Here is a 57,017-nt window from a genome sequence, read left to right as displayed (position 1 = left end):
CCGAGGATCGCGGTCCGGCCCTTCCCGTCGTAGTTGGCGCCGCAGTCGACGGGGTCGACGTCCGGTTCGGCGTACTCGACGCGGTCGCACATCACGTCGACGTACGCGCCGAGTTCTTCGGGCGTGTTCCGCTTCCAGCGGTTGGAGAGCCAGAACGCCCCGAGCGTCGTCGGGTCCGGCTCGCCCGCGAGGATCCGCTCGAACGCCTCGGTCGCCTGCGCGCGCGTGAGATCGTCGGCCGACTTGTGGCCGGAGCCGCAGACCTCGGTCATCAGCCGCTTGAGGGGCCAGTCGCCGAACTCCTGGGTCGCCTGAGCCATACGCGCCGTTCGGGTTCTCCGACGAAAAGTCCCCCGTTCGACTCCCGGGCGCCGGGAACGCATCGGGCCGGGGCCGGTCGCCCTACGCGCGACCGAGGCGACGCGCGCGAGCGGCGAGCGGGGTGACAGCGCCGATCTCGCCGGGTCCGTGGTACTCGTTCGCAAACAATAACTCCACGGCCGTTCGTTTATCCGTCATAGAATAACAGATTCAGGCCTTTCTTCTCTCTATTGATTCTGTATAAAGGGCCAAACAGCGTTAGAGTTATATGTATGTCCAGCTATCAGTTGGATGTACCCGATGACGTCCAAATCCGTCGCCACCGCGCTCACGCTGTACCGTTCCCGCACGCTGACGCTCGAACAGGCCGCGACCGTCGGCGGCTGCTCGACGGCGCAGTTGGAAGAGAGCGCCCGGGCGTTCGCGCCGACGCCGGGCGAGGCCGCCGACGACTGACCCGCGCTCGTCACCGGCCGACACGCGTCCCGCTGACGCTCGACGCCCTCCGAAACCCGTACGTACGCCCGTCTCCTAATCCGCGTAATGAGTTTGGACGCCGACTGGCGGGCCGACCTCGACGCGGTCGACGCGGCCCTCATCGACGAGTACCAGAGCGGCTTCCCCGTCGAACCCCGGCCGTTCGAGCGGGTCGCCCGCGAGATCAGCGCCGAGACGGGAACCGACGTCGACGCCGAAACGGTCCTCGACCGCGTTCGGGACCTGCGCGAGCGCGGCGTCTTCCGGCGGTTCGGTGCGGTGCTCAACCCGCCGGTCATCGGCTCGTCGACGCTCGCGGCGGTGCGCGCCCCCGAGGACCGGTTCGACGCGGTCGCCGAGGTCATCAACGGCTACCGGCAGGTGAACCACAACTACCGCCGCGACCACGAGTGGAACCAGTGGTTCGTCGTCACCGCGGGCTCCCGCGAGAGGCGCGACGAGATCCTCGCGGAGATCGAGGCGCGCACCGGCTGTGAGGTGCTCGCCCTCCCGATGCTCACGGACTACTACATCGACCTGGAGTTCCCGGTGGTCAACGCCGACCGATTCGCCCGAGAGTCGCTCGACGAGACCGCGGTCTCCGCCACCCGCATCTCCGAGAACGCTCGCGGCGATCTGAGCCCCCTCGAAGCAGACCTCCTCTTGGCGATCCAAGACGGCTTCCCGCTCTCTTCGACCCCCTACGCCGACGTGGCGGCCGAGATCGGCGCGAGCGGCTCGGGCGTCGACCCGACCGTCGACGACGTCCTCGAAGCGGTCGAGCGCCTGCTCGCGGACGGCTGTATCAAGCGGATCGGCTGTATCGTCAACCACGTCGTCACCGGGTTCACGAACAACTGTATGGTGGTCTGGGACGTGCCCGACGACGAGCTCGACGCGCGCGGCGAGGCGGTCGGGAGCCTCCCGTACGTCACCCTCTGTTACCACCGGCCGCGCCGACCCGACTTAGACTGGGAGTACAACCTGTTCACGATGATCCACGGCCGCGAGGCGGAGGCCGTCGACGCGAAGATCGACGAGCTGGCGGCCGACCACCTCCCGTTCGCCCACGAGCGGCTCTACTCGACGGAGACGCTGAAACAGACCGGCGCGCGCTACGAGGACCTCGTCGCGGACGGGCAGTAGAAGGAAACAGCGGACGGAAAAGGGGAGAGGGAGACGGCCCGCGGCTCAGTCGTCGCCGAGGACGGTCGGCTGCTCCTCGTCGCTCGAGTCGAGCGCATCGGCGGCGACGAACTCGCCGTCGCCGCCGAGCCCGCTGCCGGCGCCGAGGCGGTCGAGCGCGTCGGCGCCCGCGACCGCGACGACGACGAAGCCGACCTTCGAGACGACGTCGAGGTAGACGAACACGAGCATCTCCGTGGCGGGCGTCAGCAGGCCGAAGCCGGTCGGCGCGAGCAGCCACACGACCGGGTACAGCGTCCACAGCACCACGGTGATGTTCCGGAGCGTGCCGAAGACCGCGCGGACCCGGTCGCCCTCCGCCGAGGCCGACCGCGGGAGCGAGACGAGAAGCCCGTAGACGAGCGCGACGTACGCGGCCCCGGCGACGCCGAAGGCGACCCACGAGACCGTCCCGGTCGTCGCGGCGGCCGCGATACCGCCGGCGATGATCACCACGTCGACCCCGATCAGCCCGGCGAGCACGCGCCGCGACGGCCGCGCGAGCAGGCCGAGGTAGAGCAGCAGCAGCGGCGTCGTCAGGAGCCAGTCGACGTACCGGGCGACGTCGAGATCCCCGGCTGACAGCGAGACGCTTCCGAACCCGAGCGCCATCAGGAGGTACGCGATCGCCGCGATACCGGTGACCCCGGCGAGGGTGCCGTAGTAGACCGCGTGCGACTCGTCGGCCTCCGAAGACCGGGAGAACCACGCCCACAGGGGCGGAATCGTCCCGGCGCCCATCGCGAGGGCGCCGATCCACGCCCAGACGGCGGTGTCGACGAGCATCTCAGTTCACCCCCTCCCCGGCGGGCGCGTCGTCGCCCCCGCCGCCGTCGCGCGAGAAGTCGAACTCGGTCCCCCCGCCGTCGGTTCCCCCGTCGGAGACCGCGGTAGCGGCGTTGTTGCCGCCGCCCGCGGCGTCCCGGTCGGTTCCGCCGCTCGCGGCGCCGAGGTCGTCCTCGGCCGCGAACTCGAAGTCGTCGACCGCGTCGCGCAGCGCGAGCGCACGGTCGGAGAGCGACCCGGCCGCGGTCTCGACCGCCCCGAGGGTCTGCTCCTGTTCGTCGACCGCCCCGGTGACGTCGCCGGCCGCGCTGGCCGTCTGCGCGCTGATCGCGGAGACGTCCTCGACGTGGCCGACGACCGCGTCGACGGAGTCCGCCTGCGTCTCGGTCGCTCTGGTGATCTCGGTCATGCTCGTGTCGGTCCGCTCGGAGGCCTCCGCGAGGCGTTCGAGGGCGTCGATCGACGTCTCGACCGTGTCGACGCCGGCGGAGATCCGCTGTTCGGTGCGCGCCATCGCGTCGGCGCCCGTCTCCGCGCGCTCCTGGACGGAGTGGATCCGGGCTTCGATCTCGCCCGCCGATTCCTGGGTCTCCTCGGCCAGCGCCTTCACCTCCTCGGCGACGACCGCGAAGCCGGCGCCCTCGGCGCCGGAGCGGGCCGCCTCGATGGAGGCGTTCAGCGCGAGCAGGTTCGTCTGCTCGGCGATCTCCGAGATGGTGTCGACGACCTCGCCGATCTCCTCGACCTCCTCGGCGAGCGCCTCGACCTCCGCGGTCGTCTCCGCCGTCGTCTCCTCGACCGCGTCCATCTCGGCGAGCGCCTCCTCGGCGGCCTCGCGGCCCTCCTCGCCGACCTCGGCGGCGTGTTCCGCGGTCTCCGCCACGTCGGTGACCGTGGAGGCGACCTCCTCGGCCGACGACGCGAGGTTCTCGGCCTCGTCGGTCGCCGCCTGGAGGTCGTCGCGCTGGGTGCGCGCGCCCTCGGCGATCTCCGAGACCGCCTCGCTCACGGTCCCGGTCGTCGCCCGCAGGTCCTCCGTGCGGTCGTCGACGGTCCCCGCCACGTCGGCGGTGTCCTCGGCGACGGTCGCGACGGACGCGACCGTCTCCTCCAGCTCGTCGGCCATCTCGTTGAACGCGACGCCGACGCGCGCCATCGCCTCGTTGTCGGCGTCGGAGTCGACCCGCTGGGTCAGGTCGCCGTCTGCGAGCGCCCGCATCGCCGACTCGTACTCGGTCGCCTTCCGCTCGACCGTCTCGGCGCGCGCGTCGGCCTCCCGCCGCGCCTGCTCCGCCTCCTCGCGAGCCGCTTTCGCGTCGGAGATCTCCGAGCGCAGCGAGCCGCGCATCTCGTCGAACGCCCGGAACAGCCGCCCGATCTCGTCGGTTCGGCCCGTGTCCAGTCGCACGTCGAGGTCCCCCTCGGCCATCCGCTCGGCCTTGGCCGTGAGCTGTCGCAGGGAGATGACCGTGTTCGATCCGATGGTGACGCCGATGAGCGCGAGCCCGATCACCGTCAACAGCGTCATCCCGACGAGCCCGGAGCGTACCGCCGCGCCTGCGGCCCCGGCCTCCTCCGCGCGGAGGTAGACGATGACACCGTATGAAACTGAAACCCCCATGACCCCGATCAGAGACAGCGCGAGCTTCGCGCCGTAACTCGACCGGACGCCGGAGGACGATCCCGCTTGCATGTGTACTGGATCGCACGGATCGTATCGGGATAATAACTGCTCCCCGAATATTACCAGTGATAACTGCGTTCGGCGCTGCGTCCGTTTAGCCCGCGGTTGGCGACCGAATCGGTCCGGGGGGCCGACCTCGCCTCACCCGAGGAGGTACCGCGTCCACGGGTACCGCTCCACGAGGGGCCGGCCGCCGACCTCGTACTCCTCGACGACCGAGTCGAGCCCGAGGATCCGCCCGGCGCCGAAGGCGGCGACCGAGAGGAACACGAGCATGTACGCGAAGTCGCCGTTGATGTAGCCGTGCGAGATGTCCCAGTTGCCGAGATAGAAGAGGAGCATCATGAACGCGCCCCAGAACGCGGCGAGCCGCGTGAGGAGTCCGACGATCACGCCGAGCCCGATGAGGAGCTCGCCCCACGGCACCGCGACGTTCACGAAGTCGACGAACAGCGCGTTCTCGCCCATCGCGGCGAACAGGCCGGCGGCCGGGCTGCCGTTCGCGGCGGGCGCGTTCTGGAGGTACCCGACGGCGCTGAAATCGCCGCCGAGGACCTTACTGAGGCCGCTCTGGAAGAACGCGAGACCGATCATCAGCCGCAACGCGAGGATGAACCAGACGCTGAGCGTGTGGAGCTTTCCCTCGACCGAAACGCTGCCGATCGTGCTTCGGAGCGCGACTTCTTTCGTTGACATACGTCACCCGACTCTCGGAGGTGTCTCAAGTAGAACGGCGGATTCTCGGGCGGCGTGACCCGTTCGAGGTCGCTCCCGCGATCTGTTCGAGGCCTGTCTCGCGGTTCGGGGACCGGTACGTTGAGGGCGTCGCCGTCCGCACGCGACCACATGGCGAGCACCTTCGACCGACTCGGGTACGGGACGTACAAGCTGGCGGACGGCGAGGAGTGCGCGGCCGGCGTCGCGCACGCGATCGAGACCGGCTACCGCCACGTCGACACCGCGCAGGGGTACGACAACGAGGCCTCGGTCGGCGACGGGATCGACCGCAGCGACGTCGACCGCGAGGACCTGTTCGTCGCGACGAAGCTCTCGACGGACAACCTCTCGTACGACGACGCCGTCGAGACCGCGCGCGCCAGCCGCGACCGGCTCGGCGTCGACTCGATCGACCTGCTGTACGTCCACTGGCCGATCAACAGCTACGACCCCGAAGAGACGCTGCCCGCGCTCGACGACCTCGTCGACGACGGCGTGATCGACCGGATCGGGCTCTCGAACTTCCGGCCAGACCAGCTCGACGAGGCGATCGCTCGACTCGACCACGACGTGTTCGCCCACCAGGTGGAGTGTCACCCCCTGCTTCAACAGGAGCGGCTCCGCGAGTACGCCGTCGAGGACGGCCACTGGCTCGTCGCCTACTCGCCGATCGCGCGCAACCGCGTCGCCGACGTCGACGTGCTTCAAGAGATCGCGGCGAGCCGCGACGCGACCCCCGCGCAGGTGAGCCTCGCGTGGCTGCTCTCCAAGGAGCGCGTCGCGCCGATCCCGAAGGCGGCCGACTTCGGGCACGTCGAGGAGAACTGGGCCGCCCGCGAGCTCGACCTGACGGACGACCAGATCGCCCGGATCGACGCCTTGGACCGCGACGAGCGGATCGTCGACTTCGAGGAGGCGTCGTGGAACCGAGGCTGATCTCCGGAGCGCTCAATACCCGTACTGTGGCCTCATAGTCGGTTTAACGGGCCTCCCGATCGAACGGTCGACCGTGTCGGACCCGAACCCCCAGACGGACGTGCGTCCCGACCCCGAGAGCGAGTCAGGCCCCCGCGACCGCCCGGCCCTCCTCGCCGCCACGCCCGACGTCGAGGCCCTGTCCGACTGGCTCCGGACGCTCGCCGCCCTCGCGGGCCTCCTCGGTCTCCTCCTGACGCTGATCGCGGTGGAACTGCTGGTCCGGATCTGAGCCCGTCCGCCGCCGAACCGAAACTGAACGCGAAATCCGCCCGATCCGGCGACGGACTCGTCCTCACCGGCGGTTTCACTTCCGCTTTCGGGCGCGTTTTTAAAAGGTGCGGGCACGACGTGTCCGGTATGGGCCAGTCCACGTTCGACGACGACGACCTGTTCGGCGAGGCGGCCGAGGAGACCCGCGCGGAGGTCGAAGAGCACCTCGCGGCGGCGCGCGACCAGCTCCCCGACCCCGACGCGGTGTGGGAGACGGACGCGGACAACGTCCTCGGCGCGCTCAACGGGCTGAAGTCCGCCCTCGACGCCGGCGACGCGGTCGACAGCGTCCGCTCGGCGAAGAAGGCGTACGTCCTCGGCGAGCGCGCCGACGCCTTCGAGGACGCCGACGATTTAAAAGCGGAGATCGAGGAGCTGGAGTCGCTCGTCGGCGACATCGAGGACGCCGCCGAGGAGGTGGCATCCCTCACCGGCACCGTCCCCGCGATCCGCGGGGCCCTTCAGGACGCGGCGGACGACGACGAAGCGGAGGAAGACGAGGAGTAGCTCCCGCGCCGTGCTTTTTTAAGCCGCGTCGCGGTCGACGACGGCCGCCGACAGCTCCGCGAGCGCCGCGCTCGCGCGGTCGAGCAGCTCCGCGCCGCGCTCGGCGTCGCCCGCACGCGGGTCGCCGACGACGCCGTTGTCGGTGAACTCGTCCGAATCGTGCGCGAGGTTCACTCCGGACACCCACTCCCCCCACCGGTCGGCGGCGCCCGCGCTCGCCGCCTCGACGCGTTCCTCGCGGACGAGGTCGGGGTTCGTCGCGCGCAGCAGCGCGGTCTCCAGCGGGCCGGCGTGGCCCATGTCGCTCGCGTGGTCGCCGACCGCCTCGAACCAGGTGAACGCGACACCGTACCCCGCGTGGGCGTCGTCCCGCGAGAACCGCCGGGCGACCTCCGCGAGCGCTTCGACGTTCCCGCCGTGGCCGTTGACGAACACGACGCGGTCGACCCCGTGAGAGACCAGCGACTCGGCGGCCTCGCGGACGTAGGCGCGGAACGTCTCCGGCGACACCCACATCGTCCCGTCGAACGCGCGGTGTTCCTCGGCGACGCCGACGGGGACCGGCGGCGCGACCGCGACTTCCCCGCGGTCCGCTCCCGGCCCGCCACTCGACTCCTCGTAGGCGTCGGCGGCCGCCTCCGCGACCGCGACGGCGTTCAGCGCGTCGGTGCCGAGCGGGGCGTGCGGCCCGTGCTGTTCCGTGCTCCCGACCGGGAGAAACGCGACGTCGACCTCGGCGTCGCGCACGTCGGTCCACGTGACCTCGCTGAGGCGCATACCGGGTCCTCGACGCGCGGCGTCGTATAGGCGGCGGTCACCGGCGACGCCGTGGCCGTTCGGCGCTCGCGTCGGTCACCGTCGAGCGAACGCTCCCGGGGTATTATGCCCCTCCCCGTGGATCGCGACCGCATGAGCGGTGACAACGCGGATCACGACCCGGAGGCGCACGGTTCGGCTCCCGCCGTGACGTTCGGCCCGCTGAAGCGGGCGCTCCGCGAACACCGCTACCCGGTCACGGCGGCGGAGCTGATAGAACAGTACGGCGCGGCGACACTGGAGACTCCGACGGGGACGGCGCGGCTCGACGGCCTGCTCGAAGGGAGCGAAGAGGCGCAGTACCGGAATCCGTCTGAGGTCCGCGAGGCGGTCCTCGACGCGCTCGGCCACGCCGACGCGTCTCCGGAGGCGCCCGCGGACGAGTGGACCGAACTCCCGCGGTGACGCCCGGGCGCTCCTGAATCGTCCCGCCCGGTCGACCGCGGTCGCGGTCAGTCGTCGTCGCTCTCGGCGTCCTCGACAATCCGGGCGGTGCGCTCCTGCGCGCGGTCGATGAACTCCTGTGGCAGCTCGTCGATCTCGCCGGCCTGAACGCCCCAGAGGTGCGCGTACAGCCCGTCGTTGTCGAGCAGCTCGTCGTGGGTGCCGCGCTCGGCGATCTTCCCGCCCTCCAGCACGAGGATCGTGTCCGCGTCCTTGATCGTCGAGAGCCGGTGGGCGATCGCGAACGTCGTCCGTTCCTCCGTGAGCCGGTCGAGCGAGCGCTGGATCAGCATCTCCGTCTCCGTGTCGACGTCGGAGGTCGCCTCGTCGAGGATGAGGATGTCCGGGTCGGTCAGCACGGCGCGCGCGATGGTGATCCGCTGGCGCTGACCGCCGGAGAGCTTCACGCCGCGCTCGCCGACCATCGTGTCGTAGCCGTCGGGGAGGTTCTGGATGAAGTCGTGGGCCTCGGCGGCCTCGGCTGCCTCGCGGACCTCCTCGTCGGTCGCGTCGAAGGTGCCGTAGGTGATGTTCTCGCGGACGGTGCCGTAGAACAGGTACGACGACTGCCCGACGTAGCCGATCGAGCGGCGCAGCGACCGCAGCGTCACGTCGCCGACGTTCTGGTCGTCGATCCGAATTTCCCCGTCGTCGACGTCGTACATCCGGAGGAGGAGCTTGAGGACGGTCGACTTGCCGGCGCCGGTGGGACCGACGAGGGCGAGCGTCTCGCCGCCCTCGACCTCGAAGTCGATGTCCTCGACGATGGTCTCGTCGTCGTAGCCGAAGGAGACGTCGTCGTACACCACGTGTCCCTCGTCGACGGCGAGCTCCTCGGCGTCGCGGTCCTCCGCCAGCTTCGAGGGCTCGTCCATCAGCCCGAAGATCCGCGCGGAGGAGGCGCGGGCGCGCTGGTACATGTTGATGATCTGCCCGAACTGCGCCATCGGCCAGATGAACCGCTGCGTGTAGAGGATGAACACGACGAACATCCCCTCGGAGAGCTCGCCGGTGAACGGTCCGGGCGGCCCCTGGAACACCCAGAGCCCGCCGACGATGAACGTGAGCACGAAGCCGATGCCGGCGAGGACGCGGAGCGCGGGGAAGAACTTGATCCGCGTCTCGATGGCGTCCCAGTTCGCGTCGAAGTAGTCGAAGGAGACGTCGTCGACGCGGTCGGACTCGTAAGACTCGGTGTTGGCGGCCTTGATCACCTGGATGCCGCCGAGGTTGTTCTCCAGCCGGGAGTTCATCTTGCCCACCGTCGACCGCACCTCGGCGTACTTCGGCTGAATGATCTTGATGAACAGGTAGGTGAACCCGGCGATGACGGGGACGGGAAGCAGCGCGACCAAGGCGAGCTGCCAGTTGATCCAGAAGAGGAGGACGCCGATCCCGACCACCATCACGGAGAGGCGGAACACGGAGTTCATCCCGTCGTTGAGGAACCGCTCCAAGCGGTTCACGTCGTTCGAGAGGATGGACATCATCTCCCCGGTCTGCTTGTCCGAGAAGAAGTCCATGTTGAGCCGCTGCATCTGGTCGTACGTGTCGGTCCGGACGTCGTGCTGGATGTTCTGTGCGAACGCGTTGAACCCCCAGTTGCGGACCCAGTGGAACCCGGCGCCGAAGGCGAACGCCCCGGCCAGCACCGCGATCGTGAACCAGAACTGCGCCGCCTGTTCCGTCGGGAGCCACGCGTCCGGCAGCAACACGAGCGGGATCTGCTCGTCGAACGCGGCCTCGCCGCGGAAGATCGCGTCGAGGGCGATCCCGAGCATCAGCGGGGGAAGCAGATCGAGCAGCCGCGCGAAGACGCTCGCGAGGATCCCCACCGTCACCTGCGGGACGTAGTCGCGGCCGTACTCGACGAACAGCCGCTTCATCGGATTCTCGATCTTGTCCCGCTGCTCCTCGAAGGGATCGTCTTCCTCCCATTCGACGCCACTCATCACAAAATCGTATCAGGTAGGGCGGCAAATAGGTTTCCTTCGAACCGAAATACATCGGCAGAAAACGCCGGTAACGAGCGGTCGATCGGGTGATCTCGACCTCGAGAACGCGTTCGACGGCGGGGCGCCTCCGGTCGGGTCGGGGTAAGATCGGCGCGCGCGGGCATCGGTCCGGCGACTGCCCGTCGGCCTCACCTCTCGCGGCCCCGAGGCGGTCAGAGTTCGCGCCGTTCGACCTCGGTGTCGATCCCGGCCTCGTCGAGGTCCTCCCGGACGCGCCGCCGGAGCGGATCCGGGACGCCGTCGCGCGGGACCGGCGCGGCCGTTCCGCCCTCGTCGTCGTCGGTCGGGACGGCCCAGTAGAGCACGCGGGCCGTCTCGGCGTAGAACTCCACCGCGTATCGGTCGCTACCCCCCTCGTAGTGGACGCGGGCGGCCGCGCCCTCCGCGCGCCACCCCTCCTGTTTGACCAAGGCGGCGATCGGATCTCGCATGCTCGCCCTCGGGCGGCCGGACTCATGTGGGTGTCGGCCGGCGCTCCGCGAGGCCGAGCCGACCGCCGCTCTCCCGCATCGACACCGGTTTACAACCGCCGCCCCGACGACTCGGCATGTCTCTTCGCGTCACCTTCCTCGGGACGGGCGGCGCCGTCCCGACCGTCGAGCGCGCGGCGAGCGCCGTCTTCGTCAACCGCGAGGGCGACCGCTTCCTCTTCGACTGCGGCGAGGGCACCCAGCGCGAGATGATGCGCGCCGGCACCGGGTTCGCCGTCGACCGCGTGTTCGTCTCCCACCTCCACGGCGACCACGTCCTCGGCATCCCCGGCCTCGTCCAGACGCTCGGGTTCAACGACCGCACCGACCCGCTGACGGTCCACTGCCCGCCGGGGACCGACGACCACCTTCACGACCTCGTCCACGCGGTCGGCCACGACCCGGCGTTCCCGGTCCGGATCGAGCCGGTCGCCCCCGGCGAGGTCGCCTACGAGACCGACGAGTACGAGGTCCGCGCGTTCGAGACGGAACACCGGACCGTCTCGCAGGGGTACGTCTTGGAAGAGGACGACCGCCCCGGCCGGTTCGACCGCCCGAAGGCGGAGGCGCTCGGCGTCCCCGTCGGCCCGAAGTTCGGGCGCCTCCACGAGGGCGAATCCGTCGAGGCCGAGGACGGAACGGTCGTCGAGCCCGAGCAGGTCGTCGGCCCGCCCCGCCCGGGCCGCAAGTTGGTGTACACCGCGGACACGCGCCCGCGAGAAGCGACCGTCGAAGCGGCCAAAGACGCCGACCTGCTGATCCACGACGCCACCTTCGCCGACGACATGGCCGACCGCGCCCGCGACACGGCCCACTCCACCGGCCGCGAGGCGGGGTCGATCGCCGACCGTGCGGACGCGAAGCGGCTCGCCCTGGTCCACATCTCCTCGCGCTACGCGGCCGACGCGCGACCGATCCGCCGCGACGCCCGCGAGGCGTTCGACGGCGAGTGCATCCTCCCCGACGACGGCGACCTGATCGAGGTGCCGTTCCCCGACGCGGACGACTGACACGACGGGTCCGCATGAACGAATCGACGTTCGACGAACGATCCCGTAGCCGAGACCACCGAATCTCCAGCCGCTCGGCTGTACGTAACTAGTTCTCGAACAGCGGAGAACGCCTCCAAAGCCCCAGCCGCGAGGCCGCAGTACGCTCGTTGCGCTCCTCGCTCGCGCTGCTCGCTGCGGTGCTTACGTCGCCTACTGCGGCCTCGCGGCTGCCCCTTTGAGTCCCGCCCCGCACCGCTTCGCACCACTGCCTCACTCCTCCCCAGCCTCGCGGTTCGCGCTCTGCGAGCGCTCACCGCGTCCCTCGCGCGTGCGACTCGCGCCCTACTGGGCGCTCGTCGGCACGCGCCACCGCTCCCCTTCGTCACCTCCGTCGGACCTTCGCCTGTGTGACTCCGGCCCGTGTGATCGTTCCACTCGAAACGAAGCCCGCGCACGGCTGACGTGCGTCTGACGCGAGCGAGGTCGTTCCGTCGACTGATCTCCGCGAATCGAAAGAACACCACGCAGCGGCCCTCAAGCGGGCGTTTCGTTTCACTTTCACCGCGGTCACGTACATTTTAATACCATCTGGAACCAACCGTCGTACGCCTCCCACTGAAAACAAGACCGGAGGCGGAGACACCCCATGAGCGAACTGCGACAGGAAGCGGAAGCGATAGCGGAACAGTTCTCGGACCACACCGACGTCGACCCCGACGACGTCGAGGAGCGGCTGACGACGCTCGTCGACGAGTACCGCGTACCGCTCGACGAGGCGAGCCGGAGCGTCACCAACAGCTACCTCGAAGACGCCGGCATGGAGCGCGACGAGCTCGGCCGCGGCGGCAGCGAGGAGGTCCTCGTCAACGACATCGACGAGGACGAGCAGTGGGTCGACCTGCGCGTGAAGCTGGTCGACCTCTGGGAGCCCCGGAGCGACTCCATCTCGCAGGTCGGCCTCCTCGGCGACGAGTCGGGCACGATCAAGTTCGTCGCCTTCGAGACCTCCGACCTCCCCGAGCTGACGGAGGGGCAGGCGTACGAGCTCTCGAACGTCGTCACCGACGAGTACGAGGGGAGCTACTCGGTGAAGCTCAACCGGACGACTGGCATCACCGAGATCGACGAGGAGATCGAGGTCGGCGACAACGCCGACACCGTCGAGGGCGCCCTCGTGGACATCCAGTCCGGCTCCGGGCTTATCAAGCGCTGCCCCGAGGAGGACTGTACGCGCGTCCTCCAGAACGGGCGCTGTTCGGAACACGGCCAGGTCGAGGGCGAGTTCGACCTCCGGATCAAGGGCGTCCTCGACGACGGCGAGACCGTCACCGAGGTCATCTTCGACCGCGAGGCCACCGAGGAGCTCACCGGCATGACCCTCGAAGCGGCCAAGGACATGGCGATGGACGCGCTCGACACCACCGTCGTCGCCGAGGAGATGGGCGAGGACGTGCTCGGGCGCTACTACCGCGTCACCGGCCCGACGTTCGGCCGGTACGTCCTGGTCGACGAGATGGAGGACCCTGGCACCGTCGACGTTGAAAGCGCGCTGATCGAAGCGAGGTCGATTTGAAATGAGCCAGTCAGCCCCCACCCGAGAGGTCGCCCGGCGCGTGTTCGCGAGCGAGTTCAACGACGCCGGCTACACGTTCACCGAGTCCGACGACGAGCGCGCCCCCGTCTACGCGCTGTTACCGACGGGCGAGTCCTCGAACCGCGTGTTCTTCGTCGGCACCCTCACGGAGAAGGAGGACGTCGGCGAGGACAGCGAGTACTGGCGCGGCCGCATCGTCGACCCGACGGGCACGTTCTTCGTGTACGCCGGCCAGTACCAGCCGGAAGCCGCTTCCAAACTCCGGGACTTGGAGCCCCCGGCCTACGTCGCAGTCGTGGGGAAGCCCCGGACCTACGAGACCGACGACGGCACGGTCCGGGTCTCCGTCCGCCCCGAGTCTATCACCGAGGTCGACGCCGCCACCCGCGACCGCTGGGTCGCGGAGACCGCTCGCCGCACCGTCGAGCGCGTCGCCGCGTTCGACGACGAGGGCAACGAGTACGCGCGGATGGCCCGCGAGGAGTACGACCTCGATCCCGAGACGTACAAGGCCGCCGCACTGTCGGCGCTGGAGGACCTCGACGAGAGCGGCGACGAGCTCGCGGGCGACGAGTCCGGGAGCGACGACGCCGCGCTCGACGACGCCTCGGACGGGACCGACCCGGCCGGCACGCCGGAGCCCTGACGCGGCCGGCGGCTCGGCGCTCTGACGCGGTCGGCGCGCCGGAACGCTGACGCGCTAACCCCAGATTTTCGCGGGGTTCGGCGCGGCTCTGCCTCCGTACGCGATTTTCGCTCTTGCGATCGTCTGACAAACGCTTAAGTGATCCGCGGAACGAACGGTCCGATAATGGGCAACAAGAACAAGACGATCTCGTTCCGCGTCAACGAGGACGCGTTCGAGACCCTCCGCGACATCGCCGAGGAGCGAGACATCTCGCTGTCTGCGGTCTTCCGGGACTACGTGGACACGCTCGTTGCCCACGACGGTCAGGTCCGGGTTATCCCGGAGGCCGAACTGGACAGCATGGGCGACAGCGGGGAGTCGTTCCCCCCGAAGATCGAGGTTCCGAAGAGCTTCGTCCGCGAGCACGAGCGCCTGGAGCTCGAGGCCGAACACCTCCGCGAGCAGCTCGAAGAGCACAAGCGCTACGTCAACTACCTCCGCGAGCAGCTGGAGGACGGCGACGAGGAAGTCATCCAGCTGGAGGACCTCGACGGCGAGCCCGACGAGCCCTCGTTCCGCCTCGGATAACCCTTCGATCCGGGCGAGACCGCCCGTCCAACCGATTCTCTCGCGCCACTCGCGGCCGCCGAGCCGCGGCGCCGCGACGCCCGGCTCCCGCGTCGGACGACCGACCCCCGCGCGAAAACCTTCCTGTTCGTCCGTTACTGACCGACGAAACGCCCATCTTGGCGAAAATATTGCCGAACGAGTCGGAGTTTGTTCAGAAACGTCCGATTCTCCCCGAATCTGATGGACGGTCTCTCAGCGCGAAGCCGCTATTTCTGATTATACTAAATTATTTACGAAAACGATATTACCCGGGCGGTGGACGTATCTGACATGCGAAGGTGGGTTCGACCGTGACCGTGTTCGACAGGGCGTACGACGATACGGTTCGCGTCCTCGACGAGGACGGCGAGGTCGTCGGCGATCTCCCCGACCTCGACGACGAGTCGCTCGTCGAGATGTACAGGCACATGCGGCTGGCGCGCCACTTCGACGGCCGCGCGGTGAGCCTCCAGCGGCAGGGCCGGATGGGGACGTACCCCCCGCTCTCTGGACAGGAGGGCGCCCAGATCGGGTCGGCGTACGCGCTCGACGCGGACGACTGGATGGTCCCGTCGTACCGCGAGCACGGCGCCGCCCTGGTTCACGGGCTGCCGCTCAAACAGACGCTGCTCTACTGGATGGGCCACGAGGACGGGAACCGCGCGCCAGACGGCGTCAACGTCTTCCCGGTCGCCGTCCCCATCGCGTCGCAGGTCCCCCACGCGACGGGCGCCGCGTGGGCCTCGAAGCTCCGCGGCGAGAACGACGCGTTCATCTGCTACTTCGGCGACGGCGCGACGAGCGAGGGCGACTTCCACGAGGGGGTCAACTTCGCCGGCGTGTTCGACACGCCGACCGTCTTCTTCTGTAACAACAATCAGTGGGCGATCTCCGTCCCCCGCGAGCGCCAGACTCGGAGCGCGACGCTGGCGCAGAAGGCGGAGGCGTACGGCATCGACGGCGTCCAAGTCGACGGGATGGACCCGCTCGCGGTGTACAGCGTCACGGAAGCGGCCTTGGAGAAGGCGCGCGACCCCGAGACGGACCGGCCGCGGCCGACGCTCATCGAGGCGGTCCAGTACCGCTTCGGCGCGCACACGACCGCCGACGACCCGACCGTCTACCGCGACGACGACGAGGTCGAAAGCTGGAAGCGCAAGGATCCGATCGACCGGCTGGAGTCGTACCTCCGCGGCGAGGGCGTCCTCGACGACGAGCGCGTCGCGGAGATCGAGTCGTCGGTCGAGGCGCAGGTCGCGGACGCGATCGACGCGGCGGAGTCGATGGCGCGGCCCGACCCGCGCGAGCTGTTCGAGCACGCCTACGCGGAGCTTCCGCCGGAACTGGAGCGGCAGTACGAGGAGTTCGCCGCGCTGCACGACGAGCGCGGCGACGCGGCGTTCCTGGAGGATTGAATGACCGAGACACAGAACCTCACGCTGGTACAGGCGATACGAGACGGATTACACACCGAACTGCGCGAGGACGACGACGTCGTCGTGATGGGCCAGGACGTCGGCAAGAACGGCGGCGTCTTCCGCGCCACCGAGGGCCTCTTCGACGAGTTCGGCGGCGACCGGGTGATCGACACCCCGCTCGCCGAGTCGGGCATCGTCGGCACCGCCGTCGGGATGGCCGCGATGGGGATGCGACCGGTCCCGGAGATCCAGTTCTCCGGGTTCATGTACCCCGGCTTCGACCAGATCGTCTCGCACATGGCGCGGTTCCGCACCCGGAGCCGCGGGCGGTTCACGCTCCCGATGACGCTGCGAGCCCCCTACGGCGGCGGTATCCGCGCACCGGAACACCACTCCGAGTCGAAGGAGGCGTTCTACGCCCACGAGGCGGGGCTGAAGGTCGTCATCCCTTCGACCCCCTACGAGGCGAAGGGGCTGCTCGCGGCGTCGATCCGCGACCCCGACCCGGTGATCTTCCTCGAACCGAAGCTGATCTACCGGGCGTTCCGCGAGGAGGTGCCCGAGGAGCCGTACACGGTCCCCATCGGCGAGGCGGCCACGCGCCGCGAGGGCGACGACGTCGCGGTGTTCACCTACGGCGCCATGACCCGCCCCACGCTGGAGGCCGCCGAGACGCTCGGCGAGGAGGGGATCGAATGCGAGGTCGTCGACCTCCGGACAATATCGCCGCTCGACCGCGAGGCGGTCGTCGAGGCGTTCGAGAAGACCGGCCGCGCGGTCGTCGTCCACGAGGCGCCGAAGACGGGCGGGCTCGCGGGCGAGATCACGGCGATCCTCCAGGAGGAGGCCCTCCTCTACCAGGAGGCGCCGATCGGCCGCGTCACCGGCTTCGACGTGCCGTACCCGCTGTACGCGCTGGAGGACTACTACCTCCCGTCCGCGGCGCGCATCGAGGACGGGATCTTGGAGGCGGTCGAATTTTAACATGTCCGCCGGAGATACATCCATGAACATCGAGGGCCGACGCACGATCGTCGAGCATCGAGGCGCGATCGACGAGCGTCGACGCGCGACCGCCGAGGGGGTCGACACATGACCGTCAAGGAGTTCAAACTCCCCGACGTCGGCGAGGGCGTCGCGGAGGGCGAACTGGTCTCGTGGCTGGTCGCGCCCGGCGACCGCGTCGAGGAGGATCAGCCCGTCGCCGAGGTCGAGACCGACAAGGCGCTCGTCGAGGTGCCGTCGAGCTACGACGGGACCGTCGAGGAGCTGTTCGTCGAGGAGGGGGAGATGGTCCCCGTCGGCGACGTGATCATCTCCTTCCGCGTCGACGAGGACGGCGACGCGGGGGCGGCCGCCGCCGACGCGGGAACTGACACCGAATCGGACTCCGATTCGGCCGCGGCCGACGAGCCCGAGCCGGAACCGGACGCGACCGCCGACGAGGGCGACGCGGAGCCCGCCGAACCCGACACGCCCTCCGGGCGCACCTTCGCGCCGCCGTCGGCCCGCCGGCTCGCCCGCGAACTCGGCGTCGACGTCGCGGCCGTCGAGGGGAGCGGTCCCGGCGGCCGCGTCGGCGAGGCCGACGTGCGGGCGCACGCCGAGGGCGCCGACGGATCCGCCGGTTCGGACGGCGAAGACGGTCCCGAACCGCGTCCCGCGCCCACGCCGACAGACGCGGGGTCCGAGGGGCGGAAGTCCGCGGTCAGCAAGCGCGGCGCCGGCGGCTCACGCGACGAGGGGTCGGCGGCGACCGGCGGCGGTCCCGAGCCCGCGGGCCGCGAGACGACGCTCGCGACGCCCGCGACGCGGAAGGTCGCGCGCGACCGGGGCGTCGACATCGACGACGTGCCGACCGACGAGACCCGCGACGGCGAGGCGTTCGTCACGGCAGAGGCCGTGAACGCCTACGCCGACGCGCTGGAGTCGGCGGCCGAGTCCGCCTCCGAGTCAGAACCCGAGCCGGCCGACGTCGACGCGGGTGCGGAGCCGGCCGCGACGGACGCCGCTTCGGCGGGCGACGAGACCGTCCCCTACCGCGGCGTCCGGCGCACCATCGGCAAGCAGATGGAGCGGTCGAAGTTCACGGCGCCGCACGTCACCCACCACGACACCGCCGAGGTCGACTCGCTCGTGGACGCCCGCGCGGACCTGAAGCCGACGGCCGAGGCCGAGGAGGTGAAGCTCACCTACATGCCGTTCGTGATGAAGGCCATCGTCGCCGGGCTGAAGGAACACCCGTACCTCAACAGCGAGCTCCGCGAGGAGGACGAAGCGATCGTCCTGAAGAAGGACTACAACCTCGGGATCGCGGTCGCGACCGACGCCGGCCTCATGGTCCCCGTCGTCGACGACGTCGACGAGAAGGGGCTCTTCGAGCTGGCCGACGAGGTGAACGACCTGGCCGCCCGCGCCCGCGAGCGCAAGCTCAAGCCCGCCGAGATGAAGGGCGGCACCTTCACCATCACCAACTTCGGCGCCATCGGCGGCGAGTACGCCACGCCGATCATCAACTACCCCGAGACCGCGATCCTCGGGCTCGGCGCCATCGAGGAACGACCCGTCGTGCGCGAGGGCGCCGACGGAGCGAGCGAGGTCGTCCCGGCGCCGACGCTGCCGCTGTCGCTGTCGATCGACCACCGCGTCGTCGACGGCGCGATCGCGGCCCAGTTCGCGAACACCGTCATGGAACACTTAGAAAACCCCCTGCTGCTACTCAACGAATAATGGTCGTCGGAGACGTCACCACGGGAACGGAGGTACTGGTCATCGGCGCGGGGCCGGGCGGCTACGTCGCCGCCATCCGCGCCGCACAGGAGGGACTCGACACGACCCTCGTCGAGAAGGACGCCTACGGGGGCGCCTGTCTCAACCGCGGCTGCATCCCCTCGAAGGCGCTGATCACGGGCAGCGGGCTCGCCCACGAGGCCGGCAACGCGGAGTTCATGGGCGTCCACGCGGACCCCGCCGTCGACATGGGAAAGATGGTCGAGTGGAAGGACGGCGTCGTCGACCAGCTGACGGGCGGCGTCGAGAAGCTCTGTAAGGCGAACGGCGTGAACCTGATCGAGGGGACCGCCTCGTTCGTCGGCGAGGACACCGTCCGCGTCGCGCACGGCGGCGACGGGCAGGGCTCCGAGACGCTCTCGTTCGAACACGCGATCGTCGCGACCGGCTCGCGACCGATCCAGATCCCCGGCTTCGAGTTCGCCGAGGACCACGTCTGGAGCTCCGCCGACGCGCTCGACGCCGACACCGTCCCGGACCGGCTCGGGATCGTCGGCGGGGGTTACATCGGGATGGAGCTGGCGACGACGTACGCGAAGCTCGGCGCCGACGTGACGGTCGTCGAGATGCTCGACGACATCCTCGACCCGTACGAGGACGACGTGAAGCGGATCGTCCGCAACCGCGCCGAGGAGCTGGGCGTCGAGTTCCACTTCGGCGAGGGCGCGAGCGAGTGGTCGGAGGCGCCCGACGGCGGCTACCTGCTCCACACGGAGACGGAAGAGGGGGAGGAGTCGACGTACGGCGTCGACAAGGTCCTCGTCGCGGTCGGCCGCCAGCCGGTCACGGACGGGCTCGACCTGGAGGAGGCCGGGATCGAGACTGACGAGCGCGGGTTCATAGAAACCGACGACCGCACCCGGACCGCCGTCGAGCACGTTCACGCCGTCGGCGACGTGGCCGGCGACCCGATGCTCGCGCACGCGGCCTCGAAGGAGGGGATTGTCGCCGCCGAGGTGATCGCCGGCGAACCCGCGGCGATGGACCAGCAGGCGATCCCCGCGGCCGTCTTCACCGACCCCGAGATCGGGACGGTCGGGATGACCGAGGAGGAGGCCGCGGACGCCGGCTTCGACCCCGCGGTCGGCGAGATGCCGTTCAACGCCTCCGGGCGGGCGATGACGACCGGCCACACCGAGGGGTTCGTCCGGATCGTCGCCGACGAGGAGACCGGCTTCGTCCTCGGCGGACAGATCGTCGGCCCCGAGGCGTCGGAGCTGATCGCGGAGGTCGCGCTCGCGATCGAGATGGGCGCGACCCTGGAGGACGTGGCCGCCACCGTCCACACCCACCCGACGCTCGCGGAGGCCGTGATGGAGGCGGCCGAGAACGCGCGCGGACAGGCGATCCACACGCTGAACCGCTGACCACGCTCGACACCGCTGAACCGCTGACCGCGCTCGACACCGCTGAACCGCTGACCGCGCTCGACACCGCTGAACCGCTGACCGCGCTCGACCCCTCCGTGTTTCCGTGCGGTCGCGGTCCTCGCCCGCCGAGGTCCCGCGACGAAGCGAACCGGTGCGCCGCTGGGCTCTCGAGTGTGACTCTGTCTCTTATACACATCTNGACCCTGGAGGACGTGGCCGCCACCGTCCACACCCCCCCGACGCTCGCGGAGGCCGTGATGGAGGCGGCCGAGAACGCGCGCGGACAGGCGATCCACACGCTGAACCGCTGACCACGCTCGACACCGCTGAACCGCTGACCGCGCTCGACACCGCTGAACCGCTGACCGCGCTCGACACCGCTGAACCGCTGACCGCGCTCGACCCCTCCGTGTTTCCGTGCGGTCGCGGTCCTCGCCCGCCGAGGTCCCGCGACGAAGCGAACCGATGCGCCGCTGGGCCCTCGAGTGTGACTCTCACTCATGACCGTCGAAGTGTCGAAACGGCTACTTATCGGGGCTGGTAGCAGACGCTTACCGCGCGGTAAACCCATCGGAGCGCCGCTGCGACCCCTGTCAGCGACTTCGAAGATTTACGAAAAGAACTTCATTATTTCGATAGAAACTCTCTGTTATAACGATGATTCCCTCTCCGACTTAGACAATATTATCAGCGAAGAGGGCCGATCATTTCTTGATGGCTAGTAACACCCAAGAGTGGTGGCCGGATCAGTTGGATCTGGAGCTGCTCGATCAGAACTCCGCGAACATCGGCCCCTACGACGAGGGGTTCGATTACGCGGCGGCGTTCGAGGAACTCGACCTCGAGGCGGTCAAATCCGACCTCGAAGACGTGATGACCGACTCGAAGGAGTGGTGGCCGGCCGACTACGGGCACTACGGCCCGCTGTTCATCCGGATGGCGTGGCACAGCGCCGGCACGTACCGCTCGCTCGACGGGCGCGGCGGCGCCGCCGGCGGACACCAGCGGCTCCCGCCGATCAGCAGCTGGCCCGACAACGTGAACCTCGACAAGGCCCGGCGGCTGCTGGAGCCGGTCAAGACGAAGTACGGCGAGAAGCTCTCGTGGGCGGACCTCATCGTGCTCGCCGGCAACGTCGCGCTGGAGTCGATGGGCTTCGAGACGTTCGGCTTCGCGGGCGGCCGCGAGGACGACTTCCGGGGCGACGACGCCGTCGACTGGGGCCCCGAAAGCGAGTTCGAGACGACCTCCCCCGACCGCTTCGACGAGGACGGCGACCTGAAGGCGCCGCTCGGCAACACCGTGATGGGCCTCATCTACGTCAACCCCGAGGGGCCGAACGGCGAGCCCGACCTCGAGGGCTCCGCGAAGAACATCCGCCAGTCGTTCAGCCGGATGGCGATGAACGACAAGGAGACCGTCGCGCTCATCGCCGGCGGCCACACGTTCGGGAAGGTCCACGGCGCCGACGACGGCGACAACCTCGGCCCGGAGCCCGAGGACGCCCCCATCGACCTCCAGGGTCTCGGCTGGGACAACGAGTTCGGCGAGGGGATGGGTCCCGACACGATCACCAGCGGCATCGAGGGGCCGTGGAACGCCACCCCGACCGTCTGGGACCTGAGCTACGTCAACAACCTGCTCAGCTACGAGTGGGAGCCGGAGAAGGGCCCCGGCGGCGCGTGGCAGTGGACCACGAAGAACGACGAGCTCGACGACGCCGCGCCCGGCGTCGCTGACCCCAGCGACAAGGAGGACGTGATGATGCTCACGACGGACGTGGCCCTGAAACACGACGACGACTTCCGGGCCGTCCTCGAGGAGTTCCGCGACGACCCCGACGAGTTCCAGGAGACGTTCGCGAAGGCGTGGTACAAGCTCATCCACCGCGACATGGGCCCGCCGGAGCGGTTCCTCGGCCCCGAGGTCCCGGAGGAGACGATGATCTGGCAGGACCCGCTGCCGGAGGCCGACTACGAGACGATCGGCGACGCGGAGGTCGCGGCGCTCAAGGAGGCGCTCCTCGACTCCGGGCTGTCGACCGGCGAGCTCGTCAAGACCGCGTGGGCGGCGGCGTCCACCTACCGCGACAGCGACAAGCGCGGCGGCGCCAACGGCGCTCGCATCCGCCTCGAACCGCAGCGCAGCTGGGAGGCCAACGAGCCAGAGCAGCTCGCGGACGTCCTCTCGACGCTCGAGGACGTTCAGGCCGAGTTCAACGAGTCGCGCTCCGACGACGTCCGCGTCTCGCTCGCCGACCTCATCGTGCTGGGCGGCACCGCGGCCGTCGAGGAGGCCGCGGCCGACGCCGGCTACGACGTCGAGGTGCCGTTCGCGCCCGGCCGCGTCGACGCCGCCGCGGAGCAGACCGACGTCGACTCCTTCGAGGCGCTCAAGCCCGAGGCCGACGGCTTCCGTAACTACCTCGGCGACGCCGACGAGGACGTCGAGGACCTCATGGTCGACAAGGCGGACCTGCTGAACCTGACCGCCAGCGAGATGACCGTGCTGGCCGGCGGCCTGCGTGCGCTGGGCGCCACCTACGGCGACCGCACCGCGTTCACCGACGAGCCGGGGACGCTCACCAACGAGTTCTTCGACAACCTGCTCGACATGGAGTACGAGTGGGACGAGGTCACCGACGCCGAGGACCTCTACGAGGTCCGCGACCGCGACACCGGCGAGGTCGCGTGGGAGGCGACGCGCGCCGACCTCATCTTCGGGTCGAACGCGCGGCTCCGCACCATCGCCGACGTGTACGCGAGCGACGAGGAGAAGTTCGTCGAGGACTTCGTCGCGACGTGGAGCGAGGTCATGAAGCTCGACCGCTTCGACCTCGACTAACGCGGTCGCTGCCCCGTCTGACAGGGGTCCGCGTTTCGACGGCTTCGGTACCCGGCCGTTCGGGCCGGGGACAACGGTTCGAAAGACGCCGCTTCGACGGGCACGTCTCACTATATATCAGTCAGTACCGGTAGCCACTGCTACCGCCCGATAGGAGCCGCCACGGAGGAAAACGTATAAAGATAGTGACCTATTATAAAACTGTTTAATAGAATCTCGCCTCCGATATGGTGATGTCACAGGATTCGGGGCGTCAGGCGGACTCGGTATCACGCCGGAAGTACCTGCTCACCTCGGCCGCCGTCGGAGCGGTCGGCCTCGCCGGGTGTAGCGGCAACGGCGGCGACGGCGACGACGGCGGCAGCGAGGAGAGCGGCAACACGATGAGCTCCGGGTCGTCGGGCCCGTCGACGGTGACCGCCGAGGGGTCGTCGACGGTGTACCCCATCTCGAACAAGGGGAGCTCCTACTGGAACTCGAACTCGCCGGCGAGCGACGGCGAGTACTGGGGGTCGAACGACGAGTCCTCGGTCGCCGGCTGGGACCAGATCGAGACCGACATGAACATCGCCGACTACTTCGCCAGCCTGTACGGCTTCGAACCGTCTGGCGAACGCTCGAACCCGCCGTTCGCGACCCGCGTCGCGCTGAGCCACTCGGGGACCGGCTGTGAGGCGGTTCGGGACGGACTCGTCGACATCGGGAACTCCTCCGGACCGATCACGGCGGAACTCGACATCAGCGAGGACGAGCGCGACGAGAACTACGTCGACCACGTCGTCGGCCGCGACGGGCAGCCGGTGTTCGTCAGTCAGGCGATCTACGACGCCGGCGTCGAACAGCTCACCGGCGACCAGATCCGCGGTATCTACCAGGGCGACATCACCAACTGGAGCGAGGTCGGCGGCCCGGACCAAGAGATCTACGTGGTCGGCCGCGCCGAGGGCTCCGGGACGGACACCTCGTTCCGGCTGAACATGCTCGGCGACGCCGACGCGCCGATGGACGTCGACACGCGCCTCGGGCAGAACCAGCAGGTCCAACAGGTCCTCCAAGACAACGACAACGCCATCGGCTACATGGCGCTGGCGTTCTCCGGGTCGGGGATCCAGGCGATCGCCATCGACTTCGAAGGCACCGTCTACCGCCCCGACCCCGACGCCGAGAACACCATCTTCGACTCCGAGTACCCGCTGAACCGGGACCTGCACATGTACACCCGGATCGACGAGGAGACGCCCGAGGGCACGGACAAGCGCGAGGCCGCGTTCCTCAACATGTTCCTGACCGAGTTCGGCCAGAAGACGTTCGTCGAGGACGTTAACTACATCACGCTGCCGACGTCGGACATCGAGGCCGAGCGCGAGAAGCTCCCCGACCAAGCGTAACGTTCGGCCGCGCGAACCGCGGTTCGCGGCCACTTCCATTATATGTCATTCAAAACCTCTCAAACCGGTTGGCGCGCTCGCATCGAACGGCGGCTGACCGGCGCCCGGGAGTTCGTCGACGACACCGACCCGGAGGCGCTGGCCGTGGTCACCGCCTCGATGGGAGCGCTACTGACCGCCTTCCTCGGCTTCCTGCTCGCCTCGCCGTGGACCGCCGTTCCGTTCGGGGCGTTCCTGCTCGTCACCGGCTACGGCTGGGCGCGCCATCAGGCGCTCGTCGCCCGCGCGATCTCCCTCGCAATGACGACGGTGACGCTCCTCACGCTCGGCCTCATCGTCGTGTTCATCTTCGCCGAGTCGATCCCGGCGTTTCGGTACGAGACGGCGAGCGTCTTCGGCGTCTCCGTTCCCGGCGCCGGGATGTTCACACAGGCGCGCTGGGACGCCGTCTCGGACCCCGTTCGCTACTCGCTGCTCCCGATGATCCACGGGACGGTGATGGTGACGACCATCGCGACGCTCGTGGCGGCCCCGCTCGGCGTCGCCGCGGCGCTCTTCATCGCCGAGATCGCGCCGCCGCGGGTCCGCGAACTCGTCAAGCCGGGCATCGAGATACTGGCGGGCATCCCCTCGATCGTCTACGGCTTCATCGGGTTCACCGTGATCAACCCGTGGGCGAGCGGGGCGTTCGACCTCAACGGCGGCTCGACGTACCTGTTCGTCGGGATGGTCGTCGGGCTGATGGCGCTGCCGACGGTCGTCTCCGTGGCCGAGGACGCGCTGACGAGCGTCCCGGACGTGATGAAGGACGGGTCGCTCGCGCTCGGGGCGACCGACTGGCAGTCGATGACCTCGATCACGCTGCCGGCGGCCTTCTCCGGCGTCTCGGCGGCCGTCCTGCTCGGCGTCGGGCGAGCGATCGGCGAGACGATGGCCGCGACGGTGATGCTGGCCGGCGTCCCGCGGATAAGCGACCCCCTCGTGAACGTCTTCTACGGCTACGAGACGCTCACCTCCCTCATCGCCCGCGGCTACGGGAGCGCGAACGGCGTCCACGAGAGCGCGCTGTTCGCCGCCGGGGTCGTCCTGTTCGTGACCGTGTTGTGCCTGAGCATCGGCTCGCAGTACATCGAGGCGCGTATGCGTCGCCGCCTCGGGGGTGCGGAATGAGCCGCGCCACGCGGACCGCGCTCGTTCGGGACGACCGCACGCTGTACGAGGCGGTCGCCGGGACCGCCGTCGGCCTCTCCGGGGTCGCGTTCGTCGTCGGCCTGGCGGCGCTTCTGGGACTCGTCGGGATCGACGCCCCCGTCGCCGGCGTCGGGCTGTCTGTCGCGCTCGGAGCGCTGCTGCTCGCGCTCGGCGCGTCGGTCGTCGGCTTCGGGATGGCCTCGCGGTTCGGGTTCGTCGACGCCGCGCCCCAGCCCAGCGCGGGGATCGTCGCCGCGGTCGCGTTCACTGCGATCTGGGGCGCCGTGGGCGCGGCCGCGTCCGGTGCGGCGGGGGTCGGGACGGGCGGTCGGCTCGCCCTCGGGGCGGTCCTCGGCGGAACCGCGTTCGCGGCGACCGCGTTCCCCCGCGAGGACGTCGGATCGACGGCGCCAGCGGGCGCGCTCGCGGTCCTCTGTGGGCTCTCGCTCCTCACTGGCCTCATCGGCCCCGGGTGGGAGCGCGCGCTCGACGGGTACAACGCGACGCTGTTCGGCGACACCGTCGTTCCGGCGGTCGTGCTGTTCGCCTCGCTGGTGACCGGCTGGAGCGCCGCGAAGGCGTACGGCGGGTTCGGCGCTCGCGGCCGCAACGTCGGCGCCTATGTGCTCATCTACCTCGTCGTCGGCTCGATACTGGCGGTGCTGGTCGGACTCGTCGCCTTCGTCGCCGCGAAGGGGCTCCCCGGGCTGTTCAACGGCTTCTCCCTCGGGGGGTCGGGGCTCGTCAGTTGGCCGTTCCTGACAAGCGGCGCCGGCCTGACGGCCGAGGTCGCGGGCGTATTCCCCGCCCTCCTCGGGACGATATGGCTGGTCGCCGGCGCCGTCCTCTTCGCCGTGCCGACCGGGGTCGGCGCCGCCGTGTTCCTCAGCGAGTACGCCGAGCAGGGCCGGTTCACGGGGGCGGTCGAGGTGGCGACCAACGGCCTCTGGAGCACGCCGAGCATCGTGTTCGGTCTGTTCGGCGCCGCCTTCCTGATCCCGCGGTTCGGTAACCAGAAGTCGCTGATCGCCGGCATGTTGACGCTCGGCTTCATGCTGCTGCCGCTGGTGTTGATCACGAGCCGGGAGGCGATACTCGCGGTCCCCGACGAGTACCGCGACGCCAGCGCGGCGCTCGGCGTCTCGAAGTGGCAGACGGTCCGCAGCGTCGTCCTCCCCGCGGCGATCCCCGGTGTGACCACCGGCGTCATCCTCGGCGTCGGACGCATCGCCGGCGAGACCGCCCCGATCCTGCTGACGATGGGCGGCGGCGTCCTCCCGGCGAAGTCGGCCGCTCCGGACGTGCTGGGAAGCTTCCGACTGAGCGCGTCGCCGCCGTTCGTCAGCAACCCCTCGCTGTTGGAGGCGACGAGCGCGCTCCCGTATCAGCTGTACGCGCTCATCACCGCGGGCCTGAGCGGCAACATCCAGAATCCACAGGAGTACGCGTGGGGGCTGGCGCTGACGCTGCTGCTCGTCGTGCTGGCCTTCTACGCGGTCGGTATCGCGACGCGCTACTACTTCAGGCGGAAACTACACCAATGAGTCAGACAGACGCAGCGGAACCCGTGGCGGACCGCACCGACGGCCAGGGGGTCTCCACGACCGCCGGCGAGACCGTCGAAGAGACGCGCCCGGAGTGGACGAGCTACGAGGCCGGCGGCGAGACGAAGTTCGCCGTCGACGACCTCGACGTCCACTACGGCGACGACCACGCGCTGAAGGGCGTCTCCATGGACATCCCCGAGCGGAGCGTGACGGCGCTGATCGGCCCGTCCGGCTGCGGCAAGTCGACGTTCCTCCGGTGTCTCAACCGGATGAACGACCGCATCCGTGCGGCCAGCGTCGACGGAACCGTCGAGCTCGACGGCGAGGACGTGTATCAGGACGGCGTCGACCTCGTCGAGCTACGCAAGCGGGTCGGGATGGTGTTTCAGAGCCCCAACCCCTTCCCCAAGTCGATCCGCGAGAACGTGTCGTACGGTCCGCGGAAACACGGCGACATCGAGACGGGACTCCTCGCCCGACTGACCGGGCGCGCGGAGCCCGACCGCGAGGAGGCGCTCGTCGAGCGGTCGCTCGAACGGGCCGCGCTGTGGGAGGAAGTGAGCGATCGACTGGACGACAACGCGCTCGGGCTGTCCGGCGGCCAGCAGCAGCGGCTCTGTATCGCCCGGTGCCTGGCGGTCGATCCGGAGGTCATCCTCATGGACGAACCGGCCTCGGCGCTCGACCCCATCGCCACCTCGAAGATCGAGGACCTCATCGAGGACCTCGCGCAGGACTACACGGTCGTCGTCGTCACCCACAGCATGCAGCAGGCGGCCCGCGTCTCCGACCAGACCGCGGTCTTCCTGACCGGCGGCGAGCTCGTCGAGTACGACGACACCGAGAAGATCTTCGAGAACCCCGAGAGCCAGCGCGTCGAGGATTACATCAGCGGAAAGTTCGGGTGATCACCGTGCCGCGAGAGGACTACCGCGACTCGCTGGACGAGCTGCGCGCCGACGTCGAGTCGATGGGAACGGCGGTGCTCGACCAGCTCTCGCGGTCGCTCGACGCCCTCGAGACGGACGACCGCGGGCTGGCCCGCGAGGTGATCGCCGGCGACGAGCGCATCAACCGGCGGTACCTCGACCTCGAAAGCGACTGTATCGACCTGATCGCGCTCCAACAGCCCGTCGCCTCCGACCTGCGCTTCGTCGCCGCCTCGTTCAAGATCCTCACCGACGTAGAGCGGGTCGGCGACCTCGCGACGAACCTCGCCCGGCACGCGCTCGCCGCCCGACCGGACGAGATCTCCGAGGTCCGGGTCCGGGAGATCGGCGAGACGGCCCGCGACCAGGTCCGAGCGGCCCTCCAAGCCTACGTCGACGCCGATCCAGCCGCGTGTCGGGCGATCGCCGAGCGGGACGACGAGCTCGACGCCTCGTGTCAGCACGCCAGCGAGACCGTCGTCCGCGAGCTCGTCGCCAGCGAACCCGACCGCTGGGAGGTCGAACAGCTGCTCGACGGCGTGTCGCGGTTGCTGCTCACGATTCGGGACCTGGAACGGGTCGGCGACCACGCCGTCAACATCGCCGCGCGCACGCTGTACGCGACCGACGGCGACCCCGAGCTGATCTACTGACAATGGAGACCAGAAAGCTCCAGGAGGTCGGCGGCGGGACGTTCACCGTCTCGATCCCGAGGGGGTGGGCGACGACTCACGGCTTCGAGGTCGGCATGGAGCTCCAGCTGTACACGCACCGCGACGGGTCGATACTCGTCCGGTCCTCCGAGGCGGACGTCGACCGCCTCGACGACGCGACGATCGACGTCGACGGGGGGACCGATGCCGCCGAACGTGCCGTGCGAACGGCCTACGCGGTGGGGTTCGAGACGGCGACGCTGCGTCGGCCGGACGGGTTCGACGACGCGGAGCGCAAGGCGGTCCGATCGACGACGCGGGACCTGGTCGGGATGAACGTCCTCAGCGAGTCCGACACGGAAGTCACGGTCGGACACCTCTTGGACGCGTCGTCCGTCTCCGTCTGTCAGTCGGTCGTCCAGCTACAGTACGTGGTCGGTTCGCTCCTCCGCGACGCGGCCGAGAGCTTCGCCGAGGCCGCGGACACGCACGCGCGGGTCCGCGACCGCGCCGACGAGGCGCGCCGCTCGGCGGAGATGGTGACGCGACACTTCTCGCGGTCGCTGGTCTCGCACGCCGAGCTCGACGCGCTCGGCGTCTCCCGCCCCGAGCTGTTCGCGTACCACGCGACCGCCCGTCGCCTCGGAACGCTCGCGGACCTATCCGTTCGCATCGAACGCACCGGCGAACGCCTCTCCGAGCCGCCCGCGGCCGAGCCGGCCGAAGCCGTGCGCTCCGCCGCCGACGACGTCGCGTGCGCCGTCGACGACGCGGTGACCGCCGTTCTCGACGACGATCCGACGGGGGTCCGGCGGGCGAGGGGTCGCTGTGACGACGCCGAAGACGCCATCGAAGCCGTCGAACGGCGGGCGTACGACGGGGCCGCTTCGGGAACGGCTCCCGGGACGGCCGCCCTCTCGGCCGTTACCTGTCACCTACGGCGGGCCGTCGAGTGCGGTCGGTCCGTGGCCGACACCGCGGCGAGATCCGCGGTCCGCGCCGAGAACGTCGACGGCTGACCGTCCGTCCGACCGGTCGTCGCACCGCGGGTGCGGTCCGTCACTCGGCTTCGGGCCGGTGTTCCGCGACGACGGCCTCCACCTCGCCCCACGCGACCGGCGGCTCCATCGCGGCGAGCGCCTCGTCGAGCGCGGTCAGCCGGTCGCCGAACCGCGCGACCCACTCGGGGTCCGCCTGCGAAGCGAGCCGGTCCCCGACCGCCCCGTGGCGGCCCTGTACCTCGTCGATCTGCGGCTCGATCCCCGACGGCGCGGGAGCGCCCTCGCGTTCGGCCCACCTCCGGAGCGCCGCCAGCTCCGCCCGGAGGTCGGCGATCAGCAGCGACGCGACCCGGTGGCGGACCCGCGCGGCGGCCCACGTCCGTCCCGCTTCGCCCTCCGGACCGCTGCCGTCGCCACCGAGGGCTTCGGAGACCTCGTCGAGCTCCTCGATCGACTCCGCGAGCGCGTCGACGTCGCCGTCGAGTTCCGCGGCCCGTCGGTCGGGGTCGGTGAGCCACTCCTCGAAGGAGCCGAGCTCGAATTGGAGGTCGTCGGCGGCGCGTTGGACCTCGGTCGCGGCGGTCGTCAGCCGCCTGATCCGTCGCGCGACCTCGTAGAGGTCGCCCTCCGCTCTCATCGCGAGAACCTCCTGAACGGCCTCGCCGAGCGCGTCAGACCGGTCCTCGACCGCGTCGAGGCGCGCATCGAAGTCGCCGAGGCGCGTCGACACGAGATCGAGGTCCGCGACCGGTGAAGCGGTCTCCCGCGCGCCGTCCAGCTTCTCGGCAGCGAGTTCCACCCGCGTCTCGGCGGTCGTCACCACCTTCGACGCGTTCGCGAGCGCGTCGTCGACGGCCGCCCGACGGACCGTCCCGTCCCGCGCCACGATCGCGAGCGTCTCCCGTCGCTCGCCGAGGTCCCTCTCGTCGTCGTTGACGAGCTCGGCCGCCCGCTCCGTGGACATCCCGTCGAGGTCCGTCGAGCCGCCGTCCGACGCCGTCTCAGTCGTGCGACCTCTGCTTCCCCGTTCGTCGGCCGTTCGCTGTCGTTCACGTTTCATCTCAAGTCACTCCACGGACGCGGTCGGCGGGCAGAGTCCCGCTCGTCAGGACCTCGATCCGACCGCTCGCCTTACGGCGGTCCGGCTCGCGCTCGGCGAACGCCGCCGCCATCTGGCTCCGGCCCGCGTTCTGGACGCAGACGAACGCGGTCCGACGGTCCGGCCGATTGTGGTGGCTCACGGCCCGTTATGCGGGAGGTATCACTATAATCGTTACTTGGGACCGCTACCGAGAGATATAGAGCAATATAGCGATCCGAACACTGTTCACACTGCGGGGAGGACCCGAACGATGAATTCTATATCGCGACATGAGATTTATCAAGCCGGCTCCGGTCGAACCCCACAGCTGACCGCACGCTCGATTTTCACGCCCGATCCGGCGTTTCGGCGGCGATCGACCGGCTTTTTTCCCGCCGGACCCTCGCCCGCGACATGGCCGACGAGTTCGACCCGGAGAAGTTCGAGGACAAGTACGCGCACTACTTCAACGAGCTCCAGCGGGCGTACAAGAACGCGTTCGAGCAGATGAACGACCGGTACGACTCGGAGCTGATCCACGGGATCGACCAGACCGTGCTCAACGAGTCGGAGCCGTTCTACGAGGACGGCGAGTTCCGCGTCGAACTCCCGGAGAACCCGCGCGAGCGCATCCGCGGCGCCGTCGCGGTCGACGACGAGACGTTCGAGGAGACGTTGGAGGAGTACGTCAAGCGGATCGAGTCCGAGCTGTACCGGACCCTCGGCGTCGATCGGCCGGAGTGATTCGACGAGGCGCGTCACCCGCCGGAATCCGCCCGAACCAAAGGCATAAGCCCGCCGCCCGCCAACTCGCGGGCATGAGCACGGACACCGACGCGGCTGACGCGGAAAACGAACTCCGCGAGCGGATCACGAACTTCCTGCGGCGCAACTTCCCGCAGATCCAGATGCACGGCGGGAGCGCCGCCATCGCCCACCTCGACCGCGAGAAGGGCGAGGTCACGGTCCAGCTCGGCGGCGCCTGTTCCGGCTGCGGTATCTCCCCGATGACGATCCAGGCGATCAAGTCTCGGATGGTCAAAGAGATTCCCGAGATCGAGACGGTCCATGCCGACACCGGCGCGTCCGCCGGCGCGGACGGCGACCTCGGCGGCACCAGCAGCGGCGGCGGCATGTCTCCCTCCTTCCCCGGCGAGACGACCGACGACGACGGCGGCGACGACGAAGGCCCCCAGGCCCCGTTCTGAGTCGGTCCGAACCGCGACGCTCTCCTCTCTCTTTCCGCTTCGCCAGTCGCATCACTGTTCGCCGATACTCAGGCGTTTTAGGGCCGAAGAGTCGTTGTAACGGCCTTTTTCTCGTTTCCGCTGTGTCTCCCCGGCGACTCTGATTAAATTGTATATCGCTATATCGAATCCGATCCGTCGGTCCCGCTCGGTCCGACTGAAGGCTTTTTCTCCCCGGCAGCCGTGGGGAGTTGCTATGTACCATCGCGAGGTCGAACCCACGGCGGAGTACGTCGCGCGGTTCGAGACGGGCGCCGACTGGCGCGAGGAGATAGAGAGCCTCGCACGCGAGGAGGACGTCGAGGCCGGCTGGTTCACGGCGCTCGGCGCGGTCCAGGACGCGGACGTCTGGTTCTACGACCAGGAGGAGACCGAGTACCGCTCGGTGACGTTCGACGAGCCGCTGGAGGTGGCCGCCTGCGTGGGCAACGTCTCGCTCCTGGAAGGAGACGTTTTCGCGCACACCCACGCTGTGCTGTCGCGACCGAGCGGCCAGGCGCTCGCGGGCCACCTCGACTCCGCGACCGTCTGGGCCGGCGAGTGCCACCTGCGCGCGTTCGCCGAGCCGCTGGAGCGCTCGCACGACGAGGCGACCGACCTCGACCTGTGGCTGTGACCCGCCGAACGCGCCGCGTGATTCCCTCGACCGAGGCCCGATGAGACCGGACGACGAGCGCTACTTCGCGCGGATCGAGGAGCGGCTCGACGAGGCGTGGGACGTGGCGGAGGCGGCCAAAGAGCAGGGTCGGGACCCGGAGCCGGAGATCGAGATCCCGGTCGCCCGCGACATGGCCGACCGCGTCGAGAACATCCTCGGTATCGACGGCGTCGCGGAGCGGGTCCGCGACCTGGAGGGGGAGATGTCCCGCGAGGAGGCCGCCCTGGAGCTCGTCACCGACTTCGTCGACGGCAGCGTCGGCGACTACGACTCCCGCGAGGGGAAGATCGAGGGGGCCGTCCGCACCGCCGTCGCGCTGCTCACCGAGGGCGTCGTCGCCGCGCCGATCGAGGGGATCGACCGCGTCGAACTGCTGGAGAACGACGACGGCACCGAGTTCGTCAACGTCTACTACGCCGGCCCGATCCGCTCGGCGGGCGGGACCGCGCAGGCGCTGTCGGTGCTCGTCGCCGACTACGCCCGGTCGCTGCTGGGCATCGACGAGTACAAGCCGCGCGACGTGGAGGTCGAGCGCTACGCCGAGGAAATCGCCTTATACGACAAGGACACCGGGCTCCAGTACACGCCGAAGGACAAGGAGTCGAAGTTCATCGCGAAGCACATCCCCGTCATGCTCGACGGGGAGGCGACGAGCGACGAGGAGGTCTCGGGGTTCCGCGACCTCGAACGCGTCGACACCAACTCCGCGCGCGGCGGGATGTGCCTCGTCGCCGCCGAGGGGATCGCGCTGAAGGCCCCGAAGATCCAGCGGTACACCCGCGACCTCGACGAGGTCGACTGGCCGTGGCTCCAGGACCTCATCGACGGGACGATCGGGAAGGACGGGGCAGGCGACGGCGACGCCGCGGAGGCGGAGGAGGACGCGGCCGACGCGGAGGGCGGCGACGGCGGGGAGGGCGGCGACGGCGAATCGGACGAGGCGGAGGGCGAGCCCGAGAACGGGGCCGAAGCCGACGGCCCGCCCCGCGCTGACCCCTCCCAGAAGTTCCTCCGGGACCTCATCGCGGGTCGCCCCGTGTTCACCCACCCGAGCGAGGCCGGCGGGTTCCGACTCCGCTACGGTCGCGCGCGAAACCACGGATTCGCGACCGGCGGCGTCCACCCGGCGACGATGCACATCGTCGACGACTTCCTCGCGGCCGGGACGCAGATCAAGACGGAGCGGCCGGGGAAGGCCCACGGCGTCGTCCCCGTCGACTCCATCGAGGGGCCGACGGTCCGGCTCGCGAACGGCGAGGTCCGCCGGATCGACGACCCCGAGGAGGCGAAGGAGGTCCGCAACGGGATCGAGAAGGTGCTCGACCTCGGCGAGTACCTCGTCAACTACGGCGAGTTCGTCGAGAACAACCACCCGCTCGCGCCCGCCTCGTACGCCCCCGAGTGGTGGGTCCAGGAGTTCGAGGCGGCCGGCGCCGACGTTCAGGCCATGGGCGACGACCCGCACGTCGACCTCGACCACCCCGACGTCGACGAGGCGCTCGCGTGGGCGCGCGAGTACGACTGCCCGCTCCACCCCGAGTACACCTACCTCTGGCACGACGTGTCGGTCGACGCCTTCGAGGCGCTCGCCGACGCGGTCGCCGCGGGCGAGGTCGTCGAGGGCGTCCTCGCGGTCGAGCGCACCGAGGCGGTCCGGGACGCGCTGGAGTCGCTTTTGCTCGAACACGCTGCGACCCCGGACGCGCTCCGGATTCCCACGTGGCGCCCGCTCGCGCGGTCGCTCGGGATCGACGACGGGCTCCGGAAGGAGTGGGACGCGGACGACCTCTCGCGGGCCGCTCGCGAGTACGCTGACGGCGAGAACGCGATCCGCGCGGTCAACGAGGTTGCGCCGTTCGAGATCCGCGAGCGCGCGCCGACCCGGATCGGCAACCGGATGGGCCGCCCCGAGAAGTCCGAGAGCCGCGACCTCTCGCCCGCGGTCCACACGCTCTTCCCGATCAACGAGGCGGGCGGCCCGCAGCGCGACGTGGCCGAGGCCGCGAACGTCATGGACGACACGGGACACCGCGGGCGGCACGAACTTCAGGTCTCCGACCGGGTCTGTCCCGACTGCGGCGAGCACACCTACGCCGCGCTCTGTCCCGACTGCGAGACGCACACGGAGCCGCACTACGAGTGCAACGACTGCGGCACCGTCTGCGAGCCGGACGAGGCCGGCCGGGTCGAGTGCCCGAACTGCGAGTGGGAGGTGACGGCCGCGACGTACCAGGAGGTCGACGTCAACGACGCGTACCGCTCCGCGCTGGAGACGGTCGGCGAGCGCGAGTCCGCCTTCGAGATCCTCAAGGGGGTCCAGGGGCTCACCTCGCGGAACAAGACGCCCGAGCCGATCGAGAAGGGCGTCCTCCGCGCGAAGAACGGCGTCACGTCGTTCAAGGACGGCACGGTCCGGTACGACATGACGGACCTCCCGGTCACCGCGGTCAAACCCGCGGAGCTCGACGTCACCGCCGACCACTTCCGCGAACTCGGCTACGAGACCGATATCGACGACGAGCCGCTGCGCCACGACGACCAGGTGGTCGAACTCCGCGTCCAGGACATCGTCCTCTCGGACGGCGCGGCCGAGCACATGCTCAAGACCGCGGACTTCGTCGACGACCTGCTCGAACAGTTCTACGGCCTCGATCGCTTCTACGAGGTGAACGAACGCGACGACCTCGTCGGCGAGCTCGTCTTCGGGATGGCGCCGCACACAAGCGCCGCAACTGTCGGGCGAGTGGTAGGTTTCACGTCGGCCGCGGTCGGATACGCACATCCGTACTTTCACGCCGCGAAACGTCGGAATTGCTTCCATCCAGAGACGAAAATCTGGTACGAGGACGAGACCGGTAGTTTACGATACGACGAGATCGACGACTTCGTCGAGACGTACCTCGATCAGTCTGAGATCGAGTTCGACGACTTCGGAACGGCGATTGGCGAACTGGAAGGCGTCGACGGAGACCTGTCCGTTCCCGCGGTGACTGCTGACGGAGAGCGAGTCTCTCGACCGGTTGAGGCGGTCAGCAAACATGAAGCCCCGGATCACATGATACAGGTCCGTACGACGTCCGGACGCTCGATAACCGTCACTCCCGATCACGGTGTCCACGTGTACGACGGAGAACAAGACGAGATCGTCAGCAGGGACGCACAGGACCTCGACACGACCGATAAACTGGTCGTTCCTGATTCGATCGGGAGCGACGACTCCGGTCGGAGTCAACAGCGGTTCGATCTGCTTGCCGAGTTCATCCGATCCGAAGCGGTCCCGACCGACCGTCTCATGATAAAGGGACTAGACAAAGATCGGCTGTACGATCTCTTTGAGGACACCTTCGCGGATGACTGGGAGGGACGGTTCTACCCGCTCCAGAGCATGACTGAGGTGTTCGACACGAACAAGAAGACGCTGAGTAACTACTTGTACCGAGAGAGTTTCCCCGCGTCGTATCTAGAGCAGTGCTTCTCTTCGACCGATGATCTCCTCGCGTTCGTTCCCGACGACGTGACGCTCGGGATGAAACGTGACCGCACAGAGATCGATCGGACCGTTGACCTCAACCAGCGCGTCGCAACGCTACTCGGCTACTACGCGGCCGAGGGATTCGCTCGTGAACAGGAGACGCCGAAAGGGACGATCCACCAAACGACAATCTGCGGGACCGAGACGGAAGCGAGGGAGTTCTTCCTCAACGCTTTGCGCGAGGAGTTCGGAGTCGACCCGTACGAAGAGAACAACGCGAAGGTCACCGTATCCGGCCGTCTCCTTCGAGCCTTCTTTGATTCCGTCCTCGACGCTGGCGTGCGTGCAGAGAGCAAACGTGTTCCGGACTCCATCTTCGACGCGCCCGAAAAAACGGTTGGTGCGTACCTGAGCGGGTATTTCAGCGGTGACGGCGGTGTCGACAAGGGCTCTCTCCGGATCACGGCTACGACGGTAAGTGAGGAGCTTCGCGAGGACTTACTCGCGCTCCTACGGCGACTGGACATCCACGCGACGGTCGACCGACCGAAGCGCGTCCTACTTCACGAGAAATTCCCCGAGTTCTACGATGAGAGCGACATGCGGCTGACCTCTCAGACATACGTCATTTCTGTCTCTTCACGGGACGCCGTTCGGTTCTCCGAGATTGCTGGGTTCCACCTCTCTCGGAAGCACGACCGACTCATGGAGAACGTCTCGTCTGTCGACCCGTACGCACCGAAGGTATCGGACGGCGGATCCGGAGAGTACCTCGTCGAGGGCGTCGACGAAGTCGAGATCGTCGAGAGCGACGTTGACCACGTGTACTGTCTCACCGTCGAGGAGACGCACTCCCTCGTTGCGAACGATCTGTCGGTCGATCAATGCGACGGTGACGAGGACTGCGTCATGCTCCTCATGGACGGACTGCTCAACTTCTCGAAAGAATTCCTGCCAGACCAACGCGGCGGGCGGATGGATGCACCCTTAGTGATGTCTTCGCGAATCGACCCCTCGGAGATCGACGACGAGGCGCACAACGTCGACATCGTGCGGGAGTACCCGCTGGAGCTGTACGAGGCGTCGCGCGAGCTGGCCGACCCGGAGGCGGTCGAGGAGCTGATCCAGATCGGCGAGGACACGCTCGGGACCGACGACGAGTACCACGGGTTCGACCACACCCACGACACGACGGACATCGCGATGGGGCCGGATCTCTCGGCGTACAAGACGCTCGGCGACATGATGGAGAAGATGGACGCGCAGCTGGAGCTGGCCCGGAAGCTGCGCGCGGTCGACGAGACCGACGTGGCCGAACGGGTGATCGAGTACCACTTCCTGCCGGACATCATCGGCAACCTGCGGGCGTTCTCGCGGCAGGAGACGCGCTGTCTCGACTGCGGCGAGAAGTACCGCCGGATGCCCCTGACGGGCGAGTGCCGCGAGTGCGGCGGGCGCGTGAACCTCACCGTCCACGAGGGGTCGGTGAGCAAGTACGTCGACACCGCCATCGAGGTCGCGGAGCGGTTCGGCTGCCGGCCCTACACGAAACAGCGGCTGAAGGTGTTAGAGGGGTCGCTGGAGTCGATCTTCGAGGACGACACGAACAAGCAGTCCGGCATCGCGGACTTCATGTGACGACCGCGGGACGACCCCGCCCCGTCGCGGCCTGTCCCGCGGCGGCGACGGGGTCACTCTCCCCGTCAGGGGAGACCGGCGAGCGGTGGTTGGGTGTACCGACAGCGTGTTCCGGATGACTTCCAGACTGTGCCTCTCGTCTGCGGGCTGGAAGCCGATCTTAGTTTGCGTCTCCGCGTTCTTGTATGTGTGGCATGGCATACCAGACTTTTAAAAATGGAACGGCGGTCTGACCGCGGTCGTCGCCGCGCGTTCGATCGGCCGTCGCGCGTGCTCAGTCGCCCGCGCGCGCCGCCTCGACGACCCGCGTGAACTCGCGGGCGGTCTCGGTGATGACCTCGTAGTCGCCGCGCTCGGCGGCGTCGTAGTCGACGAGGGCGCCGCCGGCGCCGACCGCGAACGCGCCCGCGTCGACGTAGTCGGCCGCGTTGTCGGGGCTCACGCCGCCGGTCGGCATCATCGGGATCTGGCCGAGCGGACCCTTCATGGCGCCGAGGTGGGCCGGGCCGACGGTCTTCGCGGGGAACACCTTCACGAAGTCCGCGCCGGCCTCGTAGCCGCGGATCGCCTCCGTCGGCGTCATCACGCCCGGGGCGCTGACGGCGCCGTAGCGGTTACACGTCTCGATGACGTCCTCGTGGAGGCTCGGCGAGACGACGAACTCCGCGCCCGCCATCAGCGTGGTCCGGGCCGTCTCGCTGTCGAGGACCGTTCCCGTGCCCACGACGACCTCGTCGTCGAAGGAGCCAGCGACCTCGCCGAGCTTCTCGGCCACGTCCGGCGTGTCGGCCGTGATCTCGACGGCGGTGACCCCGCCCTCGCGCAGCGCCTCGGTGATCTCGATCAGCTGGTCGGCGGGGACTCCGCGCAACACCGCGACGACGCCGCTGTCGACGAGCCGTGAGAGCGTCTCGTTCATACCTCCAGTTTCCCGAGTCGGGACTTAAAACCGCCCCGATGGCCGCAGGCGGTGAGCCCGGGCGCGAGCGCCGCCGTCGACCGCGAACGCCGCCGCCGACAGCGAATGCCGCCGCCGACAGCGAACGCCGCCGCCGATCGCGAGCGGGGTCCCGTCTCAGCCGCCTGTCCCGTGACACCGGTCGACACGAAATCGGCGGCGATCGGGGGTACTCGCCCGCGAAACGGCCGCGACGAAACACTACCCTTTTGACCCTCCTTTCGGTAACACTCGGTATAATGGGCCGACGCAAGAAGATCGTTCAGGAATGTGAGCGGCTGATGGACACCCCGGAGAACATCCGGAACATCGCCATCGCCGCCCACGTCGACCACGGGAAGACGACGCTCTCCGACAACCTGCTGGCGGGCGCCGGCATGATCTCCGAGGACACCGCGGGCGAGCAGCTCGCGATGGACACGAAGGAGGACGAGCAGGAGCGCGGGATCACCATCGACGCGGCGAACGTCTCGATGACCCACGAGTACGAGGACACCAACCACCTCGTCAACCTCATCGACACCCCGGGCCACGTTGACTTCGGGGGCGACGTCACCCGCGCGATGCGCGCGGTCGACGGTGCGCTGGTGGTCGTCGACGCCGTCGAGGGCGCGATGCCCCAGACGGAGACGGTGCTCCGGCAGGCGCTCCGCGAGGGCGTGAAGCCGACGCTGTTCATCAACAAGGTCGACCGCCTCATCTCGGAGCTCCAGGAGGGGCCCCAGGAGATGCAAGAGCGGCTGATGTCCGTCATCGCCGACGTCAACGAGCTCATCCGCGGGATGGCCGAGAACATGGACGACATCCCCGAGGACTGGACCGTCTCCGTCGAGGACGGCACGGTCGGGTTCGGCTCCGCGCTGTACAAGTGGGGCGTCTCGATGCCCTCGATGCAGCGGACCGGCATGGACTTCGGCGACATCATGGAGCTCGAACAGAACGACAAGCGCCAGGAGCTCCACGAGCGGACGCCGCTGTCGGACGTCGTGCTCGACATGGTCTGCGAGCACTTCCCGAACCCGGTCGACGCCCAGCCCCGCCGCGTCCCGCGCATCTGGCGCGGCGACCCCGAGTCCGACTTGGCCGACACGATGCGGCTGGTCGACGAGGACGGCGAGGTCGTCTTCATGGTCACCGACATCTCGATGGACCCGCACGCGGGCGAGATCGCGACGGGCCGCGTCTTCTCCGGCACGCTGGAGAAGGGCCAGGAGCTGTACGTCTCCGGCACCGCCGGCAAGAACCGCATCCAGAGCGTCGGCCTCTTCATGGGGTCCGAGCGCGAGGAGGTGGACCGCGTCCCGGCAGGGAACATCGCGTCCGTCACCGGACTGCGTGACGCCATCGCCGGTTCCACGGTCTCCTCCGTGGAGATGACGCCGTTCGAGTCGATCGAGCACATCTCCGAGCCGGTCATCACGAAGTCCGTCGAGGCGCAGAACATGGACGACCTGCCGAAGCTCATCGAGACGCTCCAGCAGGTCGCCAAGGAGGACCCGACGATCCAGATCGAGATCAACGAGGACACCGGCGAGCACCTGATCTCCGGGCAGGGCGAGCTCCACCTCGAAGTGATCACCCAGCGGATCCGCGACAACCAGGGCATCCCGGTCATCACCGGGGAGCCGATCGTCGTGTTCCGCGAGCAGCCCCAGGAGTCGTCCCGCGAGGTCGAGGGGCAGTCGCCGAACCGGCACAACAAGTTCTACATCACCGTCGAGCCGATGGACCAGGAGATCGTCGACGCCATCCAGCTCGGCGAGGTCTCGATGGACATGCCCGAACTGGAGCGCCGCGAGGCGCTGCAGGATGCCGGCATGGACAAGGACACCTCGCAGAACGTCGAGGACATCCACCGGACGAACATCCTCATCGACGACACGAAGGGTATCCAGCACCTCAACGAGACGATGGAGCTGGTCCTCGAGGGGCTTCAGGAAGCGCTCGACGACGGCCCGCTGGCCGCCGAGCCGGTCCAGGGGTCGCTGTTCCGCCTCCACGACGCGAAGCTCCACGAGGACACCATCCACCGCGGTCCCGCGCAGGTCATCCCCGCGGTCCGCGACGCGGTCCACCGCGCGCTTATCGACGGCGAGGTCCGCCTGCTGGAGCCGATCCAGGACGTCCGGATCGACGTGCCCAGCGAACACATGGGCGCCGCGTCCGGCGAGATTCAGGGCCGTCGCGGCCGCGTCGACGACATGTACCAGGAGGGCGACCTCATGGTCGTCGAGGGCATCGCGCCCGTCGAGGAGATGATCGGGTTCTCCTCCGACATCCGCTCGGCCACCGAGGGCCGCGCCTCGTGGAACACCGAGAACGCGGGCTTCCGCGTGCTCGTCGACAACCTCCAGCGCGAGAAGATCATGGAGATCCGCGAGCGCAAGGGGATGAAGCTGGAACTGCCGCAGTCGATCGACTACTTCTAAGTCGACGACGCGGTTCGCGCTGCGGTTCCCGGCCGTCTGCGGTTCTCTTCCGCGGATCTCCTCTCTCGGTTCTTTCGACGTCCCGACGCCACCTCGACAGCGGCGCGACTACCTGATCGCCGACCGCCCGCCGACGAGGACGAAGCCCAGTCAGACCGCGACCGCGACGAGCGGCGCGTTCGAGGTCCGGTCCTTCAGGAACGCGGCGTCCGGGTCGGACGGGTCGACGTGCGCGGTCGCGGACTCGCCGACGGCGTACTCCGAGACGACCTCGCGGGCCGCCGACTCGGTGTCATAGTTCGGCGAAATCGCAGACGGGAAGACGCTCCCGCTCTCGTAGGCGGTCCCCTCGTACTCGTAGGAGAACCGCACGACCGGGCGGTAGTCGGTGTCCGCGCTGCTGCCGGCCGAGGTCGGCTCCACGCCGAGTTCGGTTATCTCGGCGTCGACCTCGACGGCGTCCGCGACGGCGTTCGACTGCTGGGTGTAGTCGTACGCGCCGTACCCGGTCGCCGCGAGGCCGATGATCAGCATGATGACCGCGCCGCGCCTCGTCTTCGGGCCGCCGATCGAGAGTCCGTCGTCCCCCATCGCTACCTCACCTCGGGGCCGCGGAGGGCGGTTCCGGAGCGGTGGCGTCGCGACCGTCGTCGAACTGCGGGGAGGGAGTTCACACCGGCGCAACTGCCCCGCGACACAAAATTGTGCTGGGGTTCCGCGCGCACCTTCCCCTCGGAGTCGAGCGGTTTTCGCTCCGGAATCGAGCGGTTTCCGCTCGCCCGGCGGCCGACCGTCTCACGACCGTGCGCCGCGTTGACAGGCGTGCGGGCGAGGCAACGCCTGCCATCGCCGAAGGCTTATACCCGATCGTCCGACTCCGTTCGAGTATGCAGACGGGCACGACTCCCCCCCGGCGCACCGCGACGGAGCCACCGAGCGACCGCTCCACGCCGGGCACAGGAACGTGTCTGCGAACGCGCGCCCCCGGACTGGTCCGCCGCAGCGAGGCGCCGGAGGTGGCGGCGTGAGCGACCGTCGCGACGGGGCGCCCGAGGCCGCGCTCGACGCCGAGGACGCGGCCGATTCGGCCGCCGCCGGGAGCGCGGACGCGGCCTCCCCGGACGGCGGTCACGCGGCCGCGGCCCCCTCGACGCACACGGTGCGGCTGGAGCTGGTCGACGAGCCGGGCCAGCTGCTCGCCGCGCTCCACCCGATCGCGGACAACGGCGGGAACCTCCTGTCGATCTACCACGAGCGCGGGAACAAGACGCCCCGCGGGCGGATCCCGGTCGAGGTCGACTTCGAGGCGACGCCCGAGCGGTTCGAGGAGATCGTCGACGCGCTCCGCAGCGAGGGCGTGAACGTGATGCAGGCGGGCACGGAGCGGTACGCGGAGGAGGTGACGCTGCTCCTCTTCGGCCACCTCATCGACACCGACCTCTCCGACACGCTCTCTGAGATCGAGGCCTGCGAGTCGGCGTCGGTCGCCGACGTGTCGCTCGCGGCCCCGCAGGGCACCGAGGAGGTGTCGAGCGCGCGGCTCCGGCTCGAGGCCCGCGCCGGCGAGACGGACGCGGCGCTCGCGGCGGTCCGCGACCTGGCCGCGGCGAAGGACCTCCGCGTCGTCGAGCCGCTCACGGGGGTGGAGGCGTGAGACTCGCCGTGATCGGCGCGGGCGCGGTCGGCCGCTCCGTCGTCGAACTGGCGGGCGAACACGGCCACGAGGTCGTCGCGGTCGCGGACTCCTCGACGGCGGTCGTCGCGGACGGGACCGGCGGCCCGGGAGCGGACGATAGCGCCGGCGTCGACCCCGACGCGGTCGTGGCGCGGAAAAGCGAGCGCGGGATCGTCGGCGACGCGGACCCGGACGACGCCCTCGCGGCGGACTACGACGTCCTCGTCGAGGCGACGCCGACCACGCTCGGCGACGCCGAGCCCGGCTTCTCGCACGTGACGGCAGCCTTGGAGCGCGACCGCCACGCCGTCCTCGCGAACAAGGGCCCGGTCGCGGAGCGGTTCGGCGACCTGCGGGCGGCCGTCGACGACAGCGACGGCGAGATACGGTTCGAGGCGACGGTCGGCGGCGCGATCCCCGCGGTGTCGACCGTCGAAGACATCGAACCCGGCCACGTCACCGCGGTCCGGGGCGTGCTCAACGGGACGGCGAACTTCATCCTGACGCGGATGGCGGCCGAGGGGCTCGACTACGACCACGTGCTCGCGGAGGCGCAGGACCTCGGCGTCGCGGAGGCGGACCCCTCCTTCGACGTGGACGGGACCGACGCGGCGCTGAAATGCGTCATCCTCGCGAACGTGCTATCCTTCGGCGCGGTCGACGACCCCGACGCCGCCCGCGAGTTCACGCTCGCCGACGCCGACGTCTCGGGGATCCGCGACGTGCCCGGGTCCGCGCTCCGCCTCGCGGCCGAGGACGGCCGGACGGTCCGGCTGATCGGCGAGGCGACCGGCGAGACGGTCCGCGTCGCGCCGCGGCTCGTCCCCGAGAACGGAACGCTCGCGGTCTCCGGCACCCAGAACATCGTCCAGATCGAGACGACCCACGCCGGCCGGCTCAACATCTCCGGCCGCGGCGCGGGCGGCCCGGAGACCGCGAGCGCGGTCCTCGGCGACGTGGGGCGGCTGGAGTAGGCCGGGTCGGCCGGCTGGAGTGGTCTGGGCCGACCGGCTGGAGTGGGCCGGGTCGACCGCCGAGTCCGTCGCGGCGGACCGGGGCGTGTGTCGCTCTGTCGTGTCCCGCGTTGTCGAGAATCGCCGGACGGCGACGCGATACTCTGTGGGCCGTATCGAAACCGTTTTAGTGGAATCAACCGAAACTTACTCACAGAGCGCCTTAGCGCGTGATTACCCCATGAGTGACAAACCGCACCAGAACTTGGCCATTATCGGCCACGTCGACCACGGCAAGAGTACGCTCGTGGGTCGCCTCCTCTTCGAGACGGGGAGCGTCCCCGAGCACGTAATCGAGCAGCACCGCGAGGAAGCCGAAGAGAAGGGCAAGGGCGGCTTCGAGTTCGCCTACGTGATGGACAACCTCGCCGAGGAGCGCGAGCGCGGCGTCACGATCGACATCGCCCACCAGGAGTTCGACACCGACGAGTACTACTTCACCATCGTCGACTGTCCGGGCCACCGTGACTTCGTGAAGAACATGATCACGGGCGCCTCGCAGGCCGACAACGCGGTGCTCGTCGTCGCGGCCGACGACGGCGTCGCGCCCCAGACACGCGAGCACGTGTTCCTGGCCCGCACGCTCGGGATCAACGAGCTCATCATCGGCGTCAACAAGATGGACCTCGTCGACTACAGCGAGGACTCCTACAAGGAGGTCATCGGCGAGGTCGAGGACCTGCTCAACCAGGTCCGCTTCGCGACCGACGACACCACGTTCGTGCCGATCTCGGCGTTCGAGGGCGACAACGTCGCCGAGGCGTCCGAGAACACCGACTGGTACGACGGCCCCACTCTGCTGGAGTCGCTCAACGACCTGCCGGAGGCCGAGCCGCCGACGGACGCGCCGCTCCGCCTGCCGATCCAGGACGTGTACACCATCTCCGGCATCGGGACCGTCCCCGTGGGACGCGTCGAGACCGGGATCCTCAACACCGGCGACAACGTCTCCTTCCAGCCGTCCGACGTGGGCGGCGAGGTGAAGACGGTCGAGATGCACCACGAAGAGGTGCCCAAGGCCGAGCCCGGTGACAACGTCGGGTTCAACGTCCGCGGCATCGGCAAGGACGACATCCGCCGCGGCGACGTCTGTGGCCCGGCCGACGACCCGCCGAGCGTCGCCGAGACGTTCAAGGCGCAGGTCGTCGTCATGCAGCACCCGTCGGTGATCACGGCCGGCTACACCCCGGTCTTCCACGCCCACACGGCGCAGGTCGCCTGTACGATCGAGTCCATCGATCAGAAGATCGACCCCTCGTCCGGTGAGGTCGCCGAGGAGAACCCGGACTTCATCAAGTCCGGCGACGCCGCGGTCGTCACCGTGCGCCCCCAGAAACCGCTCAGCATCGAGCCGTCCGGCGAGATTCCGGAGCTCGGCAGCTTCGCCATCCGCGACATGGGTCAGACCATCGCGGCCGGCAAGGTGCTCGAAGTCAACGAGCGATAATCGATGCAGCAGGCACGCGTCCGCCTCGCCGGCACGAGCCCCGAGGACCTCGACGACATCTGCGACGACGTCCGCGAGATCGCGGACTCGACGGGGGTCGCCCTGTCGGGCCCGATCCCGCTGCCGACGAAGACGCTCGAGATCCCGTCGCGCAAGTCCCCGGACGGTGAGGGGACGGCGACGTGGGAGCACTGGGAGATGCGCGTCCACAAGCGTCTGATCGACATCGACGCCGACGAACGCGCGCTCCGCCAGCTCATGCGCGTCCAAGTGCCGAACGACGTCAGCATCGAGATCGTTCTCGAAGACTGAGCGCTAGGGCGTTTCTCTTTCACCCCTTTCGTTTTTCATCCCGACCAGCGACGGCGCCGCCGCGCGTTCGGTCCGCGCCGCTGTCGGTCGGCTCACGCGTCAAGCAGCCCGGCGCGCCCCGCGACGAGCCCGCAGAACGCGCCGGTGGCGTGCGCGATGAGCGCGACGCCGGGCGCCGCCGTCGTCGCGGTGAGGACGACGGCGACGAGGCCGAACAAGAGGAGTTGGACCCGCGGCGAGAGGCGCAGCCGGTCGAACAGCGTCGCGCTCACGACGTTGCCGGCGAGCAGGTAGCCGCCGAGCGCAAAGACGGCGCCGCTGATCCCCAACACGGCGGACGGGGGGCCGAGCAGGCTCCCGACGGTCACCTGTGCGACGCCCGCGAGCGCGCCGGTGACGACCACGAACGCGTGGAAGCGGGCGCGGGTCGTTCGGCGCTCGACGAGGGGCCCGACGAGCAGCAGTCCGAGGGCGTTCGCCAGCAGGTGGCCGACGGAGCCGTGCGCGTACACGCTGGTGACGAGCGTCCACGGGGCGACGGAGACGGGGGTCGACAGCGCGAGGAGCCCGAAGAGGCCGACGACGCTGAGGAGGGCCTGCGCGGCGCCGACGAGGAGGACGATCCCGAGCGTTTCGAGGGTGGCGCGCATCGGGCGAGGGTTGGGGCCGCGCGGTGAAAAGAGTGGGTGAGGCCGTCGTTGCGAGTCGACCGGAGCGAGCCCGGACGCGACTCAGATCACGTCGTCTGGGTCGTGCGCGTTCGCCATCCGCGTCGCCTCGGCGGCGTACCGCTCTCGGCCGTCGGGGTCGTCGACGGTCCCGACGTTCGACGGCGGCGCGTCGACGGCGGCGGTCGTGTCGCGCACGTCCGTGAAGGAGGTGAGCGCGCGCTCCTTGCGGAAGTAGCGCTCGCCGTCCGGCGTCGCGTACGTGAGGATCACCATGTTCTGCTCGTCGTCGGAGTAGGTGCGCTCGACGAGCCACATCCGGATCTCGTCTCCCGCGGAGCCGGCGGCCGCTTCGTTCGCGTTCATGTGCGGTATTTCGATTTCCACGAACAAACGTGTTGCGTCGGCCCGGGGCCGGCTCGCGTCGCCGCTCGCCTCCGCGAACCGCCAGCGTTTTATTCTTTAGGGCGACCTAAACGAATAGATGAATCCGCGCGTCGCCGCCGCTCGGCTCCGCAAACGGCTCCGTCGGCTCCGCGACCGGCTCCCGCAGGGAACCCTCGCGGTCGCGGGGACGGTCGTCGTTCTCGCGGTCGGCGGCGCGGTGCTGACCCGGACCCTTGACGTCGGGACCGTCGTCGACGCGGCCGCGACCGCGGACCCGGCGCTGCTCGCCGCGGCGCTCGCCGCCTACCTCGCCTCGTGGCCGGTCCGCGGGCGGCGGTACGGCGACGTGCTCGCCCCGATGGGACACCGGTGTCGCACGGCGTTCCTCACGGCGACGGTGTTCGCGAGCCAGACCGCGAACCTGATCGTTCCGGCACGTGCCGGCGACGGGGTGCGCGCGTACCTCCTGAACGACCGGCGCGACGTGCCGTACCCGACCGGCGTCGCGTCGCTGGCGGTCGAGCGCGCCTTCGACCTGGTCGCGCTCGGCGTCCTCGGCGGCGCCGCGCTCGCGGCCCTGCTCGTCGACGGACGGGCCGCGGCGCCGGACGGGTCGGGGCGAGCGGTCGCGGCCGCCGGGGGAATTGCGGTCGCGGCCGCGCTCGGCTCGGCGGTCACCGTCGCGGTCGCCCGGAGCGACCGCCGGTTCGGCCCGGCGCTCCGCGAGCGCACCGACGGCTCCCGGCTCGCACCGGTCGCCGACGCAGCGGTCCGGTTCGGTGCCGCGGTGCGGGTCGTGGCGGCGGACGGGGCCGCGCTCGTCCGCGTATTCCTCGCCAGCGCCGTCGTCTGGGGACTGGACGTGGCCACCGCGGTCCTCGTGCTCGCGGCGCTCGTCGGCGGCTTCGGCGGCGGCGTCGCCCCGGCCGCGCTGCTCGTCGTCGGGACCCTCGCGGTCTCGGCCGGGAACCTCGCGAAGGTGTTGCCGCTCTCGCAGGGGGGGATCGGGCTGTACGAGGCCGCGTTCACCGGGATCGTCGTCGCGACGACGCCGATCGCACCCGAGGTCGCGCTCGCCGCGGCGGTCCTCGACCACGCGCTGAAGAACGGCGTCACCCTCGCCGGCGGCGCGGCCGCGGCGGCCGCGTTCGACCTCTCCGTGACGGGGGCTCCGGACGAATCCGAGCGGGAGCCGGACGCGGGCGCGACGCGGCCGACGACGGACCGCTAAGCTTTTAGGCTGGCCTAAAGATTATCGTGTATGCCGACCACAGCCCAGAGTCCCGACGACTCGGACATCTGCGTGATCGTCCCGACGATCCGGGAGTACGAGTGCGTCCGCGCGTACGTCGCGAACGCCCGCGAACACGGCTTCGACGTCTCGCGGCTCCACTTCGTCCTCGTCACCGAGGACTTCTGTGACGTCTCGGAGATGCGCGACATGCTCGACGACCTCGGCGTCTCCGGCGAGGTGTTCGACGGTAGCCGCCGCGAGGAGTGGTACGAGGCCAACGGGGTCGCGGAGTACGGCCACGTCGTCCCGGCCGCGAGCCACGCCGAGACCAGCTTCGGTCTGCTGTACATGTGGGCCGACGAGTCGTACGACTACGGCGTGTTCATCGACGACGACACGCTCCCGCACGACGACGTCGACTACTTCGGTCGACACATGGAGAACCTCGCGTTCGGCGGCGAAATCGAGCGCGTGCGCTCCGACGAGGACTGGGTGAACGTCCTCTACGACAACGCCGACGAGCACGGGCTCTACCCCCGCGGCTACCCGTACTCGGCGATGGACGAGACGGTCGAGACGGACACCGTCGACGTCGACGGCGGCGAGGTCGTCGCCTCGCAGGGCCTGTGGACGAACGTCCCCGACCTCGACGCGGTCCGGATCCTGATGGACGGCGACTTACAGGGGCAAGCGCAGACCCGCACGACCGCCGACGACTTCGGCGACGACTTCGTCGCCGCGCGCGGCAACTACCTCACCGTCTGCTCGATGAACCTCGCGTTCCGCCGCGAGGTGATCCCGGCGTTCTACCAGCTGCCGATGGACGACAACGAGTGGGACGTGGGGCGGTTCGACGACATCTGGTCGGGCCTCTTCTTGAAGCGCGCCTGCGACGTGCTCGGCAAGCGCATCTACAACGGCGACCCGCTCTGCGAGCACAACAAGGCCCCGCGCTCGACGTTCGACGACCTCGCGAACGAGGTCGCCGGGCTGGAGCTGAACGAGCACGTCTGGGAGGTCGTCGACGAGGCCGGCGAGGAGGCCGACTCGTACGCGGCCGTCTTCGACGCGATGGCCGACGCGCTCGCCGAGGGCGACTTCGACGAGTGGAACAACGGCGCGTTCCTCAACCACTGCGGCGAGTACATGCGCGACTGGCTCGACTGCCTCGACGCGATCCGCCGGACGCCGGCGGTCGCGGACGACTGAACCGACACGACTAAACCCATTTAGGCAAGCCTAAAACACATGACGAACCACGAATCCGACGGACGAGACGGACGCGACGTTCGACGACGGAAGTTCCTCGCGGCCGCCGGCGCGGTCGGCGCGGCGGGGATCGCCGGCTGTAACGGGACCGGCGACGACGGGGGCGAGGACGGCGGCGACGGAAGCGGCGACGTCAGCGACGGGGCCGTCGGCCAGATCGGCTCCGGCCGCGCGGGCCGCGACGCCCCCGGCGGCACGTCGATGGCCGAGATGCCGGCGCTCGAAGGCGAGCTCACCGTCTACTCCGGCCGCGGCGAGTTCCTCGTCGGCGAGCTCGTCGGCTACATCGACGACCTGTACGACGACTTCGACCTGACCGTCCGGTACAACAACTCGACCGACCACGTGAACGCGATCATCAACGAGGGCGAGGGCTCGCCAGCGGACGTGTTCTACTCGGTCAACGCGGGGTCGCTCGGCGCGCTCGCCGACGCGGGCCGCACGCAGGCGCTCCCCGACGACGTGGCCGGGAAGGTCCGCGAGGAGTTCCGTACCGAGCAGTGGGTCGGCACCTCCGGGCGCGCCCGGACGATCCCGTACAACACCGAGGCGTTCTCCGAGGAGGATATCCCGGACGACATCATGGCGTTCCCCGAGGAGTTCGAGGGCGACCTCGGGTGGGCGCCGTCGTACGGCTCCGCGCAGGCGTTCATCACCGCGATGCGGATCCTCGAGGGCGAGGACGCGACCCGCGACTGGCTCGAAGCGATGGTCGAACGCGGCGCCGCGACGTACCCCGACGAGTTCCGCACGTGTCAGGAGATCGCCGACGGCGAGATCGACGCCGCGTTCACGAACCACTACTACATCCAGCGCGTGCTCGACGGCAACCCGGAGGCCCCGATCGCCACCGCGTTCACCGAGGGCGACGCCGGCGCGGTGTTCAACGTCGCGGGCGCCGCGGTCATCGACACGGCGTCGGACGCCGACCTGGCGTCGAACTTCGTCCGGCACCTGCTGTCGGCGGAGGCGCAGGACTACTTCGCGCGCTCCACCTTCGAGTACCCGCTGATCCCGGACGTCGAGCCGATCGGCGACCTCCCGACGATCGACGAGCTGGACGTCCCGGACATCGACCTCTCGCAGCTGTCCAACCTCGAACCGACGATCGACCTGATGCGCGACGCCGGCGTCCAGATCTGAGGCCGCCTCCCGCTCTACGCCACCCCATATCACCACCGCCTCTCGTCCGTGTCACTGCTTCCACCGTCCGCGCGTCCCCGCCGACTCGCCGCCCGGCTCCGACAGCGGCTCGCCCGCGCCGACCGGGTGAGCCTCGCCGCGGCGCTGGTCGCCGTCGCCGCCGGCCTCCTGACGTTCGCGATCGCCGCCACCGTCTTCTCGCACCACTCCGCGAACCACGACGAGGGGGTCTACCTCACGCAGGCCGCGCTCCTCCTCGAAGGCCAGCTGGCGTTCCACGCCGGGCCGCTCGCGGATGCGTTCCACCCGTGGTTCTTCATCGAGGACGGCGGGCGGCTCTACCCGAAGTACAACCCCGTCCCGGCGGCGATGTTCGCGGTCACGATGGGCCTGTTCGGCGAACCCCGCGTCACGCTGGCGGTCGTCGCCGCCGGTAACGCCGCCCTCGTGTACCTGCTCGGGTCGATGGCGGTCGGCCGCCGAGCGGGGCTCGCCGCGGCCGTCTGCTTCGCCGCGTCGCCGATGGCGGTCGCGACCTCGTCGGCGTTCCTCCCGTACGCGCCGACGACGTTCCTCAACCTGATCTTCGCCGTCGCGTACCTCCGGAGCGTCCGGGACCGGTCGCTCCGGGCGGCCGGCGTCGCGGGCGTCGCGATCGGGCTCGCGTTCTTCGCGCGGCCGTACACCGCGGTGCTGTTCGCCGCCCCGTTCATCGGCCACGCGCTGTGGCGGGTGTGGTCGGCGGTCCGCCGCTTCGGCGTCGAGTCCGGGGCGTCGACGCCGGGTGCGTTCGCGGCCCTCGGTCGCCGCGCGCTTGGAGTCAGCCGGTCCGGTGAGCTTCCCGGGCCGATCCGCCGCCACGGGTTCACGGCGCTGTTCGGCACCCTGTTCGTCGGCGTCACGCTCGCGTACAACGCCCTGATGACGGGGTCGCCGCTCGTGTTCCCCTACCAGGTGTTCGCGCCGATGGACGGCCCCGGCTTCGGCGAGCGGCGCATCCTCGGCCACACGGTCGACTACACGCTCGGGCTGGCGCTGGAGTCGAACCGGTACGCGCTGCAGGAGATCGCGACCCGGTGGTTCGCGGCCGGGCCGCTCGGGACGGCCGCGGCGCTCGTCGGCGGCGTGGTCGCGGCCTACGGGTGGCGCGCGAGCGGCGACCCGCGCGGCCTCCTCGATGACGGCGAGACCGGGCCCTCGCCCGACCCCGCCGGCTCGCCCGCGTTCCGGCGGACGGCGACGCTGCTCCTCGTCGGCGTCGCGGTCTCGGTCGCCGTCGGGAACCTCTACTTCTGGGGGACCCACAACGCGCTCGCCGACCTCTCGGACCCGACCGACGGGCTCGCGTCGCTGTTCGGGCCGTTCTACCACTTCGACCTGCTCGTCCCGCTGTCGGCCTTCGGCGGACTGGGCGTCGCCGCCGCCGGACGGTCGCTGTCCGCAGCCCGCGAGCGGCTCGTGGCCCGCGGCGTCTCGCCGGCGGCCGCGGGCGCCGCGCTCGCGGTCGTCGTCGCGCTCGCGGTCGCCGGCGGGGGCGTCGCGGCCGTCGACGCGGCCGCGGACCCGATGGAGCGGAACGCCGCCGTCGACGAGAAACACGAGATGGCGTACGCGCCGTTCGACGAGGCGACGTTCGAGGACGGACTGGTGTTCCTCCCCACGCCGTACGGCGAGTGGCAGAACCACCCGTTCCAGTACCTGCGAAACGGGCCGGGGCTCGACGGCGAGGTCGTGTACGCGCTCGACCGCGACCCGGTCGAGAACTTCGCGGTGCTCGACGCGTATCCGAACCGCACCTTGTACCGGTACGGCTACCAGGGTGTCTGGACCGCAGACCCGGAGACCCGCGTCACGCCGAAGCTGGAGGCGCTGGACCGCCGGTCGGGGCCCAGGATCGACGCGGAGACGACCGTCGGCGTCCCCGACCGCGTCGCCCGCGCGCAGGTCCGCGTCGACCCGCGACGCGGCGCTCCGGGAGGTCCCGACCACGCTTCCTACACGGTGAGCGACCTCGGCGACTCGCTCGCGGTGGGCTGGGCGGTGACGCCCGAGGGCGTCCGGCTCTCCGACGCGGCGGCCACGGGCGACGCCGACGCGGCCGAACCCGTCCCCTTCGACCCCGAGGGCGACGTGGTCGCCGTGACCGTGACGCTCGTCGACCCCGCGGGCGCGACGTTCACCTACCGGCAGGAGGTGACGGTTCGGGTGACCGAGGGCGGCGAGGCCGGAGCCGACGGCGAGCGCGTCGAGGCCGTCTGGCCGCCCGAGCGCTCGACCTGCCGGCTCGTCACGGAGTGCGGCAACGAGGGGACGTACCTTCCGGACGAGCCCGACGCCCACCCCGACTGGGTCGTCTTCGAGACGGCCGCCACAGGGACCGGCGACCGCTGAACCGCCGCTGCTCCTCTGTACGCGGCCAAACCGGCCGCTGACGGGGTGCGAGTATCGGTATCCCTGTCTCGCTCGCGATCGGTCCGGCAACGGACTCCGCCCGTCGCCTGTCACCGCCTCTTCGCGGCAAGTGACACTGGGTTAATTATAAATGGATTCCAGGTATACCGCGAGATGTGTTATGAGAAAACAAGGAAGGGTCCGCGGTGAGTACGAAGGCGTCGTTACCGCCCAACCGTTCAGGGGCGAAATACACGGAGAGGTCTCCGGGGAGTTCGACGGCATCTTCCGGGGCAACGGCGAGATTCAGACGGAGGTCGGCAATGAAGTCCTGGACGGTCAGGAGACACACCTCCGAGGGCAGGTCGAGGGAGTTCTCGAAGGTGAGTTCGAGGGAGAGTTCCGCACCGAGTTCGTCGGAGAGTTAAACGGAGAGATGGACGGGGAGATCCAACCGTTCTAACCCCCGGCCACCCCTCTACCTCGCCTCGCTGTTTTCCGAGACGCGTCTCGACCCGTCTCGTGGCCGCTCTCGGTCCGGCGCAGTTATGACCCCACTCCTGCCGAACCGTCGTGCGGTCCGTTCTTCCCCACCGTCCGGAACCGGCGACGCGCCACTGCGTCCCCGGTTCGGTCCATCAGAAGCGCCGCAGTTGCTCTTCGAGACAGACGGTGACGATCGACTTCGCGATGGCGGCGCCGCCGCCGATCGGGTCGAGCTTCGTCTCGCCGAGGCGCTCGGCGTAGCGGATCGGGCGCTCTCGCACGTTGTAGCCGCGCATCAGCGGACGGATGAGGAGTTCCGCGGAGAGGCCAGTGTTCTCGGTCCAGCCGATGTCTTGGACGACGTCGCGGCGGTACGCGCGCATCCCCGTGGTGGTGTCGTGGACGCGCTCGCCCATCAGCAGGCTCGCGAGCGCCGCGAACGCGTGGTTGCCGAAGCGGTTGAACGCCGGCATCGCCTCCGCGCCGTGGTAGAGCCGGTCGCCGCTCACCACGTCGGCGCCGTCGTTGATCGCTTCGAGGAACTCCGGCAGCGCCTCCATCGGGTAGGTGTCGTCGCAGTCGGTCGTGACGACGACGGGGCGGTCGGGGGTCAAGATTGCCTCGCTGACGGCGACGCCGTACCCCTGCGGCTCCTGTTCGATGACTCGCGCGCCGTGTTCGCGGGCGATCTCCGGGGTTCGGTCCGAGGAGCCGTCGACGCAGACGACCTCCGCCTTCCCGTCGGTCACCTCGTCGATGTCCTCCAGCACCGTCGCGATCGCCTCCTCCTCGTTGTACGTCCCCATCACGACGCTGAGGTCGTCGAAGGTGTACGGCTCTCCGGACGCGTCCGTGTCGCCCTCGACGGCCGCCTCGTCCGCCGCGGTCGTCTCGTTCGTTTCGTCGCGCTCCACCGCGGCGGCGGACCCGTTCGTCGCGTGCGCTGAGTCGCTCATTATCCGCATCTCCGTTCGCACGCACTTGAGTTTTTAGGTTTGCCTAAAATAATGGCAGTCGCCCGTCAGGAACCGCCGGCGAGCCAGCTCGCCACGTCGTCCCCGACGCGGAGCGCGAGCGCGGCGATGGTGAGCGTCGGGTTCATCGCGCCGCTCGTCGGGAAGACGGAGCTGGAGGCGATCCAGCAGTTGTCGAGGTCGTGGGTCCGGCAGTCGGCGTCGACGACGCCCGAATCGGGGTCGTCGCTCATCCGCGTCGTCCCCATGTGATGGTAGGCGGGGCCGGTGGCGTCCGGCCCGGCGACCCACTCGACGTCGGCGCCGAGCTCCTCGAGGATCGACACCTGGATCTCGTTGGCGCGTTCGATCGTGTCGAGCGCGCGGTCGCCGACGGTCCACTCGATCCGGGGGACCGGGTTCCCGCGGTCGTCGGTCCGGTCGTCGGCGAGCGTCACGCGGCTCTCGGCGTCCGGGAGCTGCTCGACGAGCCCGCCCATCGCGACGTGGTCGCCGTACCCGTCGCGGAGCCGGTCGAGGAGCGCGTCGCCCCAGTCGTCGCCGGTGAGGGCCATCTCCACCGGCGAGGGGCCGGCGTAGTTGAAGAACTCCAGCTTGAACGGCGCCTGCTCGGCGTCGGCCTCGTCGTAGAACTGGTCGCAGGCGCTGGTGTAGAAGCCGACGTGGTTCTGTCTCGTCGGCTCGTCGAGCGTGCCGCCCGCGCCCGCGAACAGGTGGTCCATGAAGAATTCGCCGACGTGGCCGCTCCCGTTCGCGAGCCCGTCGGGGTAGCGGTCGGACGCGGACATGAGGAGGAGCCGCGGCGTCTCCACGCCCCCGGCGGCGACGACGAACGCGTCCGCCTCCTGCCGGTGTCGCTCCCCGTCCGGGGTCGCGTAGACGGCGGCGGTCACCCGATCGTCGCCGTCGTGTTCGAGGCGCTCGACCGGCGCGCGGTCGATGACCGTCGCGCCCGCGGCCTCGGCGCGCTCGACGTGGACCGTCGCGTCGTACTTCGCGCCGCTCGGGCAGACGGGCTGGCAGGTGCCGTAGCCGACGCAGGGCGACCGGTCGTCGTACGGCTCGGAGTTGCGCGCGTTCGGCACGGAGTGCATGTCGATCCCCAGCTCCTCGCAGGCCTCGGCGAAAAGCGAGTCGCTGTAGGAGGGCTCGAACGCCGGCATCGGGTGGGGTTCCTCGCGCGGCGGGGCGTAGGGGTTGTCCGACGCGCCCGCGACGCCCAGCTCCTTCTCCGCCTCGGCGTAGTACGGCCGGAGGTCCGCGTAGTCGATCGGCCAGTCCGGGCCGACACCCCGGGCCGTCCCGGAGTTGAAGTCGTCCTCGTGGAGCCGCATCACCATCCCCTGCCAGTGCAGCGTCGACCCGCCGACGCCCTTCACGCGGGCGTGGTTGAGGGGGTACGATCGGTCGCCGGCGGTCTCGTGGGCGTCGCGCTCGCCGCCGACGCCCCACACGTCCGGTCGGTCGTAGAACGGCCGGATCGCCCGCTCCTGTCTGGCGAGGCGGTCGGCCGGGTCGAACCGCGGCCCGGCGTCGAGGATCACCACCTCGCGGTCGCCGGCGAGCCGGTCGGCGACGAGCGCTCCCGCGGGCCCGGCACCGACGACGCAGACGTCCGCGTCGGGGACCGGGGTGCGGTCGACCTCCTCGTCGGTGCCCCCGTCGGCCGCTGACCGCTCGTCGCCGACGCTCTCGGCGCCGCTCATCGCGGTCCCCGCCGATAGCTCTCCGCGCCCCCCGGGTGGCCCTGCGGGTTCTCGATGCCGACGAGCTCGCCGCCGGTCGGCGAGGAGTACAGCGCGAGCAGCAGCTCGTTCACGACGTAGTAGCGCACCCGCTCCGCGGTCGTTCCGCCGGGATTCTCTCCGGCCACGTCGGCGCCGAGCTCCCGGAGCAGCTCGTCCCGGTCGGCGGGCGGGAGGTCGGCGATCGGCGCGTCGTACCACGACCGCGCCGCCGACTCGGCCTCGGCGACCGCCGCGCGGATCCCCTCGCCGTGGGGCGACCCGTCGAGCCGGCCGTCGAGAAACGCCTCGACGAACGCGTCGATGCCGGAGACTGCGTCCGGGTACACGGTCCGCGCGACCGCGGTCATCGCGGTCCGGACCGCCTCGTCGCCGGGGAGCCCCTCGCCGTCCCACGCGGGGTCGACCTCCTCGCCCCCCGGTCCGCCGCTCCGCTCGTCGGCCGCCCGACGGACGCCGAGCGCGACACCGCCGGTCGCGCCGATCGCGGCCAGCGCGGCCGCCGCGTCGCGTCGCGTCAGTTCCATGGAAGAGTTTAGGTGGCCCTAAATTCATATATCCGTCGGAGCGCGCTCGCCGGGCGATCGGAACCCCTAACGCTCGGCGTGCCCTCGCGTCGACAACTCGACTTCATCCCCGCACAATGTCCCTGCGAACCCGGATCCGCGACCGGCTGACAGACGGCGACGACAGGCTCCCGATCGGGCTCACACTGCTCTGCGCGGCGATCGCCGCCACCCTCGTGTTCCCGCTCGTCTGGCTCGTCATCGAGGCGGTCGCCGTCGAGCGCGAGCGCGCCGTCGACCTCCTCTTCAGCGCCGGGACCGCCGACGTGCTCGTCAACAGCCTCCTCCTGATGGCCGGCGTCACCGGCCTCTCGATCGCGATCGGCGTGCCGCTCGCGTATCTCACCGCCCGGACCGACCTCCCGTTCCGCCGCTTCTGGTCGGTCGCGGCCGCGCTCCCGCTCGTCGTCCCGAGCTACGTCGGCGCCTTCTCGTTCGTCTCCGCGTTCGGGCCGCAGGGAGAGTTCCACGAGGTGCTCGCCCCGCTCGGCGTCGAGCGCGTCCCGGAGGTCTCCGGCCTTTCCGGGTCGATCCTCGTCATCACGCTGTACACGTACCCGTACGTCTACCTGACGACCCGGGCCGCGCTGCTGTCGTTCG

General features: G+C 69.6%; 52 protein-coding genes and 1 pseudogene (2 of these 53 only partly in view). 37 read left to right on the top strand and 16 right to left on the bottom strand.

Annotation, left to right across the window (positions count from 1 at the left end; translation table 11 throughout):
* A protein-coding gene (locus C470_RS08195; RefSeq protein ID WP_008366536.1) for an anthranilate phosphoribosyltransferase crosses the window boundary here: on the bottom strand, positions 1-320 show its 5' portion. It extends 802 nt beyond the left edge of the window; only the first 320 of its 1,122 coding nucleotides appear in the window; the start codon lies at positions 318-320; its stop codon lies off the left edge, out of view.
* Positions 321-621: 301 nt separating this feature from the next.
* Here C470_RS08195 and C470_RS16095 point away from each other — a divergent pair, with 301 nt between their 5' ends.
* Positions 622-777, top strand: coding sequence for a DUF7317 family protein (locus C470_RS16095; RefSeq protein ID WP_007995351.1), 156 nt, complete (start codon positions 622-624; stop codon positions 775-777).
* 87 nt (positions 778-864) lie between these two features.
* Positions 865-1,944: a siroheme decarboxylase subunit beta gene (gene ahbB / locus C470_RS08190; RefSeq protein WP_008366534.1), complete on the top strand. Its 1,080-nt coding sequence runs from the start codon at positions 865-867 to the stop codon at positions 1,942-1,944.
* 45 nt (positions 1,945-1,989) lie between these two features.
* On the opposite strand, the gene C470_RS08185 is transcribed toward ahbB, so the two are convergent.
* The 3 genes from C470_RS08185 to C470_RS08175 form a co-directional block, all read right to left on the bottom strand.
* Positions 1,990-2,769 (bottom strand): bacteriorhodopsin, encoded by a 780-nt coding sequence (locus C470_RS08185; RefSeq protein WP_004598622.1) that lies wholly within the window; start codon positions 2,767-2,769, stop codon positions 1,990-1,992.
* Between the two features lies 1 nt (position 2,770).
* On the bottom strand, positions 2,771-4,462 hold the full coding sequence (locus C470_RS08180) for a methyl-accepting chemotaxis protein (RefSeq protein ID WP_007345770.1): 1,692 nt from the start codon (positions 4,460-4,462) through the stop codon (positions 2,771-2,773).
* A gap of 132 nt (positions 4,463-4,594) precedes the next feature.
* Positions 4,595-5,149, bottom strand: a complete 555-nt coding sequence (locus tag C470_RS08175; RefSeq protein WP_008366530.1) for a DoxX family protein — start codon at positions 5,147-5,149, stop codon at positions 4,595-4,597.
* A gap of 150 nt (positions 5,150-5,299) precedes the next feature.
* Here C470_RS08175 and C470_RS08170 point away from each other — a divergent pair, with 150 nt between their 5' ends.
* The 3 genes from C470_RS08170 (at position 5,300) to C470_RS08160 (ending at position 6,925) form a co-directional block, all read left to right on the top strand.
* Positions 5,300-6,106: an aldo/keto reductase gene (locus C470_RS08170; protein ID WP_007345772.1), complete on the top strand. Its 807-nt coding sequence runs from the start codon at positions 5,300-5,302 to the stop codon at positions 6,104-6,106.
* 73 nt (positions 6,107-6,179) lie between these two features.
* Positions 6,180-6,377: a hypothetical protein gene (locus C470_RS08165; RefSeq protein WP_008366528.1), complete on the top strand. Its 198-nt coding sequence runs from the start codon at positions 6,180-6,182 to the stop codon at positions 6,375-6,377.
* A 128-nt stretch (positions 6,378-6,505) separates the two neighbouring features.
* Positions 6,506-6,925, top strand: coding sequence for a DUF5790 family protein (locus C470_RS08160; protein ID WP_004598632.1), 420 nt, complete (start codon positions 6,506-6,508; stop codon positions 6,923-6,925).
* 18 nt (positions 6,926-6,943) lie between these two features.
* Here C470_RS08160 and C470_RS08155 read toward each other — a convergent pair whose 3' ends face one another.
* A complete protein-coding gene (locus tag C470_RS08155; RefSeq protein ID WP_008366526.1) occupies positions 6,944-7,702 on the bottom strand; it encodes a creatininase family protein in 759 nt (252 codons plus the stop codon).
* A 105-nt stretch (positions 7,703-7,807) separates the two neighbouring features.
* On the opposite strand from C470_RS08155, the gene C470_RS08150 reads away from it, so the two are divergent.
* Entirely contained in the window at positions 7,808-8,146 is a 339-nt protein-coding gene (locus tag C470_RS08150; RefSeq protein ID WP_008366523.1) for a DUF5789 family protein, read from the top strand.
* A 47-nt stretch (positions 8,147-8,193) separates the two neighbouring features.
* Here C470_RS08150 and C470_RS08145 read toward each other — a convergent pair whose 3' ends face one another.
* Together C470_RS08145 and C470_RS08140 are read right to left on the bottom strand one after the other, a co-directional pair.
* The gene (locus C470_RS08145) at positions 8,194-10,137 is read right to left on the bottom strand and encodes an ABC transporter ATP-binding protein (RefSeq protein ID WP_004598636.1); all 1,944 of its coding nucleotides are present in this window, start codon (positions 10,135-10,137) and stop codon (positions 8,194-8,196) included.
* Positions 10,138-10,352: 215 nt separating this feature from the next.
* Positions 10,353-10,631 carry a DUF7538 family protein gene (locus tag C470_RS08140; protein WP_008366521.1) on the bottom strand — a complete coding sequence of 93 codons (279 nt, stop codon included), beginning with the start codon at positions 10,629-10,631 and terminating at the stop codon, positions 10,353-10,355.
* Between the two features lie 116 nt (positions 10,632-10,747).
* Here C470_RS08140 and rnz point away from each other — a divergent pair, with 116 nt between their 5' ends.
* The 16 genes and pseudogenes from rnz to C470_RS08065 all read left to right on the top strand — a co-directional run bounded on the left by rnz (position 10,748) and on the right by C470_RS08065 (position 29,642).
* The gene (rnz, locus tag C470_RS08135; protein WP_008366518.1) at positions 10,748-11,680 is read left to right on the top strand and encodes a ribonuclease Z; all 933 of its coding nucleotides are present in this window, start codon (positions 10,748-10,750) and stop codon (positions 11,678-11,680) included.
* A gap of 628 nt (positions 11,681-12,308) precedes the next feature.
* Positions 12,309-13,235 carry a replication factor A gene (locus tag C470_RS08130; protein WP_008366516.1) on the top strand — a complete coding sequence of 309 codons (927 nt, stop codon included), beginning with the start codon at positions 12,309-12,311 and terminating at the stop codon, positions 13,233-13,235.
* A gap of 1 nt (position 13,236) precedes the next feature.
* Positions 13,237-13,902 (top strand): RPA family protein, encoded by a 666-nt coding sequence (locus C470_RS08125; protein ID WP_008366514.1) that lies wholly within the window; start codon positions 13,237-13,239, stop codon positions 13,900-13,902.
* Between the two features lie 165 nt (positions 13,903-14,067).
* On the top strand, positions 14,068-14,472 hold the full coding sequence (locus tag C470_RS08120; RefSeq protein ID WP_004598641.1) for a hypothetical protein: 405 nt from the start codon (positions 14,068-14,070) through the stop codon (positions 14,470-14,472).
* A 332-nt stretch (positions 14,473-14,804) separates the two neighbouring features.
* Complete coding sequence (gene pdhA / locus C470_RS08115) at positions 14,805-15,908, top strand: pyruvate dehydrogenase (acetyl-transferring) E1 component subunit alpha (RefSeq protein WP_004598642.1); 1,104 nt, start codon at positions 14,805-14,807, stop codon at positions 15,906-15,908.
* Positions 15,909-16,895 carry an alpha-ketoacid dehydrogenase subunit beta gene (locus C470_RS08110; RefSeq protein WP_007345778.1) on the top strand — a complete coding sequence of 329 codons (987 nt, stop codon included), beginning with the start codon at positions 15,909-15,911 and terminating at the stop codon, positions 16,893-16,895. It abuts the gene before it with no gap.
* Positions 16,896-17,003: 108 nt separating this feature from the next.
* Positions 17,004-18,641 (top strand): dihydrolipoamide acetyltransferase family protein, encoded by a 1,638-nt coding sequence (locus C470_RS08105; protein WP_008366512.1) that lies wholly within the window; start codon positions 17,004-17,006, stop codon positions 18,639-18,641.
* Positions 18,641-20,068, top strand: a complete 1,428-nt coding sequence (gene lpdA, locus C470_RS08100) for a dihydrolipoyl dehydrogenase (protein WP_004598645.1) — start codon at positions 18,641-18,643, stop codon at positions 20,066-20,068. The genes C470_RS08105 and lpdA overlap by 1 nt, the downstream gene beginning before the upstream one ends.
* Positions 20,069-20,271: 203 nt before the next feature.
* Positions 20,272-20,382: pseudogene (locus C470_RS16475) on the top strand (dihydrolipoamide dehydrogenase); the annotation flags it as partial.
* Between the two features lie 403 nt (positions 20,383-20,785).
* Entirely contained in the window at positions 20,786-22,915 is a 2,130-nt protein-coding gene (gene katG, locus C470_RS08095) for a catalase/peroxidase HPI (protein ID WP_008366507.1), read from the top strand.
* 233 nt (positions 22,916-23,148) lie between these two features.
* Positions 23,149-24,303 carry a substrate-binding domain-containing protein gene (locus C470_RS08090; protein WP_007345781.1) on the top strand — a complete coding sequence of 385 codons (1,155 nt, stop codon included), beginning with the start codon at positions 23,149-23,151 and terminating at the stop codon, positions 24,301-24,303.
* A gap of 42 nt (positions 24,304-24,345) precedes the next feature.
* Positions 24,346-25,473, top strand: coding sequence for a phosphate ABC transporter permease subunit PstC (gene pstC / locus C470_RS08085; protein ID WP_008366503.1), 1,128 nt, complete (start codon positions 24,346-24,348; stop codon positions 25,471-25,473).
* Positions 25,470-27,038, top strand: a complete 1,569-nt coding sequence (gene pstA, locus C470_RS08080; RefSeq protein WP_008366500.1) for a phosphate ABC transporter permease PstA — start codon at positions 25,470-25,472, stop codon at positions 27,036-27,038. The genes pstC and pstA overlap by 4 nt, the downstream gene beginning before the upstream one ends.
* Positions 27,035-27,949 (top strand): phosphate ABC transporter ATP-binding protein PstB, encoded by a 915-nt coding sequence (gene pstB / locus C470_RS08075; protein WP_049908655.1) that lies wholly within the window; start codon positions 27,035-27,037, stop codon positions 27,947-27,949. Before pstA ends, pstB begins: the two co-directional genes overlap by 4 nt.
* Positions 27,946-28,623 carry a phosphate signaling complex protein PhoU gene (gene phoU / locus C470_RS08070; protein WP_008366495.1) on the top strand — a complete coding sequence of 226 codons (678 nt, stop codon included), beginning with the start codon at positions 27,946-27,948 and terminating at the stop codon, positions 28,621-28,623. The genes pstB and phoU overlap by 4 nt, the downstream gene beginning before the upstream one ends.
* Before the next feature lie 2 nt (positions 28,624-28,625).
* On the top strand, positions 28,626-29,642 hold the full coding sequence (locus C470_RS08065) for a phosphate uptake regulator PhoU (protein ID WP_008366493.1): 1,017 nt from the start codon (positions 28,626-28,628) through the stop codon (positions 29,640-29,642).
* Between the two features lie 40 nt (positions 29,643-29,682).
* Here C470_RS08065 and C470_RS08060 read toward each other — a convergent pair whose 3' ends face one another.
* Both C470_RS08060 and C470_RS08055 read right to left on the bottom strand, forming a co-directional pair.
* Positions 29,683-30,684: a hypothetical protein gene (locus tag C470_RS08060; RefSeq protein WP_008366491.1), complete on the bottom strand. Its 1,002-nt coding sequence runs from the start codon at positions 30,682-30,684 to the stop codon at positions 29,683-29,685.
* Position 30,685: 1 nt separating this feature from the next.
* Positions 30,686-30,865, bottom strand: coding sequence for an arsenate reductase/protein-tyrosine-phosphatase family protein (locus C470_RS08055; protein WP_008366489.1), 180 nt, complete (start codon positions 30,863-30,865; stop codon positions 30,686-30,688).
* 254 nt (positions 30,866-31,119) lie between these two features.
* Here C470_RS08055 and C470_RS08050 point away from each other — a divergent pair, with 254 nt between their 5' ends.
* The 4 genes from C470_RS08050 to polC all read left to right on the top strand — a co-directional run bounded on the left by C470_RS08050 (position 31,120) and on the right by polC (position 37,720).
* Positions 31,120-31,449, top strand: coding sequence for a DUF5783 family protein (locus C470_RS08050; RefSeq protein ID WP_008366488.1), 330 nt, complete (start codon positions 31,120-31,122; stop codon positions 31,447-31,449).
* A 74-nt stretch (positions 31,450-31,523) separates the two neighbouring features.
* Positions 31,524-31,913, top strand: coding sequence for a NifU family protein (locus tag C470_RS08045; protein ID WP_004598656.1), 390 nt, complete (start codon positions 31,524-31,526; stop codon positions 31,911-31,913).
* A 235-nt stretch (positions 31,914-32,148) separates the two neighbouring features.
* Positions 32,149-32,568, top strand: a complete 420-nt coding sequence (locus C470_RS08040) for a PPC domain-containing DNA-binding protein (protein ID WP_004598657.1) — start codon at positions 32,149-32,151, stop codon at positions 32,566-32,568.
* A 40-nt stretch (positions 32,569-32,608) separates the two neighbouring features.
* Positions 32,609-37,720, top strand: a complete 5,112-nt coding sequence (polC, locus tag C470_RS08035) for a DNA polymerase II large subunit (protein ID WP_008366485.1) — start codon at positions 32,609-32,611, stop codon at positions 37,718-37,720.
* Between the two features lie 274 nt (positions 37,721-37,994).
* Here polC and C470_RS08030 read toward each other — a convergent pair whose 3' ends face one another.
* Entirely contained in the window at positions 37,995-38,639 is a 645-nt protein-coding gene (locus C470_RS08030) for a bifunctional 4-hydroxy-2-oxoglutarate aldolase/2-dehydro-3-deoxy-phosphogluconate aldolase (RefSeq protein WP_008366484.1), read from the bottom strand.
* A gap of 278 nt (positions 38,640-38,917) precedes the next feature.
* On the opposite strand from C470_RS08030, the gene C470_RS08025 reads away from it, so the two are divergent.
* Positions 38,918-41,107 carry an elongation factor EF-2 gene (locus tag C470_RS08025; RefSeq protein ID WP_004598660.1) on the top strand — a complete coding sequence of 730 codons (2,190 nt, stop codon included), beginning with the start codon at positions 38,918-38,920 and terminating at the stop codon, positions 41,105-41,107.
* Positions 41,108-41,257: 150 nt separating this feature from the next.
* Here the strand turns inward: C470_RS08025 and C470_RS08020 are convergent, their stop codons facing one another.
* Positions 41,258-41,698 carry a DUF3592 domain-containing protein gene (locus tag C470_RS08020; RefSeq protein WP_008366482.1) on the bottom strand — a complete coding sequence of 147 codons (441 nt, stop codon included), beginning with the start codon at positions 41,696-41,698 and terminating at the stop codon, positions 41,258-41,260.
* Positions 41,699-42,131: 433 nt separating this feature from the next.
* Between C470_RS08020 and C470_RS08015 the strand changes: the two genes are divergently transcribed.
* The 4 genes from C470_RS08015 to rpsJ all read left to right on the top strand — a co-directional run bounded on the left by C470_RS08015 (position 42,132) and on the right by rpsJ (position 45,554).
* Complete coding sequence (locus tag C470_RS08015) at positions 42,132-42,761, top strand: amino acid-binding ACT domain protein (protein WP_008366481.1); 630 nt, start codon at positions 42,132-42,134, stop codon at positions 42,759-42,761.
* Entirely contained in the window at positions 42,758-43,756 is a 999-nt protein-coding gene (locus C470_RS08010; protein WP_008366480.1) for a homoserine dehydrogenase, read from the top strand. The genes C470_RS08015 and C470_RS08010 overlap by 4 nt, the downstream gene beginning before the upstream one ends.
* A 220-nt stretch (positions 43,757-43,976) precedes the next feature.
* Positions 43,977-45,242 (top strand): translation elongation factor EF-1 subunit alpha, encoded by a 1,266-nt coding sequence (gene tuf, locus C470_RS08005; protein WP_004598664.1) that lies wholly within the window; start codon positions 43,977-43,979, stop codon positions 45,240-45,242.
* Positions 45,243-45,245: 3 nt separating this feature from the next.
* Positions 45,246-45,554 carry a 30S ribosomal protein S10 gene (gene rpsJ, locus C470_RS08000; RefSeq protein ID WP_004048854.1) on the top strand — a complete coding sequence of 103 codons (309 nt, stop codon included), beginning with the start codon at positions 45,246-45,248 and terminating at the stop codon, positions 45,552-45,554.
* Positions 45,555-45,646: 92 nt separating this feature from the next.
* Here the strand turns inward: rpsJ and C470_RS07995 are convergent, their stop codons facing one another.
* Together C470_RS07995 and C470_RS07990 are read right to left on the bottom strand one after the other, a co-directional pair.
* Positions 45,647-46,204, bottom strand: coding sequence for a rhomboid family intramembrane serine protease (locus C470_RS07995; RefSeq protein WP_008366479.1), 558 nt, complete (start codon positions 46,202-46,204; stop codon positions 45,647-45,649).
* An 81-nt stretch (positions 46,205-46,285) separates the two neighbouring features.
* Positions 46,286-46,588, bottom strand: a complete 303-nt coding sequence (locus C470_RS07990; RefSeq protein ID WP_004598666.1) for a hypothetical protein — start codon at positions 46,586-46,588, stop codon at positions 46,286-46,288.
* Positions 46,589-46,706: 118 nt separating this feature from the next.
* Between C470_RS07990 and C470_RS07985 the strand changes: the two genes are divergently transcribed.
* From C470_RS07985 to C470_RS07965, 5 genes are all read left to right on the top strand, one after another.
* Entirely contained in the window at positions 46,707-47,840 is a 1,134-nt protein-coding gene (locus C470_RS07985) for a lysylphosphatidylglycerol synthase transmembrane domain-containing protein (RefSeq protein ID WP_008366478.1), read from the top strand.
* A 30-nt stretch (positions 47,841-47,870) separates the two neighbouring features.
* On the top strand, positions 47,871-49,052 hold the full coding sequence (locus C470_RS07980; protein WP_008366477.1) for a hypothetical protein: 1,182 nt from the start codon (positions 47,871-47,873) through the stop codon (positions 49,050-49,052).
* A gap of 39 nt (positions 49,053-49,091) precedes the next feature.
* Complete coding sequence (locus tag C470_RS07975) at positions 49,092-50,255, top strand: extracellular solute-binding protein (RefSeq protein ID WP_004598669.1); 1,164 nt, start codon at positions 49,092-49,094, stop codon at positions 50,253-50,255.
* Between the two features lie 48 nt (positions 50,256-50,303).
* On the top strand, positions 50,304-52,646 hold the full coding sequence (locus tag C470_RS07970) for a DUF7846 domain-containing protein (RefSeq protein WP_049908652.1): 2,343 nt from the start codon (positions 50,304-50,306) through the stop codon (positions 52,644-52,646).
* Positions 52,647-52,827: 181 nt separating this feature from the next.
* Positions 52,828-53,109 (top strand): hypothetical protein, encoded by a 282-nt coding sequence (locus C470_RS07965; protein ID WP_004598672.1) that lies wholly within the window; start codon positions 52,828-52,830, stop codon positions 53,107-53,109.
* Positions 53,110-53,284: 175 nt separating this feature from the next.
* On the opposite strand, the gene C470_RS07960 is transcribed toward C470_RS07965, so the two are convergent.
* The 3 genes from C470_RS07960 to C470_RS07950 all read right to left on the bottom strand — a co-directional run bounded on the left by C470_RS07960 (position 53,285) and on the right by C470_RS07950 (position 56,378).
* The gene (locus C470_RS07960; protein WP_239638577.1) at positions 53,285-53,938 is read right to left on the bottom strand and encodes a dolichyl-phosphate hexose transferase; all 654 of its coding nucleotides are present in this window, start codon (positions 53,936-53,938) and stop codon (positions 53,285-53,287) included.
* A 215-nt stretch (positions 53,939-54,153) separates the two neighbouring features.
* Positions 54,154-55,812 (bottom strand): GMC family oxidoreductase, encoded by a 1,659-nt coding sequence (locus tag C470_RS07955; protein WP_008366474.1) that lies wholly within the window; start codon positions 55,810-55,812, stop codon positions 54,154-54,156.
* Positions 55,809-56,378 (bottom strand): gluconate 2-dehydrogenase subunit 3 family protein, encoded by a 570-nt coding sequence (locus C470_RS07950; protein WP_004598675.1) that lies wholly within the window; start codon positions 56,376-56,378, stop codon positions 55,809-55,811. The genes C470_RS07955 and C470_RS07950 overlap by 4 nt, the downstream gene beginning before the upstream one ends.
* A gap of 116 nt (positions 56,379-56,494) precedes the next feature.
* Between C470_RS07950 and C470_RS07945 the strand changes: the two genes are divergently transcribed.
* On the top strand, positions 56,495-57,017 hold the 5' portion of the coding sequence (locus C470_RS07945; protein ID WP_004598676.1) for an ABC transporter permease. It continues 1,088 nt past the right edge of the window; 523 of the gene's 1,611 nt are visible here — the first part of the coding sequence; its start codon is at positions 56,495-56,497; the stop codon falls past the right edge of the window.

Origin of the sequence: Halorubrum distributum JCM 13561, assembly GCF_000337395.1 — an archaeon.
Lineage (GTDB): Archaea > Halobacteriota > Halobacteria > Halobacteriales > Haloferacaceae > Halorubrum > Halorubrum distributum.
This window is presented reverse-complemented; position numbering and strand designations above follow the sequence as displayed.

What these genes read in the sequence shown, in the direction of transcription:
- C470_RS07980 (WP_008366477.1), top strand. Translation starts at nt 47,871, where the DNA reads ATGCCGACCACAGCCCAGAGTCCCGACGACTCGGACATCTGCGTGATC.
- C470_RS08125 (WP_008366514.1), top strand. Translation starts at nt 13,237, where the DNA reads ATGAGCCAGTCAGCCCCCACCCGAGAGGTCGCCCGGCGCGTGTTCGCG.
- C470_RS08150 (WP_008366523.1), top strand. Translation starts at nt 7,808, where the DNA reads ATGCCCCTCCCCGTGGATCGCGACCGCATGAGCGGTGACAACGCGGAT.
- C470_RS08130 (WP_008366516.1), top strand. Translation starts at nt 12,309, where the DNA reads ATGAGCGAACTGCGACAGGAAGCGGAAGCGATAGCGGAACAGTTCTCG.
- C470_RS08030 (WP_008366484.1), bottom strand. Translation starts at nt 38,639, where the DNA reads ATGAACGAGACGCTCTCACGGCTCGTCGACAGCGGCGTCGTCGCGGTG.
- C470_RS07990 (WP_004598666.1), bottom strand. Translation starts at nt 46,588, where the DNA reads ATGAACGCGAACGAAGCGGCCGCCGGCTCCGCGGGAGACGAGATCCGG.
- C470_RS08155 (WP_008366526.1), bottom strand. Translation starts at nt 7,702, where the DNA reads ATGCGCCTCAGCGAGGTCACGTGGACCGACGTGCGCGACGCCGAGGTC.
- C470_RS08050 (WP_008366488.1), top strand. Translation starts at nt 31,120, where the DNA reads ATGGCCGACGAGTTCGACCCGGAGAAGTTCGAGGACAAGTACGCGCAC.
- tuf (WP_004598664.1), top strand. Translation starts at nt 43,977, where the DNA reads ATGAGTGACAAACCGCACCAGAACTTGGCCATTATCGGCCACGTCGAC.
- C470_RS08170 (WP_007345772.1), top strand. Translation starts at nt 5,300, where the DNA reads ATGGCGAGCACCTTCGACCGACTCGGGTACGGGACGTACAAGCTGGCG.
- C470_RS08090 (WP_007345781.1), top strand. Translation starts at nt 23,149, where the DNA reads ATGTCACAGGATTCGGGGCGTCAGGCGGACTCGGTATCACGCCGGAAG.
- ahbB (WP_008366534.1), top strand. Translation starts at nt 865, where the DNA reads ATGAGTTTGGACGCCGACTGGCGGGCCGACCTCGACGCGGTCGACGCG.
- C470_RS08110 (WP_007345778.1), top strand. Translation starts at nt 15,909, where the DNA reads ATGACCGAGACACAGAACCTCACGCTGGTACAGGCGATACGAGACGGA.
- C470_RS08175 (WP_008366530.1), bottom strand. Translation starts at nt 5,149, where the DNA reads ATGTCAACGAAAGAAGTCGCGCTCCGAAGCACGATCGGCAGCGTTTCG.
- C470_RS16095 (WP_007995351.1), top strand. Translation starts at nt 622, where the DNA reads ATGACGTCCAAATCCGTCGCCACCGCGCTCACGCTGTACCGTTCCCGC.
- rnz (WP_008366518.1), top strand. Translation starts at nt 10,748, where the DNA reads ATGTCTCTTCGCGTCACCTTCCTCGGGACGGGCGGCGCCGTCCCGACC.
- lpdA (WP_004598645.1), top strand. Translation starts at nt 18,641, where the DNA reads ATGGTCGTCGGAGACGTCACCACGGGAACGGAGGTACTGGTCATCGGC.
- C470_RS08045 (WP_004598656.1), top strand. Translation starts at nt 31,524, where the DNA reads ATGAGCACGGACACCGACGCGGCTGACGCGGAAAACGAACTCCGCGAG.
- katG (WP_008366507.1), top strand. Translation starts at nt 20,786, where the DNA reads ATGGCTAGTAACACCCAAGAGTGGTGGCCGGATCAGTTGGATCTGGAG.
- pstC (WP_008366503.1), top strand. Translation starts at nt 24,346, where the DNA reads ATGTCATTCAAAACCTCTCAAACCGGTTGGCGCGCTCGCATCGAACGG.
- C470_RS08160 (WP_004598632.1), top strand. Translation starts at nt 6,506, where the DNA reads ATGGGCCAGTCCACGTTCGACGACGACGACCTGTTCGGCGAGGCGGCC.
- pstB (WP_049908655.1), top strand. Translation starts at nt 27,035, where the DNA reads ATGAGTCAGACAGACGCAGCGGAACCCGTGGCGGACCGCACCGACGGC.
- C470_RS08040 (WP_004598657.1), top strand. Translation starts at nt 32,149, where the DNA reads ATGTACCATCGCGAGGTCGAACCCACGGCGGAGTACGTCGCGCGGTTC.
- C470_RS08120 (WP_004598641.1), top strand. Translation starts at nt 14,068, where the DNA reads ATGGGCAACAAGAACAAGACGATCTCGTTCCGCGTCAACGAGGACGCG.
- C470_RS08105 (WP_008366512.1), top strand. Translation starts at nt 17,004, where the DNA reads ATGACCGTCAAGGAGTTCAAACTCCCCGACGTCGGCGAGGGCGTCGCG.
- C470_RS08065 (WP_008366493.1), top strand. Translation starts at nt 28,626, where the DNA reads ATGGAGACCAGAAAGCTCCAGGAGGTCGGCGGCGGGACGTTCACCGTC.
- polC (WP_008366485.1), top strand. Translation starts at nt 32,609, where the DNA reads ATGAGACCGGACGACGAGCGCTACTTCGCGCGGATCGAGGAGCGGCTC.
- C470_RS08025 (WP_004598660.1), top strand. Translation starts at nt 38,918, where the DNA reads ATGGGCCGACGCAAGAAGATCGTTCAGGAATGTGAGCGGCTGATGGAC.
- C470_RS07985 (WP_008366478.1), top strand. Translation starts at nt 46,707, where the DNA reads ATGAATCCGCGCGTCGCCGCCGCTCGGCTCCGCAAACGGCTCCGTCGG.
- C470_RS07965 (WP_004598672.1), top strand. Translation starts at nt 52,828, where the DNA reads ATGAGAAAACAAGGAAGGGTCCGCGGTGAGTACGAAGGCGTCGTTACC.
- C470_RS07950 (WP_004598675.1), bottom strand. Translation starts at nt 56,378, where the DNA reads ATGGAACTGACGCGACGCGACGCGGCGGCCGCGCTGGCCGCGATCGGC.
- C470_RS07955 (WP_008366474.1), bottom strand. Translation starts at nt 55,812, where the DNA reads ATGAGCGGCGCCGAGAGCGTCGGCGACGAGCGGTCAGCGGCCGACGGG.
- C470_RS08060 (WP_008366491.1), bottom strand. Translation starts at nt 30,684, where the DNA reads ATGAAACGTGAACGACAGCGAACGGCCGACGAACGGGGAAGCAGAGGT.
- C470_RS08145 (WP_004598636.1), bottom strand. Translation starts at nt 10,137, where the DNA reads ATGAGTGGCGTCGAATGGGAGGAAGACGATCCCTTCGAGGAGCAGCGG.
- C470_RS08185 (WP_004598622.1), bottom strand. Translation starts at nt 2,769, where the DNA reads ATGCTCGTCGACACCGCCGTCTGGGCGTGGATCGGCGCCCTCGCGATG.
- C470_RS08140 (WP_008366521.1), bottom strand. Translation starts at nt 10,631, where the DNA reads ATGCGAGATCCGATCGCCGCCTTGGTCAAACAGGAGGGGTGGCGCGCG.
- C470_RS07995 (WP_008366479.1), bottom strand. Translation starts at nt 46,204, where the DNA reads ATGCGCGCCACCCTCGAAACGCTCGGGATCGTCCTCCTCGTCGGCGCC.
- C470_RS08020 (WP_008366482.1), bottom strand. Translation starts at nt 41,698, where the DNA reads ATGGGGGACGACGGACTCTCGATCGGCGGCCCGAAGACGAGGCGCGGC.
- C470_RS08180 (WP_007345770.1), bottom strand. Translation starts at nt 4,462, where the DNA reads ATGCAAGCGGGATCGTCCTCCGGCGTCCGGTCGAGTTACGGCGCGAAG.
- C470_RS07960 (WP_239638577.1), bottom strand. Translation starts at nt 53,938, where the DNA reads ATGGGGACGTACAACGAGGAGGAGGCGATCGCGACGGTGCTGGAGGAC.
- C470_RS07975 (WP_004598669.1), top strand. Translation starts at nt 49,092, where the DNA reads ATGACGAACCACGAATCCGACGGACGAGACGGACGCGACGTTCGACGA.
- pstA (WP_008366500.1), top strand. Translation starts at nt 25,470, where the DNA reads ATGAGCCGCGCCACGCGGACCGCGCTCGTTCGGGACGACCGCACGCTG.
- rpsJ (WP_004048854.1), top strand. Translation starts at nt 45,246, where the DNA reads ATGCAGCAGGCACGCGTCCGCCTCGCCGGCACGAGCCCCGAGGACCTC.